We start from the raw sequence: 55239 nt of genomic DNA, 5'->3' as shown, positions 1-55239 counted from the left end.
ACCGTTGGCCAGGCGATCTCCGCCAAGGTCAACGTTGGCACCGTCCTGCCGTCGGCCGGCGCCTTCCCTGCAACGGGCAGCTTTGCGGCGCTGACCTGCTGACGGCAATCCTTTTGACCGCCGGCCTTTATCTGCCTGCTCAGCCAAGCGCCCGCTACCGGCGGGCCTCTCCGTCCGTGTCGCCGTCACCGGACTGGTCCGCGTCGTCGGGCTGGTCTGCTTGGTCGGGCTGGTCTGCGTCGTCAAGCGTGTCACCGTCACCGGATAGCCTGCGCCGGGCCAGGACGCCCAGGCTGACGAGCAATCCAACGGCCACAGCCGCAAACAGCACGATGCTCCATTGGAAGGGTTCGGCTGCGCCGGCAGGTGCTGACGGTTCCTCCGTCACCCCCGGCCTCGCGGTGCCCATGCCGGGGACGGCGCCGGCCGCCGTCGAACTTTCCGACGGGGCAGGGACTGGGGCCGCGGCTCCCGCTGGGGCGGATCCCGACGCCGCGGTGAACGTGAACGTCCCCTCGATCGGGTGTGAATCTGAGCTGACCACGCGCCACGCCACCGTGTACGCCCCCGCCGGGCCACCCGATCGAAGCTTTTGGGTGGCGACGTTGTCGACGATGCGGACGGAACCGTCAGCCCACTCCTTCCCGGACGCGTCCTTGACCGAGAACGAGGAACCAATGCCCAGCGGCGGGTTGCTGAAGGTCACCGAAACTTCTTCAGGCGGGGCCGCCAACGCGGCTCCCTGCGCCGGGGTGGTGGATTCCGCGGCATCATGCGCGGAGGCCGGCCCCACCAGGCCAAGGGTGGCGGTTGCAAGGACGAACAAACCGAGCATTATGCTCAGCAACTGCCGGTGGACCGGGCGCATGGGCTGCTCCTCATGTTGGCTTCCTTACAGACTAGGCGAATTTGGCCGCCCCCACCGTGCAGCACCCTTAGGATGCAGGTATCCCCACACATTCCCCCGGAGGACTAATGCTTAAGCAAGGCTCTGCCCTGGACCGGTATTTCATGGTCACGGAGCGAGGCTCCAACTTTTCCCGCGAGATCCGCGGCGGGTTCGCCACCTTCTTCGCCATGAGCTACATCGTGGTGCTGAACCCCCTGATCCTGTCCGGTCCCGACTCCACCGGGGCAACGCTCGGTTTCACCGCCGTTGCCGCCGTAACCGCGCTCGTGGCCGGGGTCCTGACCATCCTCATGGGCGCATGGGGACGGCACCCCTTCGCACTGGCCACCGGCCTGGGCGTCAACGCCTTCGTAGCCGTGACGGTCGCCAGGAATCCGGGCCTCACCTGGCCGGACATGATGGGCCTGGTGGTCCTCTCCGGCATCACCATGCTGATCCTGGTCCTCACCGGTTTCCGCACCGCCGTCTTCAAGGCCGTACCCGAGGGGCTCAAGACAGCAATCGTGGTGGGCATCGGCCTGTTCATCGCCCTGATCGGCTTGGTCAATGCCGGGTTCGTACGGCGAATCCCGGACGTGGCAGGAACCACCGTGCCCGTGGGCCTGGGCTTCGACGGTAAACTGCTGGGCTGGCCCACGGCCGTGTTCGTCTTCGGCCTGATCCTGACCATCGCCCTGGTGGTCCGGAAGGTCAAGGGCGCCATCCTGATCGGCATCATCACCTCGACCGTACTGTCGGTCATCCTTGAGATGACCCTCCACATCGGCCCGAGCTTTGACGGCAAGACCTCCAACCCGCAGGGCTGGTCCCTGGTGGCCCCCACGTTCAGCGGCTGGGCAGCCCCGGACCTCTCCCTGATCGGCAAGGCCAACCCGTTCGGCGCCTTCTCCGACCTCGGCTTCGTGGCCGCCACCCTGCTGGCCTTCGTGATCCTGCTCAGCATCTTCTTCGACGCCATGGGCACCATGGTGGGCCTGGCCAACGAAGCCGGCACGGTCGACGAACACGGCAACATTCCCGACGTGGACCGGGTGCTCCAGGTGGACGCCCTCGGTGCCATCATCGGCGGCGGCGCGTCCGTCTCCTCCAACCAGATCTACGTCGAAGCCGGTGCCGGCATCGGTGAGGGCGCCCGGACCGGCATCGCCTCGATCGTCACCGGCCTGCTGTTCCTGGTGGCCATGTTCTTCACCCCGCTGATCAACCTGGTCCCGTTCGAGGCCGTAGCCCCCGCCCTTGTGGTGGTGGGCTTCATGATGGTCTCCCAGGTGGGCAAGATCGACTGGCAGGACTGGGGCATTGCCATCCCGGCCTTCCTGACCTTCACCCTCATGCCGTTCACCTACTCGATCGCCAACGGCCTGGGCGCCGGCTTTATCGCCTACGTCCTGATCCGTACGGTCCAGGGCAAGGTCAAGGACATCCACCCCCTGATGTGGGCCGTGGCCGCGGCATTCCTGCTGTTCTTCGCCATCGGCCCGATCGAGGCCGCCCTCAGCATGTAGCCACCCGCCGGACGAAAAAGGGCTGGTGCGGCGTCTGCCGTACCAGCCCTTTGCCTTAACCGGCCGGCTAAACCGGCGTGTTGGGCGCGAGTCCTTCGTCCCCGGAAACCGCCAGCGCCCGTTTCTCGCGCAGCCGGTCCAGCCGGTTCATCAGCGGCGACGTAGTGGCCCCGTGGATCACGATGGACAACGCCACCACCAGCCCCACAAAGGACCAGAGCCAATGCGCCTGGTCCGAGAAATGGTCCTCCCCCAGGGCAAAGGCCAAGTAGTACAGCGATCCGATGCCGCGGATGCCGAAGAAGGACAGCGCCACCCGTTCCCGCGGCCCGGTCTTGCCGCCCAACAGGCCCAGCCACCCCGCCAGGGGCCTGACTACCAGCAGGAACGCCAAAGCAACCAGCACCTCCGCCGGCCCGATTCCGGCGAGGAGCCCCCGGGCTATGGCACCGCCGAGCAGGACAAGGATCACCACGGTCAAGAGCCGTTCGAGCTGCTCCACGTACGAGTGCAGCACCCGGTGGTAGCCGTGGCTGCGCTCGGCCGCACGGATGGTCACGGCACACACGAAGACGGCGATGAAGCCGTAGCCCTCCACCAGCTGCGTCAGCCCGTACGCCAGGAAAGTGGCCGCCAGCGCCACGAAGCCCTCCGAGTGGTTGGAAAGCCGCAGGCTGTCGCGGCGCGCTGAGAAGAACAGCTTCGCCAGCAGTTTTCCGGTGAGGAAACCCACCAGCAGGCCCAACGCCAGCCGCCACAGCACGTCCACCCCGAACCATTCGGGAAACCAGCCCGCCGGCGAGGCGCCTGCCACGCTGATGGCGATGGCGAGGTAGACGAACGGGAAGGCGAGCCCGTCATTGAGACCGGCCTCCGAGGTGAGGCCGAACCGCACCTCGTCTTCCCTTTCGATGCCTTCTTCCTCGTCCGCCGGTTCGCCCACCTGAACTTCCGAGGCCAGGACGGGGTCCGTGGGGGCCAGGCTGGCGGCCACCAGCAGTGCCGCGCCGAGGCCCAGTCCGAGGAACCACATGCCCAGCAGCGTCAGGCCCGCGATGCACAGGGGCATGGCGATGCCCAGCAGGCGCCAGGTGGTGGACCACCGCTTGCGCCCCACCGGCCGGTCCAGGGCAAGCCCGGCGCCCATCAGCGAAATAATGACGCAGACCTCCGCCAAGTGCATCACGAAGCCGCTGTGCTCCACCGGGTTGGGATCCGGGAGCGAGGGAATCAGCGCAAAGGCCCCCATGCCGGCGCCGAGGAAGACCATGGGCATGGACAGGGGCATGTTGCGCAGCAGTTTGGGCAGGACGGCGGCCACGAAGACGGCGGCTCCGGCGGCGGCAAAGATGATGTTAGCGGCGTCGAACATGGGCGGCCTCCAGCCTGGAAAGATGCGTGGTTCCGGCACAGGCACGTCACGCTTCGATCTGGCCGACCGCTCCCACCCTATCCCCTGCCCCGCACCGCGGGTGGGTTCTCGGATCCCGGACAAGACGACGGCGGCGGTGCTGGTTTTTGTGCCCGGCGTACGGTGAGCTTGATGCATGCCTTTCCAGTCCCCAGCCGTTGACGTCCCGCCGCAGCCCTGGACAGGGAGGTACGACGGCGACGGCCCGGCCCACCGCCGCTGGTGGCAGGCAGTGAACCACGTGCTCCAGCCCGGGCCGTTGGACGCCCCGGGCGGCCAGGGTGCCGGGCAACCAGTGGCCTCGGGCCGGAAGCCGGCGGCCTTGCTGGGTTTCGCCAGCGACGAGGGGGTACGCCGGAACAAGGGCCGGACCGGGGCTGCCGCCGCCCCCGCGGCGCTGCGGAGGGCGCTCGGCCCGCTGGCCTTCCATCTGGACCGGACCGTTTCCGATTGCGGTGACGTAGTGGTGTCCGGAGACCGGCTTGAGGCCGGCCAGGAACGGTTGGGCCACGCCCTGGCAGCCCTGCTCGACGCCGGCCACCAGACTGTCGTCCTGGGTGGCGGCCACGAAACCGCCTACGCCAGCTACCTTGGCGTCAGTGCGTCGGCCGCCGTCCGGCGCGGACAGCGCCTGGGCGTGCTGAACCTCGACGCGCACTTCGACCTCCGCGACGAAGCGGTTCCCAGTTCGGGGACGCCGTTCCTGCAGATGGCCCGTGCGGAAGCGGACGCCGGACGCGACTTTCGCTACGCCGTCGTTGGCATTTCGGAGCCAAACAACACCCGGGCCCTGTTCGACACCGCCGGAAAACTCGGCGTCCGTTACCTGCTGGACGAAGACTGCGAGGCAGAACGCGTCCGGGCGTTCGTGGCGGACTTCCTGGCGGAAACCGACGTCCTGTACCTGACCATCGACCTGGATGTACTCCCCGCCGCGGTGGCCCCGGGCGTCAGCGCCCCCGCAGCCTACGGCGTGCCACTTCCCGTGATCGCGGCCGTGTGCCGGCAGGTGGCCGCGAGCGGGAAGCTGCTGCACCTTGACGTGGCGGAACTGAACCCCGCGTTCGACATTGACGGCCGGACCGCGCGAACGGCCGCCCGGCTGGTTGATACGCTGCTGCGCTGAGAGTCCTTTGGCGGCCGGCCGGGTCAAGCCGAATCAGGCAAAATCAGGCCTTCAAGACATAACGCCGTTCCGGCCGGCCCACGCCGTACTTGAGCCGCACGTCCAGGGTGCCTTCGTCATGCAGGTATTCCAGGTAACGGCGGGCGCTGACGCGGGACGTTCCCAGCTCCTGGGCAACCTCCGCGGCGGACACGTCGCCGGCGGCAGCGTTGAGGGCGGCCTCCACCAGTTTCAGGGTCTCGATGCTGCACCCCTTGGGCAGCGGCCGTTCGCCGCGGTCCAGGCCGAATACCCGGTTGACGTCCGATTGCTCGGCCACGTCCTTGGCGGCATCCAGGCCCTGGTACGCGCTGCGGTAATGTTCCAGCCGCTCCTGCAGGTCCGACTGGGAAAACGGCTTGATCAGGTAATGCACAATGCCGCCCCGGAGCGCCTTCCGTACCGTTTCGACCTCGCGGGCGGCACTGATCACGAGGACGTCCAGTTCGGGGGCAACGCTGCGCAGCCGGTGCATGAGATCCAGGCCGTTGACGTCGGGCAGGTGGATGTCCAGCAACACCAGGTCGGGCCGGAGCCGTTGGGTCTCGGCAACTGCCTGCGCCCCGGTGTGGGCCGCCCCCACCACGGTGAAGCCGGGCGTGCGCTGGATGAATCCGGCATGCACTTTGGCCACCATGAAGTCGTCGTCAACGATCAGGACTTTGATCATGCCTGGGTACTCCCTCGTTTCAGCACGGCTGTGAAGACCGCCCCGTGGTCATTGGCCACCGTCAGGTCCCCGCCGCCGCGGCGGCAGACAACCCTGGACATCGCCAGGCCAAAGCCGCGGCTGCCCGCCGGTCCTGGTTCTTTGGTGGTGAAGCCCTGGCGGAAAATGTGGTCGGCCGAGCCGCCCGGGACGCCGGGCCCGTTATCCCGGACTGTGACCACCACGTCTTGCCCGGCCCGGCCTTCCACCAGCACCGTGACGGCTGCCTGCGGAAACCCGGTGACGGCGTCGAACGCGTTGTCGACGAGGTTCCCCACCACTGTGGTGAGGTCCCGGGACAGCGCGTCATCCACCTTGTCCAGCCCTGAACCCGGGTCCAGCTGCAGTGCCACGCCGCGCTCGGCGGCCAGGCTGGATTTGGCGATCAGCAGGGCGGCGAGCGCGGGATCGGCGATCCGGCCGGTCACCTCGTCATTGAGCCGGGTCCGGTCCACCGTGGCGCCGTTGACGAACTGGACCACGGACTCGTACTCGCCGATCTGGATCAAGCCGGAGATGACATGAAGCTGGTTGGCGAACTCATGCGCCTGGGCCCGAAGGGTATCCGTGGCAGTGCGGGTGGCGCCCAGCTCCTGCTCGAGCTCGGAGAGTTCCGTCCGGTCGCGGAGCGTGGCCACCGATCCGATGACCTTGCCGCGGGACCGGATGGGCACCCGGTTCATCACCACCAGGCGGTCCCCGACGAGCACCAGCTGGTCCGGTCCGGGCTGGTCCCGGGTGAGGACTTCCTTGAGGGCCGGCTCGACGGCCAGGCCGGACACCCGCTTGCCCACGCAATCCGGCGGAAGGCCCAACAGCGACCGTGCACTGTGGTTGGCCACCGTGATCCGTTCGTGCAGGTCAAGGGCCACCACGCCCTCCTTGAGGCCGTGCAGCATGGCCTCCCGGTTTTCCACCAGGCTGGTGATTTCGCTCGGTTCCATGCCGAGGGTCTGCCGCTTGACCCTGCGGGACAGCAGGAGGGACCCGGCGATGCCCAGGACACTGGCAACCCCAAAGTAGGTGAGGAGATTGGGGACGGCGTCGCCCAGCCGTTCCAGGACAGTGGGATAGTTGCGGCTGATGGAGGCGATCCCGATCATGCGGCCGGAATCGTCCAGGACCGGGACATGGGCGGACAGGAGCGGGGCGGGCGTGCCGCCCACCACCCCGGTCCAGGCCCTGCCTTCCATCACCCGGCTGGCGCCGAGCTCCAGCGGCTGGCCGAGCAGGCTGGGATCCGAGGAAGCCACCACGGTACGGTCCAGTTTCGCCAGCGCCACCCGGGATGAGCCCGAGACAATGCGCACGGACTCCGCCACCGCCGGCAACACGGTACCGCCACGCGGTTCTGTTTCCGGAAGCAGTTCACGCACCACCGGGTTGCCGCCAAGCGCTTCCGCCGCCGAGAGGGCACGCCTGCCCTCGGTCCGTTCGAACGCCGCCGCGGACTGGGCCAGGGAAATGGCCACCACGCCCACCAGCACTGCCAGGACAATGAGCAACTGCAGCAGAAGGTACTGCCCCGCAAGGGACATTCCTCGTCGTCGAGTCACAATGGTCTTCCTGGTGTTCCGGGGGGCGATACCCGGGAACTATATCCCAAAGCCTCCGGCGGGGACGGTGCGGGGCCTTTGACGCGTGAACGCAATGAACACAACTTTCTCTGCGTACACAAGAGTGATCGCCGTCACTGCCGCCCCTAGCATCGGAACCACCAGTCAGCCGATGCTGATCAGATTTTGATGAGAAGAGGAATACATGCGCCAGATCCGCGCATTGCGAGTCGCCGCCATTGCCGCCGGCATCGCCCTGATGGCCACCGGTTGCGGTGCCACCAGCAAGAGCTCCACCGGCACGGAAAGTTCCGGCGCCGCCGCCGGTCCCATCACCGGCCTGCAGATCATGGTCCCCAACACCCCGGGCGGCGGCTACGACACCACCGCACGAGCCGCAGCGAAGGTGCTCGACGACGCAAAGATCTCCACAAACACCGAAGTGTTCAACCTTGCCGGTGCCGGCGGCACCGTGGGACTGGCCCGGATCGTCAACGAGAAGGGCAACGGCGACCTCGCCATGCTCATGGGCCTGGGTGTGGTGGGCGCCAGCTACACCAACAAGTCCGAGTCGAAGCTGACCGACACCACCCCGCTGGCCCGGCTGATCGAAGAACCAGGCGCCATCATGGTGGGCAAGAATTCGCCCTTCAAGACCATCGACGACCTGGTGAAGGCATGGAAAGCCGATCCCGGCTCCATCGCCGTTGGCGGCGGGTCCTCCCCCGGCGGCCCGGACCACCTCCTGCCGATGCAGCTGGCCGGCGCCGTGGGCATCGACGCCACCAAGGTCAACTACGTGGCGTACGACGGCGGCGGCGACCTTTTGCCCGCAATCCTCGGCAACAAGCTCGGCTTCGCTGCCTCCGGTGCCGGCGAGTACCTCAAGCAGATCGAATCCGGCGAGGTCCGCGTCCTGGCCACCAGCGGTGAGAAGCGCCTGGACGGCGTGGACTCACCAACGCTGAAGGAATCCAACATCGACCTGGTGTTCACCAACTGGCGCGGCGTGGTGGCCCCTCCGGGCATCAGCGACAAGGACAAGGCCGCCCTGATCGCGGCCCTGGAGAAGATGCACGGCACCGACGGCTGGAAGGAAGCGCTGAAGACCCACAGCTGGACCGATGCCTTCATCACCGGCGACCAGTTCACCACCTTCCTCACCGAGCAGGACAAGCGCGTAGCCAACGTCCTCACCAAGCTCGGGCTGGCGTGACGTCCCTGGCCACAGGCCTCAAAGGCCGCTCCGAGCTGGGAGTTGCCCTCCTGCTCGGGGCGGCCGGCGTCCTGGTCTTCCTGGACGCCAACGGCCTGGCAACCCCGTATTCGAAATCCGATCCGGTAGGGCCCAAGACGGTTCCGTTCATCGTGGCCGGAATGCTGGTGGTCTGCGCCGTGGTGCTGGCACTCAACGTCCTGCGCGGCGGCAAGGGCGAGGCGGAAGCCGGCGAAGACGTCGACCTCACCCACCCCGCCGACTGGAAGACCGTCCTCCCGCTGGCAGGAGCCTTCGTCCTGAACATCCTGCTCATCGACTGGGCCGGATGGGTAATCTCCGGAACCGTCCTGTTCTGGGGCAGCGTCCTGGCCCTCGGCAGCCGCCGCTACGTCCGGGACGGGCTGATCTCCGTTGCCCTGTCCCTGCTGACCTTCTACGGCTTCTACCTCGGCCTGGGCATTGCACTGCCGGCCGGCCTCCTGGAAGGAATCCTGTAAATGGACGTCTGGTCCTCCCTGATGGACGGTTTCGCCACCGCCCTCACCCCCATGAACTTCCTGTACGCCGTGATCGGCGTGATCCTGGGAACCGCCGTCGGTGTCCTTCCCGGCCTGGGCCCGGCCATGACCGTTGCCCTGCTGCTCCCCGTCACCTACGCCCTGGAGCCCACCAGCGCCTTCATCATGTTCGCCGGTATCTACTACGGCGGCATGTACGGCGGCTCCACCACCTCGATCCTCCTCAACACCCCCGGCGAATCGTCCTCCGTGGTCACCGCCATCGAGGGCAACAAGATGGCCAAGGCGGGCAGGGCGGCGCAGGCGCTGGCGACGGCGGCCATCGGCTCCTTCGTTGCCGGCACCATCGGCACCGCATTGCTGGCCGTCTGCGCGCCGATCGTGGTGAAGTTCGCCGTCAGCCTTGGCGCTCCCAGCTACTTCGCCATCATGGTGCTGGCCCTGCTGGCCGTGACCGCGGTGCTGGGCTCCTCACGGTTGCGCGGTTTCGCGTCCCTGGGCCTGGGCCTGGCTATCGGCCTGGTGGGCATGGACTCGGTGACCGGCCAGCGGCGCCTGACGTTTGGCCAGCCGCTCCTGGCCGACGGCCTGGACATCGTGGTGGTGGCCGTGGCCATCTTCGCCGTGGGAGAGGCCCTCTGGGTGGCCGCGCACCTGCGCCGCACCCCCCTGCATGCCATTCCCGTGGGCCAGCCATGGATGGGCAAGTCCGACTGGAAGCGCTCATGGAAGCCCTGGCTCCGCGGGACTGCCTTTGGCTTCCCGTTCGGCGCACTGCCGGCAGGCGGCGCCGAGATCCCGACCTTCCTCTCCTACGTCACCGAAAAGCGCCTCAGTAAACACCCCGAAGAGTTCGGCAAGGGTGCCATCGAGGGCGTTGCCGGCCCGGAAGCAGCCAACAACGCGGCGGCCGCCGGCACCCTGACCCCCATGCTGGCCCTGGGCCTGCCCACCAACGCCACCGCTGCCGTCATGCTCGCCGCCTTCACGTCCTATGGCATCCAGCCGGGCCCGCAGCTCTTCGAAAGCCAAGGGCCCCTTGTGTGGGCGCTGATCGCCAGCCTCTTCATTGGCAACCTGCTGCTCCTGCTGATCAACCTGCCGCTAGCACCGATGTGGGCGAAACTCCTGCAGCTGCCCCGCCCCTACCTCTATGCCGGCATCCTGTTCTTCGCCACGCTGGGCGCCTACTCGGTGAACCTGCAGGCGTTCGACCTGGTGATCCTGCTGGTCCTGGGCGCACTCGGCTTCATGATGCGGCGCTTCGGGCTTCCCGTCCTGCCGCTGATCCTTGGCGTGATCCTGGGCCCTCGCATTGAAGGGCAGCTCCGCAAGACCCTGCAGCTGAGTGCGGGCGACCCGGCAGGGCTCCTGGGTGAGCCGATCGCCGTCGGGATCTATGTCATTATTGGCCTCATCCTGCTCTGGCCGTTTGCCTACAAGCTGTTCCGCCGGAACCGTCCGGTTCCCGCTTCAGCAGGCGGGGCCGCACCCCTTGCCTCGGAACCCCTTGATGCGGTCCACTCGAAGCAGGACGCCTTCAGTCCCGACCAAAAGGAGCGATCATGACCGTCGTTGTGGGATACGTCCCGACCCCGGAGGGCGAAGCTGCCCTGACGCAGGCCATCACCGAGGCCAGAAAAGCCAGCAGCACCCTGGTGCTGATCAACTCCTCCAAGGGTGAAGCGGCAGTGGACAGCCGGTTTGCGCAGGAAGGCGAGATCCAGGACATCGAGCAGCGGCTGGCCGGCCAGGGCATCGAGTACCTGATCAAACGCCCAGTCCGGGGCCATGACGCTGCCGCCGAGGTACTGGACGCTGCCGAGGAACACAAGGCCAACCTGATCGTGATCGGCCTCCGCCGCCGCACCCCGGTTGGCAAGCTGATCATGGGCAGCACATCCCAACGCATCCTGCTGGAGGCGGACTGCCCGGTGCTGGCTGTAAAAGCGGGCAAGTAACCCTAGGCCGTAGCGGCCGCCGGCGCCCGGAACAACTCCTGGCGCTGGCGGCCCAGGCCTGCCACTTCGACCTCAACCACGTCGCCCGGTTGGAGGTACGGGAATCGGCCGCTCAGTGCCACGCCCTCCGGGGTTCCGGTGAGGATCACGTCGCCCGGTTCGAGCCGCATGTACTGGCTGCAGTGGTGGACCAGGGTGGCTGCGTCAAAGATGAGCTCCGCGGTCGAGGAGTCCTGGCGTGGTTCCCCATTGACCCAGCTGCGCAGCGGGAGGTTGCCGCCGTCAATGTCTTTCGCCGGAACCAGCCACGGGCCAAGCGGGGTTGACCCGGGCAGCGACTTGCCTTTGGTCCACTGGCCCGCGGCCCCCGGCAACTGGTATTCGCGTTCGGAAAGGTCGTTGGCCGTGACGTAGCCGGCGATACACGCGGTTGCTTCTTCCGGAGAGCCCAGGTAGCAGGCCTCCCGGCCGATCACAATGCCCAGTTCCACCTCCCAGTCGTACTTTTGGGAATGCGGAGGGAGCGGGGCCGGGTCGAACGGGCCGGTGACCGTATTGCTTGGCTTGAGGAAGACCACCGGAATCGTGGGCGGCTCGGCCCCCGATTCGGCTGCGTGGGCGGCATAGTTCATCCCGATTCCCACCACGGCGCCGGGTCTCGCCACGGGCGGTCCGACCCGCAGCCCCTCCGCGTCTTCGAGGACCGGCAGGTCACCCGCTGCCAGGGCTTTCCGGACCTTGTCCAGGCCCCCAGCGGCGAGGAAACCGCCGTCGACATCGTCAGTCAGCGGCAGCAGGCTGAAGTACCGGCCGGCGCCGTCCGCTGAGGGAACGAGCACGGCGGGCTGTTCGCTGCCGCTGTCGCCCAGGCGCATGATCTTCATACCGAATCTCCTCAAGGTGTGGGGGCGGGACTGCTGGATGGGGCCCTGGCGGTGCCCGCTTCCATGGTCGTTGATTCCGTCCGGCGCCGCGAACGAACGCTTTGTGACCGCCTCTCTAGTGGTTCAGGAGGGCAGTCATCTGACATATATGGATACTGATCGATAGAATAGCGGAGCCACCCGGCACGAAACACAGAAAGTTCAGTACATGATCACAAGCACTTTGGAGCGCGTCCCCGCCGCTGCCAAAACCGCCGAAGGCCCGGAGCTCCGGTCCATCAGCCTCGAGTTCTCCAGCGCCAGCGAGGTTCACTCCGGACTGGAAGAGGCAGTAGCCGAGCTGATTGAGGTGGCAGCGAAGGACGCCGCCTGCGGCATCCTGGTGACCAGGCTGCACCCGGGGCGCTACACGGTTGCCCTGGACGAATCCGTACCCTTTGGCGAGACCTACGAATCCTTCGCGGCCTGAGTTGCCGGCTGCGCCCCGGACGGCGGCCTGAGTTGCCGGTTGCCTGAGTTGCCGGCTGACTGGTTCGCTGTTCAGGGCAGCCCCCGGGCCACCGGACGAACGCTGAGAGCCAAAGAAGGAATCCCCGCAGTGCCGTAACGCGCTGCGGGGATTCTTTTGTCTAGCGGGTGCGGCCTTCAGGCGAGGCGGACCTGAACGCCGTCGGACTTAAGGAAGAGCTGCTTTTCCGAAAGGTCTGACGGTCCGGCCGGCACCAGCCAGAGGACGTTGCCGCTCTGCGACACCTCTTCCACTTCCCCGGCTGCCACCACATGCGCATGCTTGATGATTTCGACGCGGTCCCCGGCCTTGAGGGCCTTCCAGTTGGATACCGCGGCGGAATGGGCGTTGCGCCTGGACAGGACTGCCCCACGTGCTTTCATTTGAACTTCTACCCCTTTGTATTGTTCTGCTGCCACAGCTTCGTTGATGTGACTTTCACTACACCATCAGTTCTACTACACTCCGGACTCCGCCATTGGCAGTGTCGCCGGATATTCCGCACTTCGGACCGGAGTGCAGCAGGTACTGAAGATCCTTCGGTCTTCAGGCCAGGAAGCCGACGGCGGATTCGGCCGCGCGTCGCACCTCCCCGGAAGCAACCAGCCGGTCCGCCGCTTCCAGTTCCGGAGACAGGAAACGGTCCGTCCCCGGTCCCTCCACCACGGCGCGAAGGGCAGCCACGACGGCGGTGCCCGCCGGGCCCGGCGTAAGCTCCCCACCGGAAAGCTGGGTGCGGATATCCAACGCCCGCGCAGACGTCACCAGCTCGATGGCCAGGACCCGCCGGAGGTTCTCCACCGCCTTGCGCAGCTTCCGGGCCGCATGCCAGCCCATGGAGACGTGGTCCTCCTGCATGGCGGAGCTTGGAATGGAATCCACCGACGCCGGCACGGCCAGCCGCTTGTTGTCGGATACGAGGCCTGCCTGGGTGTACTGGGCAATCATCAGGCCCGAGTCCACGCCGGGATCGGAGGCGAGGAAGGCGGGGAGGCCGTGCGAACGGGCGGGATCAAGCATCCGGTCGGTCCGGCGTTCGGCGATGGAGCTGAGGTCCGCGACCGCGATGGCAAGGTAGTCCAGGACGTACGCCACCGGGGCGCCGTGGAAGTTGCCGTTTGAGCTCACTCGCCCGTCGGGCAGGACCACCGGGTTGTCGATGGCCGCGGCCAGTTCGCGGGTTGCCACGACTTCCGCATGGTCCACGGTGTCACGGACGGCACCGGCAACCTGCGGGGCGCAGCGCAGCGAGTACGCATCCTGGACCCGGGAGTCCCCCACCTTGTGGGACGCGACAATCGGCGAATCCGAGAGCACGCGCAGCATGTTGTCGGCACTTGCTGCTTGGCCGGGATGCGGGCGCAGCGCGGCGTGCAGTTCGGGAACGAACACCTGGTCGGTGCCCAGCAGCGCCTCGACACTGAGCGCGGCGGTAATGTCCGCCGTCGCCAGCAACTGGCGGAGGTCGGCAATGGCCATCAGGAGCATGCCCAGCATGCCCTCGGTGCCGTTGACGAGCGCCAGCCCTTCCTTCTCGGCCAGGGTGACCGGCTCGATGCCGTGGTCTGCAAGCAGCTCGGCAACAGTCCGCTCTCCGCGCCCGCCGTAAGTGACGCCGTCGGGCCCTTCCGCTTCGCCTTCACCCATCAGCACCAGGGCGCAGTGCGAGAGCGGCGCGAGGTCGCCGGAGCAGCCCAGCGAGCCGAACTCGCGGACCACCGGCGTGATTCCGGCGTTCAGCACGTCCACCATGGTCTGCAGCACCACGGGGCGGACGCCGGTTCGGCCGGAGGCCAGGGTCTTGGCGCGCAGGAACATGATGCCGCGGACCACTTCGCGTTCCACGGCCGGACCCATGCCGGCGGCGTGGCTGCGGATCAGCGACTTCTGCAGTTGGGTGCGCAGGTCATTGGGGATATGGCGGTTGGCCAGGGCACCAAAGCCTGTGGATATCCCGTAAGCCGGGATGTCGCTGGACGCGAGGCTGTCGATGTGGGCGCGGACCTTGGCCACGGCATCCAGGGCTTCCTGGGCGATGGTCACCTGCGCGTCGTGGCGTGCGACGGCGACGACGTCCTCGGGCGTGACGCCGACGGACCCAAGCGTGACGGTGAGCGGTGAGTGGGTTGTGAGAGTCATCGGATAGTCCTAGTTCGTTGCTGCTGCGGAGTCGGCGGACTCTTGCATGGGGATCCGGACGCCGCGTTCCTTGGCGACGTCAAGGGCTCGTTCGTAGCCGGCGTCGGCGTGGCGGATGACGCCCATGCCGGGGTCGTTGGTGAGGAGGCGCTCGAGCTTTTCGGCTGCGAGGTCGGTGCCGTCAGCGACCGACACCTGCCCGGCGTGGATGGAGCGGCCGATGCCCACGCCGCCGCCGTGATGGAGGGAGACCCAGGTGGCGCCGGAGGCGGTGTTGAGCAGCGCGTTCAGCAGCGGCCAGTCGGCAATCGCGTCCGAGCCGTCGGCCATGGCCTCGGTCTCTCGGTACGGGGAGGCAACGGAGCCGGAGTCGAGGTGGTCGCGGCCGATCACGATAGGAGCCTTGACCTTGCCCTCCTTGACCAGCTGGTTGAACAGCAGGCCGGCCTTGGCGCGTTCGCCGTAGCCGAGCCAGCAGATGCGGGCGGGCAGGCCTTCGAATTCCACCCGCTCCTGGGCGGCGTCGATCCAGCGGTGCAGGTGCTTGTTCTCGGGGAAGAGTTCCTTGATGGCCTCGTCCGTGACGCGGATGTCCTCAGGGTCGCCGGAGAGGGCCACCCAGCGGAACGGGCCCAGGCCCTCGCAGAACAGCGGCCGGATGTAGGCCGGGACGAAGCCGGGGAACTCGAAAGCCCGGGTGTAGCCGCCCTTGCGGGCTTCGTCGCGGATGGAGTTGCCGTAGTCGAAGACCTCGGCGCCGGCGTCCTGGAATTCGACCATGGCCTGGACGTGGCGGGCCATCGAGGCCTGGGCTTTCTTGGTGAAGCCTTCCGGGTCCGCTTCAGCCTCACGGTGCCATTCCTCGACCGTGATGCCCTCGGGCAGGTAGCTAAGGGGGTCGTGCGCGGAGGTCTGGTCCGTGACGATGTCGACGGTGAACTCGCCGGCGTTGTGCCGGCGGAGGATCTCGGGGAAGACCTCGGCGGCGTTGCCCACATAGCCTACGGACCAGCCGCGGCGCTCCTCCTTGGCGTTGAGGACCTTGGCGATGGCGGTGTCGAGGTCGGTTTCGACCTCGTCGAGGTAGCGCTTGCCGGCACGGCGGCGGAGGCGGGTCTCGTCAACGTCGACGATCAGGCAGGCGCCGTCATTCAGGGTGACGGCGAGCGGCTGCGCGCCGCCCATGCCGCCGCAGCCGCCGGTGAGGGTCAGGGTTCCGGCGAGGGTGCCGTTCTGGTCCCCGGTGAGTTTGCGGGCGATTGCGGCGAAGGTTTCGAAAGTGCCCTGCAGGATGCCCTGGGTGCCGATGTAGATCCAGGACCCGGCGGTCATCTGGCCGTACATCATCAGGCCCTCGGCCTCGAGCCGGCGGAACTCGGGCCAGTTGGCCCAGTCGCCGACGAGGTTGGAGTTGGCCAGCAGCACGCGCGGGGCCCATTCGTTGGTGCGGAAGACGCCCACCGGCTTGCCGGACTGGACCAGGAGGGTCTCATCCTTTTCCATGGTTTCCAGGGTGCGGGTGATGGCGTCGAACGCGGCCCAGGACCGGACGGCGCGGCCGGTGCCGCCGTAGACCACCAGGTCATCCGGGCGCTCTGCGACCTCGGGGTCCAGGTTGTTCATGAGCATGCGCAGCGGCGCTTCGGTCTGCCAGGACTTGGCGGTGAGCTCGGTGCCGCGGGCTGCTTTGACCGGGCGGGCACCGGTGGTGAAATCGGCGGGTGCCATGATGGGCTCCTTCGGGTGGTGTCTGTTGGAGGAAAGAAGTTCTGTATCTACTAAAGCCCTTGGTGGACGAGCTTCACAGGGGTTTTGACGGGGCGCTGTCCGGTATTCCAGACATGACTGCCGATCGATTCCGGCTCGCTTGCCCAGGTTCTCCAGCGGCCTGGACGAAGGCAACGGTTGGCAGGGCAAACCCTGCGGGAGGCGCTATTTTCCGGGCCGGCCGTGGAGGCGGAGCGAGAGTTCATCGGCCACCTTCTGGACGCGCGCCGCAAGGACGGGCCATTCCTGCGCAGGCAGCTTGTCCTCGAGGAAGGTGACTGCCACGGCGGCGGTTGGCCATCCCAAGTGGTCGGTCACGGCGGCGGCAATGGAACCGAAGCCGGGCGTAACCTCGCCGTGTTCGGTGGCGTACCCCCGCTGGCGGACCTGGTCCAGGTGCGAGGACAACGCGGAATATTTCATGATGGCCCCCACCACCTCATGTCGGGCAGTGAAGGCGGCGGCGTTCGGGTAGAGCGCGCGTACTTGCGATTTGGGCAGCGCGGCAAGGATGGCGCGGCCGCTGGCGGTGAGGTGGCTGGGAAGGCGGACGCCGACGTCGGTCACCAGCGACGGACGGTTCTTGGCCCGTTCCTCCACGATGTACAGGACATCGCGGCCGTGCAGCACTGCCAGGTGGGCGCTCTCACCGATGGCATCCACGAGGCTCGCGAGGAGGGGGCGGCCCAGCCGCGACAAAGGTTCCTGCCGTGAATAGGCGGAACTGAGTTCGAAGGCGCTGATACCCAGCCCGTAGCGTTGCTCCTCATGCAAATGGAGGACGAAGCCGTTCGCCTCCATGACGCCCAGCAAGTGGTAAACACTCGACCGGGGAAGGTTCAGGCTGGAGGCGATTTGCGAGGCCGCCATCGGCCCGCGCCGGGACGCCAGCAACTTCAGGATGCGGAGGGTATTTTCTGCAGCAGGAACTTTCGAGGATGCTTTGACCGCAGCGCTGGGCGCGTGGGCTTCGGCTCGTGTTTCGGCGCCCGGTCTTTCGGCGCCCCGTGATGCGGCGCTTGGTGCAGTGCTCATGGGCTCAAATGGTCTTTCTGGCTAGCTCTGTCCGGTATCCCGTACTTCAGTGTGACGGCTGCCCTTTCCGCTTGCGGCACCGCCGCAATTCAATGTGTCCGGTATACCAGACGCTGGCCTGCCCAGCGCAGCTTGCGGTGCCGAATCATCCACGTTTCGGTAGAGTCCGGACCATGGACGGGAAAGAAACCCTGCACACGTACCTCCGGATCCGGCGGGACAACCTGTTGGGCAAGCTGGACGGACTGGGCGATTACGACATGCGCCGGCCCCTCACGCCAACGGGCACCAACCTGTTGGGACTGGTCAAACACGTTGCCAGCGTGGAGTTGGACTACTTCGGCGTGGTCTTCGGCCGGCCCAGTGGGCGACACCTGCCGTGGCTCGAGGACGGCGCCCGCCCGGACGCAGACATGTGGGTAACGGCTGACGAGTCATTCGAAGACATCGTCGAACTCCACCGCTTCGCAGGAACGCACAGCGACGCGACCATCGAGGCTCTGCCGCTCGACGCTCCAGGCTCCGTGCCGTGGTGGCCGGAGGAGCGCCGCCAGGTTACCCTGCAGCAGATTCTCGTCCATATGGTTGCTGAACGTGCCCACCATCTGGGCCACGCGGACATACTCCGTGAACTGATTGACGCGACCGCCGGCCAGCGTCCAGGGGACCCGAACCTGACGTCCAGGACACCGGAAGAGTGGGCGGCGCACCGCGCCGAAATCGAAGGTGCAGCGCGGGACGCAGCCGGTACCTGGCGGAATTGATGCCAGCGTGAAGAGCACAGGGTACTGAAGAGGAAGCGCCCGAAAAGTGCAGGGTCTGACCGCAACGGGTCCCGAATCTACGGTCACGGAGGAGCGCGCTGATCTCGGAGGAGGCAAGTCCTGAAGGCACGGGGCAGGTTCCAGCCTGGTCAGGGTGGAACCTCGAGGTAGCGGCCCAACGCGTTTTCCCAGGGAGATCCGTGGTGGCGCACTATATCGATGGTTCCCGCCCGCGCCAACGACGTCCCCTGTGAGGGCGGACAATGGGTTGGCCAGTGGGGTGGTTCCCAGTCCTGGTGCTCGCTGCTGTAGCGGCGACCGGAGGGTGAAATCCAGCCGGGTGGTTTGTTTTTTCCGGCAGTCGTGGGTTTCCAGGCCGTGGTATGCCGGAGCCTGTGGTGTTTGGGGCAGGGCTGACCGAGGTTGCTGATCCCGGTGGCACCGCCCTTGGCCCAGCTGAGGAGATGGTCGGCCTCGTTGTCGAGGGAATGGTTGCTGCACCCGGGAAACGGGCATTTTCCGTCCCGCATCCGCAGCCAAGCCCGCATGGCCTTGGTCAGCCGATAGCTGGTCCGCCCGATTTCCAGCGGTGCACCGTCCCTCGGATCCACCAGCACCCGGTAGAACGACCCCGCCCCTTCGCCCACCAGGGCCCGTGCCATCGACGGTGGAATGGGACCGTACCCGTCCAGGACCGCCGGTTCATCGGTGAAGCCCATCAGCGAGAACACCGGGACAGTGACCAGCACCTGAGCGCGGATCCCGGAAAAAGGGCGTTCAACGGCCTGGCATCCCCGGCTGCCTGCGGGGAAGGTAGCCAGCAGCGACGAGGCGTAGTTGTCAGCCCGCAACTGGGATAGCGTGCGACCTTCCTCAGTACCCTGCATGCTGCGAGCCTCGGAGGTAAGCCGGTCCCAGACTGCCGAGGCTTGGCCGGCGGGCAGGTATGCGGACAGCCAGGCCATGCCGTCCCGGTCCGGCCTGTACTCCACCCGCCGTTCTGCCACTCCCTTGGAGTGACGGGCTTCGATACTCCCGGCATGGTGACGCTCCCGCCACGTGCGGGCCTTCACCCTGAACCGGTGCGCCGGCATCTCCCCGGGGGGACAGCCCCGCGCCGGATCGGGGGCATCCGGGTCCAGGAAATGCGCCTCCAACGCCGCAGCCCCGTTCACATCCAGGCTCGCCGTCTCATCCGCCATCACCACCGCGTGGCCCCAGGACAGGGTCCCTGCCTGCAGCCCCGCAAGGGTCCGTGGCAACGAGGTAACAACGGCGTGCGAGGTAGCCAGGAATGTCGATGCCGCCCTCGGTCCAACCGCCAGGACGCAGCCAACTTCCGCCGCGACCGCCATCTCATGCGCCTGCACAGGCACGTCGGGCCCCGCAACAGCAGAAGCACTTTCCGCATAAGCGACCGCGGCCTTCGCTTTCAGTCCTGCGATCATGGCCTCCACGGCCCTGACGCCCGCCAGGATGTCGAGGCACCCATCAACAAGGGTGGCCAACGGGTCAGCACACTCCTTCGTGGCGGCAACCGATCCGCGTCCAGCTCTGTCCACCTCGGTGTCCAGCGCGGCAAGGGCAGCCCTGATCTCCTCGAATGCCCTCACCGCCGCCGCTTTACCCATGACCCAACTATGGCAAGGGGGTACGACATTCAAACCCGGCCAGGCTTTCGACTGATCACCTCCCGGACAGTCTGGAACCGAAGACAGCAACCAGCCGTGAGCCTCATCACGATGCCTGCGAAAATGGTCTGCTGGTTAGCGACTCCCCTCCCAATGACGAGAAGGTATTCGCATGCAACCAGCTCCAACCCCAACCCGGACCGAAACCGCGGCGGAAACGCACAAGCCGGCTGACGCCGTCGGACGCGTCCTCAACCGCGGCCTGAACGTGCGGCACATCCGCTTCATGGCCCTGGGATCGGCGATCGGCACAGGCCTCTTCTACGGCTCCGCTTCCGCCATCCAGAAAGCCGGACCAGCCGTCCTGCTCGCGTACATCATCGGCGGCGCCGCGGTGTTCATGGTAATGCGCGCCCTCGGCGAGATGGCGGTGAGGCACCCGGTGTCCGGTTCCTTCAGCCAATACGCCGGCCGGTACCTTGGCCCCCTGGCCGGCTTCGTGACCGGCTGGACGTACGTGTTCGAGATGGCCATCGTAGCCATCGCCGACGTCACTGCCTTCAGTATCTACATGGGGTTCTGGTTCCCGCAGGTGGACCGCTGGATCTGGGTCCTGGCCGTCATCTGCTTCCTGGCGGCGTTGAACCTGCTCAGCGTCAAGGTCTTCGGCGAACTCGAATTCTGGTTCTCACTGATCAAGGTCGCCGCCATCATCGCCATGATTGCAGGCGGCGCCGCGATCATCACCTTCGGGTTCCAGGCCGCCGGTTCAACCTTGGCACCGGGCCTTGGCAACCTCGTTGACCACGGCGGCATGTTCCCGAACGGCTTCGAAGGCCTGCTGGCATCCTTTGCCGTGGTGATGTTCGCCTTCGGCGGGATCGAGACCCTTGGCATCACCGCCGGTGAAGCGGCCGACCCCAAGAAGGTCATCCCCAAGGCCGTCAACACCGTCCCAGTCCGCGTACTGCTCTTCTACGTCCTGACGCTGGGCGTCCTGATGAGCCTCTTCCCGTGGGACCAGGTGGGCACAGACGGCAGCCCCTTCGTCCAGATCTTCAGCGGGCTGGGCATTCCCGCAGCGCCCCACATCCTCAACGCCGTGGTGATCACCGCCGCACTGTCCGCCATCAACAGCGATATCTTCGGCGCCGGCCGCATCCTCTTCGGACTCTCCAACCAAGGCCACGCACCGGCGGCGTTCGGCAAAGTCTCCCGCCACGGCGTCCCCTGGATGACGGTGGTCATGATGGCCGGGATCCTGCTGGTGGGTGTGGTCCTCAACGCGGTCATCCCGGAGGACGTGTTCCTGGTCATCGCGTCGATCGCCACCTTCGCCACGGTGTGGGTGTGGGTGATGATCCTGGCCTCCCACGTGGCAATGAAGCGGGAAATCGCCCGGAAGGGCCTGCCCGCGTCGGAATTCCCCTCACCGTGGTGGCCAGCCGCATCAGTCCTCACCATTGCCTTCATGGTGCTGGTCATCGCCATTTTGGGCGCCTTCGAGGACACCCGGGTGGCCCTCTACGTGGGTGCCGCCTGGCTGGGCATGCTGGTCCTGGCCTATCGGCTGTGGGTTAGAGGTGACGGACGACGCCGGGCCCACCTTGAGGACGAAACGTCGCCGCTGCCGGTGGTTGGCACCGCCCGCACCAGCGGGTAGGCCCGTCATCGGCGAAAGGTGCCTGGCCCCCGCCGGGGCCAGGCACCTTTCGTCGTCCGCTGCCGTACTGTCTTCCGCTGCCTTACGCCGAAGCCGCGGCAGTCCGGACGGCCTGGGCGAGGGACGTCGTCGGACGCCCAATGAGCCGCCGGAGGTCTCCGGTGCCGACCAGGAGGTCACCGCGGGCGATGCCGAGATCCGAGTCCGCAAGGACCTCGGCGAATGCCTCCGGGACGCCGACGGAGGTGAGCAGGCCGGCGTAGTCCTTGGCCGGGAGGTCGTTGTAGGTGATGGATTTGCCGGTGGCGGAGCTGATCTCGGCGGCGAGGTCAGCCATGCTGAACGCTTCATCGCCGCCCAGCTCGTACACCTTGCCGGCCTGGTCCTCGGCCACCAGGACCGCTGCGGCGGCGTGGGCGTAGTCCACCCGTGCGGCGCCACTGACTTTTCCGTCCCCGGCGCTGCCTGCGACCGCACCCTGGGCGAGGGTACCGGGCAACTGCTCGGTGTAGTTTTCCAGGTACCAGCCGTTGCGGAGCAAGACGAAGGGAATGCCGGACTCGCGCAGGATGGCCTCCGTGGCCTTGTGCTCCCCGGCCAGCAGCATGCCGGTAGTGTCCGCATTGGCGATGCTCGTGTAGGCCAGCAGCTCCACGCCCTCTGCCCGTGCTGCTTCAATGACGGTGCGGTGCTGTTCGACGCGCTGGCCCACTTCGCTGCCGGAGATCAGCAGCACCCGTGTTGCTCCCTTGAGCGCGGCGGCAACTGACGCCGCGTCGGCGTAGTCCATGGCCTTGACGTTGACACCGCGCGCGGCGAAGCCGGCCAGTTTTTCCACGGAACGTCCGGCGGCCACGATTCCGGCGGCCGGCACCCCACGTTCGAGAAGGGCTTCGATGACGTGCTGGCCCAGCTGTCCGGTGGCGCCTGTAACAACAATGCTCACAATGGATCCTTTCGAAGAATTTCATCTGTCGAAGGGCACAACCATGAGCCATCACGATTACTTCCTCAAAGAGAGTACGCACTTTGAAGTAAGGTACTGACCCTTAGGTAAGCTTGTGGATATGGAAGCTGTTCCACAGGCCGTACCCCTCCCCCTCGCGTTTGCCGACGGCGTGTTCCCCGCCGGGTGCCCCAGCAGGACCCTGCTGGACCACATCACCAGCAAATGGGGCGTCCTGATCCTGATTGCCCTGTCCGAAGGCGAGCAGCGCTGGAGTGATTTGCGGCGCCGGGCCGAGGGCATCAGCGAGAAGATGCTGGCCCAGACCCTGAAGACCCTTGAGCGGGACGGCCTTGTCAGCAGGAACGCCCAACCGGTCATTCCGCCCCGGGTGGACTACAGCCTTACCGAGCGCGGCTACGAGTTGAGCGGGCTTCTGGTGCCCCTGGTGGCGTGGGCCTTCGAGAACGCGGAGGACATCATCAACAGCAGCCGCTGATGCTCCGCCGGACTGCGGAGGATGCGCCCGCGCCCACGGCAAGTAGTTCGGCGGGCGCAAGACAAGTACTTGTTACGGGTGTTGCTGATGTGAATAGCGCCTAGCGTAGGCGTACGGTGCCGGCCGGAGCGGGAGGACCATCCTTCGCTGGGAGCGTTCCGCCGACCAACACCGTTAGCAGGCGGCCGGCTGCCGCCTGGAGGAGAGGCTCACATGGCCAAGGGCTACGTACAGGACCTTTCCGGCATGGGCCGGCCCGTCAGCCTGCGCGATGCCATGGCGACAGTATGGCACCGGGCCACGCGGGCCGTCAGCCCACGATGCCCCTACCGGGTGGGCGACACCGTGATTGGCGACGACCCCTTCAGCGGCAGGCGCGAAGGGGTCGTCGTATGGCAGGATCGACGGTCGGTGGGGCTGAAGACCACCCATGGCGTCTTCTTCTACGACCACCGCGTGGTCAAACCGCTGGACTAGCGGGGTAACTTACCGGGCAGACCAACCGCCGTCCATGGTGTAGCTGGCCCCGGTGACCATACCGGCACTGTCGGAGGCCAGCCACGCCACCAGGGACGCCACTTCGTCCGGTTCCACTAAGCGCTTGATGGCCGATTCGGTGAGCATCACCTTGGCCAGGACCTCAGACTCGTCGATCCCGTGCACCTGGGCCTGGTCCGCGATCTGCTTCTCCACCAGGGGCGTGCGGACGTAGCCCGGGTTCACGCAGTTGGAGGTGACACCGTGCTCCCCGCCCTCCAGCGCCGTCACCTTGCTCAGGCCTTCGAGGCCGTGCTTGGCGGATACGTACGCGCTCTTGTACGGGGAAGCACGGATACCATGCACCGAGGACACGTTGATGATGCGGCCAAACTTGTTGGCGTACATGTGCGGCAGGGCGGCCCGGACCAGCAGGAATGGTGCCTCCAGCATCAGGCTGATGATCCTGCGGAAGTCTGCCGGGTCAAAGTCCTCGATGGGGCTGATGCGCTGGATTCCCGCGTTGTTCACCAGGATGTCCACATCCAGGCTGAGGGTGGCCAGCGCGTCCACGTCCAGGAGGTCCACGGCCCAGGCGGTGCCGCCCACCTCGTCGGCGAGCTTGGCAGCGGCGGCGGAGTCGACGTCGGCCACCACCACTTTCGCCCCTTGGGCCGCGAGTGCGCGCACGCAGGCGGCACCGATTCCGCTGGCACCGCCGGTGACCAGTGCCTTGCGTCCATTCAACGTGTTATCCATTGCAGTTCTCCTTCATGCGCCCAAAAACGGTCCAGCGGCTCCAGCAGCCTAGCGGCGGCCAGCCGGGAGCAATCCTTCGCGGGTGGCGTCTTCCTTGTCCACGTCCTCCAGGGCGATGCCCTTGGTTTCCTTCAGGCTCAGCACGGCCACAGCGGTGATGGCGCAGGCAATGAGCAGGTAGATGGCCGTCGGCACCCACGAGCCGGTGTCCTTCAGCCACTGGGTGGCCAGGAGCGGCGCCAGCGAGCCGGCGAAGATCGACGTTACCTGCGAACCGAGGGATGCACCGGAGTACCGCATGCGGGTGGGGAACATCTCGGCCATGATGGCAGGCTGTCCGGCGTACATCAGGCCGTGCAGGCACAGGCCGATGGTGACGGCGAGGACGATGACCACGGCGTTGCGGGTGTCGAACATGGGGAAGGCGAAGAACGGCCAGGTGGCCCCGAGGATGGCACCGGCCAGGTAGACGGGCTTGCGTCCGATCCGGTCCGCCAGGCGGCCGTACTGCGGGATGATCGCGAAGTGGACCACGTGCGCGATCAGCAGTGCCAGCAGCAGCGATGAGGTGTCGTACTTGTGCACGCTCTTGAGGTAGACGATCGCGAAGCTGACCACCAGGTAGTACATGATGTTTTCGGCGAACCGCAGGCCCATGGCCTGGAAGATGCCCTTGGGGTACTTGCGGACAACCTCGAACACGCCGTAGCTGACGGCCTGTTCCTTCTCCACCAGTTCCTTGGCTTCGAGGAAGATGGGTGATTCGCTGACGTTGGTGCGGATGTAGTAGCCCACGAACACGATCACCGCGGAGAGCCAGAAGGCCACGCGCCAACCCCAGCCGAGGAATGCCTCGCTGCTGAGGGTGGTGGACATGATGTAGAGGACCAGGGTGGCCAGCAGGTTGCCCACGGGGACGGCGGCCTGGGGCCAGCTGGACCAGAAGGCGCGGGTCTTGTTCGGGCTGTGTTCGGCCACGAGGAGGACGGCGCCGCCCCACTCACCGCCGAGCGCGAAGCCCTGGATGAACCGCAGCGCCACCAGCAGGGCCGGGGCCAGGTATCCGATGTCGGCGAAACCGGGGAGGCAGCCCATCAGGAAGGTGGACACGCCGATGATGACGATCGTCAGCTGCAGCGTGGGCTTGCGGCCGAGCTTGTCGCCGATCTGGCCGAAGACGATGCCACCCAGCGGCCGGGCAATGAAGCCCACCGCGTAGGTCAGGAAGGCTTGGATGATGCCGTCCAGGTCATTGCCGGTGGACGGGAAGAAGTACTTGCCAAAGACCAGGGTGGCGGCGGTGGCGTACAAGAAGAACTCGTACCATTCCACCACTGTGCCCACCATGGAGGCGGCAACGATTTTCTTCAGTCCGGTTCCTTTGGGTGCATACCTGGCTTCGTTTGCCTGGCTGTGCTCAACGCTCATGGTTCTCCTCAGTGTCCACATTGACACGTGCTGTGATCTCCAGCACAAGTGACTCAGATGAGTATTGCTGCACAAACTTTGCAGTTCAATGCCCAAAGAGGCACCAGGCATGTGCACAATTGCAGATATGAATGCCAATCCCGACGACCTGCTGGTCCTCCTGGCGGTGTCCCGCTCGGCGAAATTCACGACGGCGGCCCAAGCCTTGGGCTTGAACCACACCACCGTCTCGCGCAGGATCGCCGCCCTGGAGAAGTCGCTTGGCGGCCGGGTCCTGTCCCGGGCCGCCGGCGGCTGGGAACTCACCGAACTGGGCGAGCGGGCTGTGCAGGTGGCCGAACAGGTCGAAGAGGTGCTGGGCACGCTGGGACCGGCGGGCCAGGCGCCCGACCCGATTACCGGCGTCGTACGCATGACGGCGACCGACGGCTTCAGCGCCTACATCGCAGCCCCGGCCGTGGCGCGGCTGCGCCGGGACCATCCCGGCCTGAGCGTGGAGGTGGTAACCATGACCCGCCGGGCACTGCAGCAGCGCTCCGGGCTGGACATCGAGGTGGTGGTGGGCGAGCCGCAGGTGCACCGTGCGGAGGCCATCCGGCTGGGCGAATACCGGCTGGGAATGTACGCCTCCCGCACCTACCTCGCCGAGCACGGCACCCCTTCCACCGTGGCCGAACTCAATGAGCATCCCTTGGTCTATTTCGTGGATTCGATGCTCCAGGTGGACGATCTCGATGCGCCGCGGCGGCTGGTGCCGGCCATGCGCGAGGGCCTGACGTCAACCAACGTGTTCGTCCATGTGGAGGCCACCCGGGCCGGGGCGGGGGTGGGCTTCCTGCCGTGCTTCATGGGCGATCTCCATGACGACCTGGTCCGATTGCTGCCCGGCGAAATCGGTGAGCTGCTCCCCTACTGGATGGTGCTGCGCCCGGACTCGCTTCGCCGCCCGGCCGTGGCCGCCGTCGTGCAGGCCCTGCGGGAACGGATGGCCGAGCACCGCGGCGCGCTCCTGGGCCGGGGCTAAATCACCGGATGCTTGGCTCAACCGGCTCGTCATGCCGGACCGGCGCACCGGCCGCGAAGGCCCGGACCTGGGCATCATCCCAGAGATGCGCGGGCACGGCACCGCCGAGGAGCCGGCGCCGAAGTTGGGGATCGTCGCCAAACGGAACGTCGCTGCCGGCCATCACCATGTTGCCGTAGCGCCGGCCCTTCAGCATGGCGGGGTCGGCGATGATCACCGTGTGTTTGAAGGCAGCGGCGATGGTGGCGGCGTCCTCCCGCGCATTCTTGAGGTCCGGCGCGTCCCCCGAGTTGGCAACGAACAAGCCGCCCGGTGCCAGGACCCGCTTGGCGTGGGCGGTGAATTCAGCGGTGGTGAGCGGCCGTGGGGTGAAGGCCCCTGCAAAGACATCGCGGATGATGAAGTCCCTGGTGTGCTCCGTGAGCGTTTCGGTTACGGCCCGGGCCTCCCCCACGCGGATGCGGAGCAGGGGCGCCTTCGGGAGGTCGAACCAGCCGCGCACGTATTCAGCGAGCTTGCCGTCCAGTTCCACCACCACCTGCCGGGCATCGGGGTAGGCGGCGGCGAAATAGCGTGCCATGGAACACGCACCCCCGCCCAGGTGAAGGCCGCGGAGCTTAGCCGACGATGCGTCCGACGGCGGCCAACGGGACTCAATGAGCGCCGCCATCCAGCGCATGTACTCAAAGTCCAGGAACAAGGGGTCGGCGAGGTCGATATGCGAGCTCATGACGCCGTTGATCTTCAGGAGCCAGCCCGTGGAGTTGTCCTGGTCCGCCACCAGCTCGCAGTCGCCGGTGTCAATGTAGTAGACACCCTCCACCGGACCGTCCGGCGCCGTGCCCTTGGGCACCTCCACCACGCCTGCGGACCGGCCCCGGCCTCCCGACTTTCCGCGTTTGGCCATTATTGGGGCCCGCATTCACTCATGGTTCAACCCTAGTTGAAGCCATCGAACCCCCGGTCAGCGGGCCTCATGGCGTGAACGCTGTCCCGTGGCCACGCCGGATCCGTTCAACTGGTGCCTGCGCAGTCGAGGCGGCCCCTGCCCGCGACGCCTGGACGGCCGGTCTTCCTGGGCCGCCGGAACGGCACCACCTGGTTGGCCGGCCGGGCCGTCCGCGCTTCCCGTTCCGTCCTCGCCTTGCGGTCCCCGACCGGACCGTCCATCCCGGCGCCTTCTTCCAGCCGGCGCTGCAATTCCGTCAGCACCTTCGCCAGGCGGCGGGAAACCTGCATTTGGGACATACCGAGCCGCTTGCCCAACTGCACCTGCGTTTCCTCGCAAAAATAGCGGCGGTACAGCAGTTCCCGATCCAATTCCGTCAGGTCCTTCATGGCAGCGCGCAGGCCGGCGAGCTCCTCAAGCCTCTCCAGCGGCGTTTCAGGACTGGCCAGCATCTCACCAATGGAGGGGGCCTCGGAGTGGGGACCCACCGCGTCGAGGGAGTCGGGGTGCATGCTGCTGGAGGCCGACATGGCTTCCAGCACGTCCACAGGATCCGTGCCCAGCTCTCCGGCCAATTCGGCCACACTGGGGATCCGGCCCAAGGACTGGGTGAGTTCCGGTTCCGCCCTGAACAGGCGGGTCCTCAAGTCCTGGACCTGGCGTGGGGGGCGGACCACCCATGTCCGGTCGCGGAGATACCTTTTGAGTTCACCGGTGATGGTGGGCGCGGCGTAGGCCGGGAAACTGTCCCCCTTGGCCTCGTCGAATCCGCGGGCGGCTTTCACCAGTCCCAGGTAGGCGACCTGGTTGAGGTCCGCCCGTTCCCTGCCGCGCGCTTCAAACCGTGCGGCCAAGGCCTCGGCGAGGTCCAGGTACCTCAAAACCATGTCGTTTTCGGATGCTCCCTGCGAACGCTCTGAGGCGGCCGGTGGAGACGGCGGATCAGGTGTTTCGGCCTGCTGATGGGACGGGGCAGTGTTCGCGGCCAAGGCGGCAAAGGATTCGGGCATGGGTGCTGTTTCCCTCGGTCTGGTTCCGAAAGCCTGCGGCAAGACTTAGAAGCAGGAAATCATAAGGCTGCTTATAAAACAATCCTTGTCCGCCCGGGTGGGCATGGGAACGGAAGAAGGAACCTCCTTCCGTTCCCACGCCGCAGCGGAAGCAAACCAGCTTAGAGGCCCGCGTGCGGGTTCTTCACGTCGCGCACATCGCGGTCCGCGTCGTCGTTGATGTTCCGCCGACCGGCCTCAGTCCGCGGATCCACAGTTGGGGAATCAGGGCGCTCTGCGTCAATGGGCCGCGCATCACTGGACTCCGCGTCAGCGCCCGCGGCGTCGCCGCCCACAGATTCATGGCGCCGAGCATCACGGTACCCAGCCTCACGGATCGCCGGATCGGCGCCAGCAGGGTCATGATGCCCAGCCTCAGCCTGCGGCAGGTCATTGCCTACAGTGCCGTGGCGCCCGGTTTCGCGATGCACGGCCGGGTCATGCCCGACGTCGGCTGCATTGCCGCCATGGTTGGCAGCCCCGGCCTGTACCTGCCTGTCCTGGCCCGTCTCGTGCACGCCGCGGCGGGTGCCGTCACGGCCGACGTCGGGATCCAACTCGTCCGCCTCGCGGGCGTGGCCGGCAACGTCACTGCGGAGGGACTGCGCTTCCCGGCTGCGTTCCTCGGCTTCCTGCCGCAGCCGGGCCGCGTCCACCTGGGCCTGCTCGGCGTCGGCGCGCGCACGGATGGCCTTGGCTTCCCGTTCGCGGGCGTCGAGTTCCATGTTTTCAGCCTTGCGGCGGATCTCGGCCGCTTTTTCCCGATTCTCCTGGTCCCGCTTCTCCTGCATCGCCTTGCGGCGCCGTCCGCCGGAGAGGAGCAGCACCACAATCAGGGCCACGACGACAACCGCAACCACTACCCATACCCATGGAGCTGTGTCCATGTTTCCCACCACTTCCCACTTCGTTGTGACCGGGCAGGCCAGAGCCATTCCGGCTGACATTTTTACTCGAACGGTTAGAACCCAATTAGCAAGGGTACTTACCTTTCATTAGTAAACATGCTTACTATTTTACGGCCAGTACCGCTGGTTCTTGATCAGCAACCAGCCTTCTTTCTGAAAGGAAGAGCGAAGATGACGGAGAACCAATGGCCCGAGGACACCGCAAACACGGCTCCTCAGGCCCATACAGGAATCCCCGGCGAGCGCCGGCCCGCAACCTTTCCGTCTCCGGCAGCCAGCTATGGCGCTGAGAGCGGAAACGGGTACGTACCCGCCGATTACGAACAAACCCGGACCATGCCGGAGAGTGCCGGCACCGGTTCTGCGTCCTCACGCACCGAAGCTGCCAAGGACGAGGCGGCAGGCGTAGCCAGGACAGCAGCGGGTTCCGCACAGAACGTGGCACAGACTGCCAAGGAAGAGGCAGCCAACGTGGCCTCGGAGGCAAAGTCCAACGCGCAGGACCTGTTGTACCAGGCCAAGTCAGGCCTCACGAGCGAGGCCGCAACGCAGCAGCAGAAGGCTGCGGAAGGCATCCGCAACATTTCCGGCCAGCTGCACAGCATGGCCAGCGCCCCGGACCAGCAAGGCATGGCCAGCGACCTGGTCCGGCAGGCGGCCGAGCGGACATCCTCGATCGCCACTTGGTTGGAGAACCGGGAACCCGGAGACCTCCTGAACGAGGTCCAGCGGTTCGCCCGCAACCGGCCCGGCACGTTCCTGCTCCTCGCCGCCGGAGCCGGCGTCCTCGCCGGACGCCTCACCAGGGGCCTCACAGCGGGTGCCCCGGAGTCACCCGCAGGTACCACCGGCCTTTCCGGCCAGCACGCAGGCACGGCATCCCCGGACCAATACGGCCAGCCGCCGGCCGCCGGTGGAGTGGTGCCTCCACCGCCCGTCCAGCTGCCGGGTCCGGCCACCACCACGGCCGGATACGACGGCGGGGCCCCGGGCAGCAGCTACCCCGAGACAACTTCGACTGCCAGCGGCCTCGACAGCCCGCAGTTGGTGGAGGAACCGTGGTCCGGAAACCAGGTTTCCGACGACCCCCTGCGCGACCGCGAATTGGCCGATGGCCCAATGGCGGATGACCTCTTCACCCGGGACCGCTCCGGGGGCGGCCAGGCTGGCGGCCTCTGATGAGCAGCCACATACCTGAGCCGCCGCCAAGCGCGGCGCACGTAAAAGCGGACAACGCCTCCCTGGGGGAGTTGCTCGGCGACGTAACCCGCGACTTGTCCACCCTGATGCGCCAGGAAGTCGATCTGGCCAAGACTGAACTGAAACAAACCGCCACCCGTGCAGGAAAAGGATCCGGCATGCTGGCCGGCGCCGGAATTGGCGGACACTTCGTCCTGCTGTTCCTTTCCCTTGCCCTGATGTTCGCCCTCGGCGCCGTCATGCCGCTGGGCTGGTCCGCCCTGGTCACTGCCGTGGTCTGGGCCATCATTGCAGCTGTCCTGGCCTCCATGGGCCGCAAGGAACTGAAGCAAATCAAGGGCCTGCCCCAGACCGGCGAAACCCTTTCTGAGATACCCCCAACCCTCAAACCAGGTGAGGTAAACCGATGAGCGAAAACCCTGACGTCATCCGCGCAGACATCGAAGCCACCCGGGCACGCCTGGGAACAAACGTGGACGCCGTGGCCGATAAAGTCACACCGTCCAACATCGTCCACCGGCAGACCGACAAGCTCAAGGACGCGGCCACCGGGATGAAGGAGAAAATCATGGGCGCAGCAGACACCGCCACCACTAATGTCCACAACACCACGGGCGCCGGCGCGCACTCCGCCGCGGACAGCCTGCACCAGGCCGGCGACACCGTCTCGGCGAAGCTTTCCGACGCCGGCCACGCTGTTTCCCAGACCCCGGACCAGGTGAAGTCCAAGACCGCGGGCAACCCGCTGGCTGCGGGCCTCATCGCGTTCGGGGCCGGACTCCTGGTCTCGTCGCTGATCCCGCCAAGCCAGAAAGAGCGGGAAGCGGCCGATCAGCTCAAGACGGCAGCCCAGCCACTGGCCGCCGAACTTACTGACGCCGCTAAAAACATGGCCCAGGACCTCAAGGAGCCGGCACAGGAAGCCATGGAAAACGTCAAGGCCACGGCAACCGACGCCGCCCAGAACGTCAAAGCTGAGGGCCAGCACGCAGCCGACGACGTCAAAGACCGTGCCGCAGATGCGAAGGACACCGTCCAAAGCAGCTGACGCTCCGCTTACCGCGGCTCCCTAAAGGCAACACCTACGACGACAGGCCGGCACCGCCACCCGCGGGGTCGGCCTGTCCTCTTGGCCCCGAGATCGAGAGGACTCCCCCAATGGCCACTCACAACACGTCCGAGACCAGTACCGCGAAGGCGGGCCAGGCCCCCGATCCGAACGATTCGCGAAAACCCGGGAGCCCCCGGGACCTGGAGAAGCCCTCCTGGAAGTACATCGCCAGGAAGACGTTGCGGGAATTCAGCAAAGACCAGTGCCCGGACCTGGCAGCGGCCCTGACCTACTACTCCGTACTTTCGATCTTTCCGGCGCTGCTGGCGCTGGTATCCCTCCTGGGAATCTTCGGCGACCCGCAAAAGACCACCTCCGCCCTGCTGGACATCGTCCAAGGTTTCGCCCCCGGGCAGACCGTAGAGACGATCCGGCCGGTGGTCCAGGACCTCGCGAGTTCCTCGGCCGCCGGCTTCACCCTTGTCTTGGGACTCCTGACGGCACTCTGGTCCGCGTCCGGCTACGTCAGGGCCTTCGGCAGGGCCATGAACCGTGTCTACGAAGTCGACGAGGGCCGCGCCTTCGTGAAGCTGCGGGGCACCATGCTCGGAGTCACCGTCGTCAACCTGCTGATCGTCGTCGTCATCGCGGCGATGCTCGTGCTGAGCGGCCCTGTGGCAGAATCCGTCGGGAACCTGATCGGGCTTGGAGGCGCCTTCCTGACGGTGTGGAACATCGCCAAGTGGCCGGTCATGCTGGTGCTGATCACCGTGGCGATCGCCATCCTCTACTACGCCACACCAAACGTGAAACAGCCGAAATTCCGGTGGATGAGCATGGGTTCGGCCATCGCCCTGGTGGTGTTCCTGCTGGCTTCGCTGGCCTTCGGCTTCTACGTGGCGTACTCCAACAGCTACAACAAGACCTACGGCGCCATTGGCGGTGTCATCGTCGCGCTGCTCTGGCTGTGGATCCTGAACATGTCCTTGTTGTTCGGAGCCGAATTCGACGCCGAGGTGGAGCGCGGCCGCGAACTCCAGGCCGGCATCAAGGCCGAAGAAACCATTCAGTTGCCGCCCCGGGACACCAAAAAGAGCGAAAAACTGCAGCAGCAGATCGAGGAAGACATCAAGCACGGCCGGGAACTCCGGGAGAAGCACGGCCAGGCGGGGAGGGACTAGGCAGGACCTTCCAGATAGAGGAAAATTCATGGTGAAGGTCCTGTCGAAGTTTCCCGGGCTGTGGGGTCCGGGGTGAAGCGGGGCCGGCGGTGAGATGGCCTCTTCTGAGACCGAGGCCAGTCCCCCCAGTCGCCGTCGGCCCCCCAGGGGCCTGCCCCCTTTCGGCGTGACTGGACAAGCCGCGCCTCCTGCAATAGTTTCGTGAATACCTTGCCGGGGCCTTTTGGGAACCGGCGTGGCCGCTGAAGCAGACGGCGGATACAAGCTCCAACCAAATGAGCGAACATGACTGCTACACATTTTGACCAGTTCCTAGCCGAGGCAGTTGTCCCGGACAGGGAGCCCGGACTGGGCCTCGGACGGGACGAGCTCTATGGCCTTTACACCAGCTGGTGCCTCCTGAATAAGGCCGAGCCCCACACCCCGGCCGCCCTGTGGGAGGCGTTGCAGCAGGCCGGCATCGATCCCGACAGCAACAACCTTTCCATGACCGGACCGGCGGCGGCGGACTACATCGTGGCCAGCGCCCCGGACCTCGTGTGACCGACAGGCGCCCGCGCCCTCAGGGTTGCGCCAGCGCCAGGAGGTAAGCGGCGAACCCGCCGGGCGCGCGGCCGCTGGTCCGCCCCGAGGTAAGGACGCGCGTGGTGTCAGTGGAAACGACGGCTGCCCCGCCCGCGCGAAGCCGCTCCACCAGGATCCTGTCTTCGTCGCGGTCAATACCAGGGAAGCCCCCGGCCGCGAGATAGGCCGAGGCACGGACACCCAGGTTGGCCCCATGGACGTGCGGGTGGTCCTCGGCCAAGGCATGCCGGGAATGCCAGCGGGCCAGCAGCTCGTGGTGCGTCCCGTGGGCATCGGGCTCCACGGAGCCCAGGACAAGGTCGGCTCCGCCTGCTGCCAGTTCCAGCTGCCGCACCAGCCAATCTTCCGGTACCTGCGAATCGGCGTCGGTGTTGGCCAACCACAGGCCACGCGCCTGAATACCCACCGCGCCGGCCCCGCCCAGGCTTTCCAGAACCGCCCCGCACCCTGCCCGGCGGCTCTTCCCCACACTGTGGAACCCGACGGACAGCACGCGGAAGCGGAGGTCATGGGCTGCGAAGGCTGCGGCCACGTCCAGCGACCGGTCCGTGCAGGCGTCCAGGACAATAACAACCTCCGCCTCAGTTCCGGGACTGTCCACGGCCAGCCGGTCCGCAGCGGCTCCGGCTGAAGTGAGCGCCCGCTCCAGGACTTGTTCCTCGTTATGCGCCGGGATCACCACGGCCACCTTGTCGATCCGCGTTGCCGCCATACCGTCCCGACACCCTGCGGCTGGACCCCCCGGAGCCGCCAGCGTCATGCCACGCCCGTCCCGCTGGCCGGGCTCACCAGGACCTCCAGGACGAAGTCGCGCTCCCGGTACAGCCCCGTGGTTGGCCAGCGCAACCGTTGGCGGGCGAGCGCGTGGACGGTGTCGCCGTCGAGCTGCCAGCCGTCGATCGGGTGCCGCCAGTGGCACAGGACCAGGACCCCGCCCGGTTCCAGTGCGGCCTCCACCCGGTCCCACAGGTCAGCGAGCTCGCCGGGGGCCAGGTAGTAGCCGACCTCGGACACCACCAGCAGGTCGAATGTTCCGCCGGGCCAGGAGCCGGGCACCACGTGCTGCTCGACGCGGACCCCGTGGTTGCCGTCAAGCCGTTGCGTGGCTCGGCGAACCGCGGTCCCACTGGCATCAACGGCCAGCAGGCTGCGGCAGCGGCCCGCGAGGTCCTCCGTGAGGGTACCGATGGAGCAGCCCACTTCCAGGCCGCGCTCATAGGTCTCATCCGGGAGGGCCGCGAGGGTGATCGCCCGCTTGCGCCGCTCATACCAGTTCGAGGCGTAATTCCAGGGGTCGGCGGAGCCGTTGTGGACGGCGTCGAAAACCTCCTCGGCATCCTGGCTGGAGTGCCCCGGGCCAGACGCGTCCCTGGGCCGTGTCCAGGCAAACACTTCGTAGTTGCGGGCGAAATGGCCCAGGAACTCGGGGCTCAGCAGGGTTTCGTCCCCCGGGGCCGGGGACAGCGGCATGACTTGGGTGGCGTGGGCGGCCATGGCACGTTCCTTGGCCGCGCCGGACGCGCCGTCCAGCGGGAACCGGACCCATGACCGCCAGTGCTGGTCCCCGGGCGTGGCCCAGTGCCAGTACCAGATGGGGTACTCCAGCAGTGCGTGGCCATCCTTCCTGGCGGTTTCCGCCGCCACGGCACCGAGGGCGTCGTGGTCGGAGTGGCCGTCGGAACGGTAGGGCGCAACCAGGACCAGCTGGTCGGGCCGCCCGGGCAGCCGTGCCGCTGCATCCCTGACGGCGGCGGCGATGGCGTCCGCGTGGGAGCCGAGGCCGCGGTCCGGAAAACCGAGGAAGCGCCACCGGTCCTGCAGTCCCAGGACGGCCAGTGCCGCGGCGAATTCCGCCAACCGGGCCTGCGCCAACTCCTCGGGTGATGTGGTGGGCGAATCCGGGTGGGATCCCTCCCCCGCCGTGCACAGGAGGACTTCCACTTGCGCGCCCAGCGCGGCCAGCCGCGCCATGAGTCCCCCCGCGCCGAGGGTCTCGTCGTCAGGATGGGCGGCCAGGACCACGAAGCGCAGCGCAGCGAGTTCAGCGGGGCCGAGCGGCAGTTCCGGCGCGACCGCCAGTTCGCTTCCGGCCCAGGCTGCTTCGGCGGTGCCTTGGTCCGCGTGCGAGAAGGTCACCACGGGCAGTCACCCTTCAGCGTGAGGCGGCCCAGCTGGGCGTCGTCCCGTGACCCGTGATGCTGGCGCACGTACAGTCCCAGGTCCGCCGTCCGTTTGGCATAGCGTTCGTCGAAGGCAAGTGGGGCGGGGCCCCGGTTGGAAAGCACCAGGTGCAGGACGCGTTCGACGGCGGCCGCGACGGTTCCGCGGACACGCTGGGCTCCGCTCCAGGTACTTTGGCCGGCGGCGCCCAGGCTGCCGTCGTCGATGCGTGCCGCGGTGCGGGCAAGGTATTGCATGGCGGCAGTGAGGGTGCGGTCCACCTCGCCGAGGGCGGCGAGCGCCACTTGGTCCGGTTCCCTCCCGGCGTCGGCGCCGGCGAGCAGGCCGGCTCGGAAATCGCGGGCCACGCCCACCGCACCGCCCAGCCAGCAGGCGGCCACGCCCATGCCTCCCCACGCGAAGCCGGGGCGGCTGTGATACCAACCGGTTCCGCCCAGGGCCACTGCCGGAACCTGGTCGAAATGCACGGTGCCGCTGGGGATTTCCCGGAGGCCGCGCGCCACCCAGGCGGGCTCTTCGCACCGGACCCCGGCGTGGTGGAGGTCGACGGCGAAAGCCGCCCTGCCACCGTCGTCCGTGTGGGCGGTGATGACGGCACGGTCCAGGCTTGCAGCCAAGGAACACCACGGTTTGGCTCCCTCCAGGACCACCGCGCCGCCGTCGCGCCTGGCCTGCAGGCTGACGCCGGGGGCCTCCGCCGCGAAGACGCCCCATGACGCTCCGACGCCGTCCCCGGCCGCGGCCGGCTGGTCAGCGGTACCGGTGCCGGCGGCCTGGGAAAGAATGGCGATGGCGTCCAAATGCGGCTCAAATACCCGGGCTGCCGCCACGTCGATGGCGGCGACGGACGCCAAGAGCTCCCACAAGAGCGGCGTCCGGCCTGCACCGGGACGGGGCCAGGTTTCGCCCGCTTCCACGGCCAGGGCCAGCAGGGCAGTGACGTCGCCTGCAGCGTCCGGAACTTCGCGGAGGATTGAGCTCCACGGGGAGCTGCCGGCGGCAGTGGAGTCAAGGAGGACAGGAGTGGTTTCCGCTGGCAAACGTTCCTCCATCGTCGCTGTAGGCGTCCGGCCCCCGGACGCATCTACACAGCTTACTTACTATTTGGCGGGAGGATGCGGGCCAGGGCGAATCCGTCCCAGCCTTTGGTGCCCACGGTCTGGATCACGGTGGCGTCCAGGCGCGGGTGGTTGCCCAGGAGCGTGAGGGCGTCAATGATTCCGGGCGCATTGACCGGATCCATGCCCGGGTCCAGGACTGCCCCCTCCCAGATGGTGTTGTCCAGCACCACGGTTGCACCCGGCTTGCCCAGCCTGACGGCCCACTCAAGGTAGTGGCTGTTGTTCTGCTTGTCGGCGTCAATGAAGATGAAGTCGAACGGTTCCCGGTCTTCTTCCTCGAGGGCTGCAAGGGTGTCGAGCGCCGGCCCGAGCCGGATCTCCACTTTCTCCCCCAGGCCGGCGGCGTCAATGTTCGCCCACGCCACTTCGGCGTGCTGGGGCAGGTATTCGCACGTGACCAGCGTGCCACTGGGCGGAAGGCCCCGGCCCAGCCAGATGGTGCTGTAGCCGGCCAGCGTCCCGATTTCCAGGATGCGGCGGGCCCCTGACACCTGGACCAGCAGCTTCAGCAGCTTCCCCGCGTTCGGTGCCACCTCGATGGCGGGCATCCCGGCGTCCGCCGCCGCCCGGATGGCCTGCTGGAGGGCCGCGTCCGGATGCACCACGGTTCGGGACAGGAACTCTTCGGTGGCTATCCACTCCGGCCGGGGCTTGTGCTCGAACATGGGCACAGTTTGGCACGGGGCGCCGTGGGGGTCCAGATGCGTCCGACCCTCCCGCCGGCTCAGGATTCCTGGGCCAGCGCGCCTTCCAGTCGGTCCACTTTCGCTGTAAGTTCGCCCGAGTAACCGGGCCGGATATCAGCCTTGATCACCAGCGACACCCGGCTGCCGTAACGTCCCACGGCCTCGGTGGCACGCCTGACGACGTCGAACACCTCGTCCCATTCGCCCTCGATGGTGGTGAACATCGAATCCGTCCGGTTGGGCAGCCCCGATTCCCGGACGATCTTTACCGCGGCGGCAACGGCGTCGTGCACTGATGCGTCGTCGGGCCTGGCGCCGTCGCTGGGAACACCTGAGGGAGCCACGGAAAATGCAAGCAACATGCCCCCAGTGTCCCACGCGGATCCTGCGCGCCGCAGGCCGGACCACCGGCAGCCGCCGTCACATAAGCGCCTACCCTGCGGTAACCATGCCGGCCGGAGCCTCCGTTGCTAACCTTTTGGCCATGAGCCTCGCAGTCGCCCGAAAGCCCCTCCGTGCGGACGCAGCGCGGAACGTGGACAAGATCATCACGGCGGCGCGCCAGTGTTTCCGGGAATTCGGCCCCGAAGTGCCGCTCCAAACCATCGCAACAACTGCCGGGGTGGGCCCGGCGACCCTGTTCCGGAACTTCGCGGACAAGGAAGAACTGGTCCTCGCTGCCCTCAACCGGCAACTCCGCCTTACCGTGGACCCCGTCATGGACGGCGCCCTTGCCGATATCGATGCCACAGCCGGACTGCTGCGCGTACTTGAAGCACTGATGGCGGCCGCCAGCGCCGACGCCAACCTGCTGTGCGCCGTCGCCGGGCGGCGGGAACTCCTCACCGGGATCACCGGATCGCTCATGGAGTCCATCAGCGTGCTGCTGGTCCGAGGACAAGGACAGGGCACACTGCGTGCCGACATTTCCATGACCGACATGTTCCGGCTGTTGGCCATGCTGATCGGCGTGGTGGACACCATGGAGCCCGGCTCCGACGCGTGGCGGCGGCCCTTGGCGCTGGTGGAGGATGCCATCCGCGCGGACCGTCCGGCGCGCCCGCTTCCCGCGCACGTGCCTGTCCCGGCCCCCACGGCCTGAACCGGCTCCGGCCCACTGGCCATCCACCGCGGGTCCGCCGTGCGGGCTCCACTTCGGTGCGGGGTCATTGTGGGGCCTTGTCCAGTGCCATAGAATCTGGAGAGGTTAAGCAGCCAGCCACGGAATTTCAGCTGGAGGCGACCCATGAGCAATTTTGCGCCCTTCCGCCGCGCAATGGCAGCACTGTAATGAACAGTTCACACCTTGTCCGCTATCTCACGGATCCGCGCGGTCCCGAGGAAGTCCTCCCGGCCCTGGAGCCCGCGGAACTCGCGGACCTGCTGGATGCCCTCTACCAGAACCTTGACACTCCCGAGCCTGAGTTCGGCGCCGAGGCGTGGTACGAGATGGCCGTCGAGGAAAGCTGCCGCAGGGCCGCGTCGCCCGATGGGGCCAGCCAAAGACTGGCTTAGCCAGGGAGTTCCCGCCCGGGGCTCATTCCGGACAGCACGGAATGACACCCTGCCCCTGCTCGACGCCGGGCACGGCAGTCAGGATTCTTCCGGGGCCTTTTCTTCGGCTTCGCCTTTGCCCTCGGGCCGGGCCGGCTCGGCGTGGTGGGCATGCGGGTGGTGTTCGTGGAACTCGTTGGGAACGTGTTCTTTCGCTTCCATCAGGTGCTGCTGCAGCTTTTCTTCCGCATCCCGGCGCCGCCTGGCGGTGTCCCGCAATTCCCGGGTTCCTTCCGAGCCGCGGGGATCGAGATAGGCGGATCGCTGCTTCGCAGGCTGCTCCGCTGCCGAACTCCCGGCGGAGTAATCGTCCGGCCTGTTCTTCCCGGCGTCCTCGGTGCCCTGGCCGTCTTCCGGCCCGGCGGGCCGTGACTGTTCGTCCATTTCGATTCCTCCTTTGGTGGCAGCGCCCATGAGGGCCGCCTCTGTTCCAGTGCACCATACGCGGCACCCGGAATACTGGGGGCGTTAGGCCCTGCCGCCCTCAGCACGCTTGCGGACCTCCCGGCGCACCAGGTCTTGCAGGGCAGGAACGGACGACGACGGGTCCAGGTCGAGTGCCGCCTGGAGCCGCTGCGACAGAATCTCCAAGTCCTCCGGCGGCACGTCCGACAGGCCTGCAAAGCGCTTGAAGAAACGCTTGGCGGGAAGCCCCGCCCGGCGTCGAGCACTTTTGTGCCGGGGACCGCCCGCCAAGTCCCTTGCCAACTGCAGCTTGTTTTCCATGGGTGCCGTCCATCGCGAATGCCGTGGCCAGCTGCATAAGCCGATTTCATAGTACAACCGGCAAACCGCGCAGGGCGTGATCTATATCACTCCGTGGTGGTAGTGGTCAGTTCCAGCCCAGCAACCTCAGCAGCGCCGCAGTTCCTGCCCCGGCAATGACCACCACCAGGAAAGGCGCCCGGAACGCCAGGGCCACCGCAGCCGCAGCCAGCGCACCCAGCCGCGCGTCAGCGGCCAGCGCCTGCCCGGACGCCGCGGCGTTGACCACGGTCAACGAGGCGAGCAGCCCGATGGTCATGGTGCCGGCAATACGCGAGGCACGCGGGTCCGCCAGCAGTTTGGCAGGAACGAAATACCCCACGAGTTTCCACGCGTAGGCAAGGACGCACGCGATCAGCAGCCAGATCCACAGGCTCATGGGGCGGCCGCCGGGCCTGTGGTGTCGCCGCGCTCCGCACCCGCATTCGGTGCACTCCCGCGCGCATGGCGGCCGGCGGGGTGCCCGTATGGCTCGATGTCCGGTTCCAGTCCTTCGTCACGCCGGCCGTGGCTCAGCCATCCCGCCAGCGCCGCCACCACAGCTGCCACCAGGATAGGGACCCCTGGCGGCACGAACGGCACCGCAATCACGGTGGCCACGGCGCAGGCCACCGCAATCGCAACGGGCTCCCGGCCTTTGAGCCGCGGCCAGAGCAGTCCGAGGAACGCTGCCACGGCGGCGCCATCGAGTCCCCACTGTTTGGGATCGCCCAGTCCGCTCCCGGCCAGCGCACCGACGAGCGTGAAGACGTTCCACAGCACATAAATGCCAATCCCGGCGGTCCAGAATCCGCGGCGCTGCTCGGCCGGATCCGTCCGCCCGGTGCTGGTGGCGGTGGACTCGTCGATGGTCAGCTGCGCCCCCACGTACTTGCGCCAGCCGCTGGGCCTCAGCAGCGCGTTCAACTGCATGCCGTAGATGCCGTTGCGCATGCCCAACAAGGTGGCGGCGCTCATGGCCGCGATACCCGAGCCTCCTCCGGCCACAACACCGATGAACGCGAACTGCGAGCCGCCGCTGAACAGGAGCAGGCTCAGCGCCATGGTCTGCCACAGGTTGAGGCCGGACGTGACTGACAACGCCCCGAAGGAGATTCCATACAGGCCGGTGGCGATGCTGATGGAGATTCCCACCTTCACCGCCGGCGAGCCCGTCAGTTTCACGGCCGGCGTCCCGGCGGGCACCCTGGCGAAGCCGGTTTTCGCAGGCTCCAGGCCCACAGGATCAGTGGCGCCTGCAGCGGGAGCCGCAGGGAGTGGATCTTCCGGCGGCGGCGCGAACCCTCCGGACCGTACGCCCGCACCAGGGCGTCGACGTGCCCTGCCAGGAATGCGGTGAACATCCCGGTGAGGGCGGTGGCAGTCAGCGTCCGGGTGGGCGGGAGGAGGATGCCGACGGCGGCAGCCAGTTCCAGCAGCCCGCTCACCGCGATCCATTCGTCCCGGGAAAGGAGCGCCAGCGGGTGCTGGGGCACCCTGGGCAGGCCGGGTTGCGGGTCCACTCGGCAGAGGTATTCCGGAACAACGTCACGGAAGAAACCAGGGTCCCGGAAATGCTTGCCGGCGCTGGCCAGCAGGAGGGCACCCATGGCCGCGGCGGACAAGCCTTGGAGTGGAAGGCCGTGCAACGGCAGGACGTGCAAGGGCAGGCCCTGGACAGCGGGGCCGGACCGGGGAAAAGACATGGAACCACTCAACCACAGCGGGAGCGGGCGCTCGAAACCCGGCCGGGCCCCGGCAGCGGCGGTGCCCGGCCGGGCAGAAAGAGGTGGCGGGGCGGAAAGAGGCGGCGCTGCCCGTTTCCGTCAGGCCCAGGTGAGCGTGGCGGTGCCGTAGGCCGGGGGCGGAGACAGATAGTCCAGGGGCCGCCCGCCGGAAATCAGCGGCGGCCCAACGTAGCGGAGCACGCCGTAGGGGCTGTCCATGGTGCGGTACTCCGGTGCTGCCAGCTCCCCTCGGCCTGCCTCGGTGTCCGGCAACGCAAACAGCTCCTCCGCCGTCCGGGCCAGTGACAGGTGCGCGGCGGCGCCCGCCCCCGCCTGCCTGCGGCTGTCCAGCAGGTGGATCACTGCCGCCGCCACGCCGTACCCTGTGGCGTGGTCCAGCGCCTGGACCGGAAGGGCACCCGGGCGCCACCCGTCGTCGTCGTTCTTCCCGTACGCGTGGGCAATCCCGCAGGCGGCCTGGACAATGCTGTCGAAGCCGCGCAGGCCGCTCCAGGGCCCGGTCGTGCCCCAGCTGTTGAGGGTAACCACCACCAGGTCCGGGTGTGCCGCCAGCAGTTCACGGGGGTTGAGCCCAAAACGGTCCAGGGCGGCGTGCCGGTAGCCGGTAACCACTACATCCGCACCGGCCAGGAGCTGCCACAGGCTGTGCTGGTTCGCCGGGAGGCCAAGATCGGCTTCCGCGCTGCGCTTGCCGAACGCCGTGTCCACGAACTGGTCCGCGATCTCAGGGAAAGCCGGCGGGTCGAGCCGGAGGACATCCGCTCCGAGCGCGGCCAGCAAGCGGGTGGCGACGGGCCCTGCGATGACCCGGGTCAGGTCCAGGACGCGGACGCCATCCAGGGGCGGGCCCACAATGTGCCCGCGACCCGGCGTTGTTGCCGCGAAGTCACCCAGGCCCAGGCCCAGGCCCGCCGTCCGCCCATCGGCAAACTCCACCGCGGCCCAGGGTCCCTTGCCGGCGGCCCGGCCCATCTCCGTCGCCAGCCATTCGCTGCGGGTCCTGACGGCCGCCGCGATCCCGCCGTTGCCTTGGATGGCAGCTTCGGCCTGCAGGGACGGCATGCCGCGGAGTGCCTGCTCCACGGCATCGGCGGAGGACGCCCCCAGCGCCTGCAGCAGCCGCTGCTCATGGTGCGGGTAGTTGGCGTGCAGCCGGATCCAGCCGTCCGCGGTGCGCCGGAAGCCGGAAAGCGGCGCGAAGCCCTGCGGCTGGCGCCCGTCGATCCGCAAGTGTCCGAAGGAGTCGAAGGCTGCCGCCGTCATGGCAGCGGTGGTGCTGAACCGGCCCGCGTCACCCGTGTACCGGTTCAGCGCGTCCGCCGCTGCCCCCACCGAGTGCAGGGCCAGGCCCTCCACGTCCAGCGGACCGGCCCACCACCTGCGCGGGAAGGATCCGTCGACGCCGCCCTCCGCCACGGCCGTCCTACTTCGCCTGCGGTGACGCCACGCGGAGCTGGCCCAGGACCCGGGCCGGCACATTGGTGGTGATCTCCTGGATGCCCAGGTCCTGGCACAGGTCAACATCCTCGGGAGCATCGACCGTCCAGACCCTGAAGCGCCGGCCGGAGTCCAGCCAGCGGCGGACGGTGTCCCGGCGTTCGCGGACGTAGTCGATGCCCGGACCCGCCATGCCCACCAGGCAGTCGTCCAGGATTTGTTCGCCCTCGAGTTGGGTGGCCTTCATCAGGTTGGCGATCGCTCCGCCGGTAATGGGACCCACGCCCAGTCCGCCGCGTATCTCGTGGACGGTGAGATCGTCCACGAGCTGGCAAATGTACCGGGGCGGGACGGATTCCAGGAGGTGGCGGACGGAATCGGAGCTGAAACTCATGAAGGTCACGGCCACGTTGTCCAGCGTGGAGCTTTCCGGATCCCAGCCTTCGCTGCGGAGCACTTCCAGTACCCGGTCCTCCAGCTTGAGCTGGTAAGGGCTTGGATGCTTGAGCTCGATGGCCAGGCCCACGGGCCGCCCCGCGCCGCGAAGGATGTCCAGGAGCTCCGGAAGGGTCAGGAACTGCTCGGAACGGGCGCCGTAGGCCTCGGGAATCCGCGCCCCCTTCCAGGACGAAAAGTCCAGCTGCCGCAGTTCGTGCAGGGTCCGGTCCGCCACCGGCCCCGTGCCGTCAGAGGTCCGGTCCAGGTTGGCGTCGTGGAGCAGTACCACGTGCTGGTCCCGGGTCAGGTGGACATCGCACTCCACCCCGTCGGCCCCGTCAGCCAGGGCCTGCAGGTAGGCGGCGCGGGTATGTTCAGCGTAGGTGCCGCTGGAGCCCCGGTGGGCGTAGACCAACGGCCGTTGCGGCACAGACTCGTCAGTTGTCATGCTCACACGGTAGCGGACCGGCTTCCGCCTTCGGGGCTAGGCTTGGCACATGCAGGTGAACTCTGAGGCAACTACCGGGCACGCCGCGCAGGATGCACCAGCGGAGGCGACGCGGCAGGTGCCTCAGGGCACCCGGGTGGCGGGCGCCGTCGTCGACCGTGATCCCGGGGCCGGTGACGCCGAAAAAGCGGCAGCGCTGCGGAAGATGAAGCTGCTGGCGCTGAGCCTGCTCATTGCCATGGCCGTGATTTTCGTCTTCGCGTTTGCCCTCCAGAAGGACTACCCGTGGCTGCAGTACGTGCGCGCGGCGGCCGAGGGCGGCATGGTGGGCGCACTCGCCGACTGGTTCGCCGTCACGGCCCTGTTCAAGTACCCCATGGGCATCAAGATTCCGCACACCGCGATCATTCCCCGCCGGAAAGACCAGATCGGCGCCTCCCTGGGCGAGTTCGTCGAGACGAATTTCCTGTCCGAACAGGTGGTCCAGGACAAGCTGGCCAGCGTCAACATCGCCGGCCGTGCCGGCCAGTGGCTGGCCGCGCCGGGCGGTGCGGAGCGGGTGGCCAAGGAAGGCGCCGCCGTGATCCGCGGCGCCTTCAAGGTTTTGAATGACGACGACGTCCAGGCCGTCATCGAGGGCATGGTGCGAAAGCATCTGCTCACCCCGCCGTGGGGACCTCCCCTGGGCAGGCTCGCCGAGCGGATCTTCCATGACGGGCACCACCACACACTGGTGGACCTGATGGTGGACCGCGCCGCGGACTGGGTGGACGACAACCACGAGACGGTCAGCCGCCTGGTGTCCGACCGCTCCCCCACCTGGGTGCCGCAGTTCGTGGACGGGCTGGTGGGCGACAAGGTGTATGTCGAGATCCTGAAGTTCGTCCGGGCCGTCCAGGCCGACCCCAACCACCAGGTGCGGCAGTCGATCGACAAGTACCTGAACGACCTCGCGCAGGACCTTCAGCACGACCCGGCCATGATCGCCCGAGCCGAGGACATCAAGGCCCAGGTCCTGGGTGATCCCGAGGTGCGCGAACTCGCGTCCCGGACGTGGGGCACCGTCAAGAATGCCCTCCTCGGTGCCGTGGACGATCCCGACAGCGAACTCACCATCAAGTTCAAGGCAGCCGTGCGGGACTTCGGGACCAGGCTGGTGGGCGACCCCGAACTGGCGGGGAAGGTCAACGCCTGGATCGGGGACGCCGCGGCCTACCTGGTGAAGACCTACCGCTCGGACATCGCCGGCGTCATCACGGACACGGTGGCCCGTTGGGATGCCGAGGAGACCTCGCAGAAGATCGAACTGCAGGTGGGCAAGGACCTGCAGTTCATCCGCATCAACGGCACGGTGGTGGGGTCCTTGGCGGGGCTGGCGATCTTCACGGTGGCGCAACTCATCTTCGGGTAATTTTCCGCCGCCGCAGGTCCCGGGCGGCATTGGCGCGTACGACGGCGGCACGGGGCTGGCACGTTCACGGCACCTTGATTGCTCCAGACGTTGGGGCACCGGCAGCTGCCAGGGAAGGACTGGGCGGCAGACCTTAATGTCAGTGCCTCGTTGGATGATTTGTTTATGGGAATCGGTTCTGATTTGGCGGTGGTGATGGAGGGTGTTTCTGCCTCTGTTGCTGCGCTCAGCGGGCTGGTTCTGGCGGACGGTTACCTGACTTCTGACCTTCATGCCGGCGCGGATGTTGATGTGTTGCAGCGGCGGTATGGGCTGTATCTGGAACGGCTGGAGCTTGTGGCCAGGTTGGAAGCGCAGCTGGCGGCGGTGAAAGCCCAAGACGTGGCGGATGCCATTGACATCCAGCATGCTCTGCTTCCGCCGGACGCGCCGGTGGAGGAGCGCACCTACGCGGAGATGTCCGCGGTGGAGGAGATCGCCGGGATCCTCACCATCAGCTCCCCCGCCGCCGGGGCGCTGGTGGAGCAGTCCCGGCGGGTCTGTTCACTGCCACCGGTGTTCGAAACCCTGTCTGCGGGTGGGGTGTCGTGGCAGCACGCCCGGATCGTCGCCGACGAAACCGAAGGACTCACCCCCGACTCTGCCGCCGGCCTGGTGGCGCATTTCTTCGACCCCGACGCGCCCCACCCGGCCCGGGGCGCCGCGCCCGGTGAGCTTGTCCCGTCCCGGTTCCGGGCGAAGGTCCGGGCCTGGCGGGAACGCCACCACCCTGAGTCCTTGGAGAAACGGCATGTGAAGGGGGTGGCGGACCGGCGGATGGATTACGCCCCGGACCGCGACGGGATGGCCTGGCTCTCGCTCTACCTTCCCGGGGACACCGCGTGCGCGATCTGGAACCGGAGCACCGCTACCGCCCGCCGCCTCCAACGCCCCGATGAGCCCCGCACCCTCACTCAGCTCCGCGCCGACGTCGCCGCGTCCCTCCTCCTTGGCGCTGGGCTGCAGCCCACCACCTCCTCCGCGGCCGCGGACGCTGACACCGAACCCGCCGCCGCGGCTGAGGGTGCCGGTAATGACGCAGGTCCGGGATGTGCTTCCACTGACATTGGCAAGGTCCCCGCACCCCGGGCCGATGTCCTGGTCACGGTCCCGGTGTTCTCGCTGCTCGGCCTCACCGAGGAACCCGCGCTGCTGGACGGATTCGGGCCGATCCCGGCATCCATGGCACGGAGGCTCGTCGCCGGCGGGGCGGAAACGTTCTACCGGGTCCTGGTCGACCCGCGCGACGGGGCACCCCTGGAAATCGGCCGCACCCGCTACCGGCTCCCCGAAACCATCAAACAATGGATCCGGCTGCGGGACCGCACATGCACCTTCCCCGGCTGCACCAACCACACCCCCGACAACGACACCGACCACCTCACCCCCTGGCACCACGGCGGCACCACCGACGCCCGGAACCTGGCCCAACTCTGCCCCCGACACCACCGCCTCAAACACGCCCGGCCCTGGACCCCCGACCCGGCCACACGGAATGAACCACCCGGCTGGACCTCACCCACCGGCCGCCACTACCAACCCGAACACCCAGACCCCCAACCAACCCACTGGCCACCAGGAACTCTGCCGGCGCGAATTCATGCCATGCCCGTCCAATTCCAGGGTGAACCGGCAGGCATTGAAGACATCCCGCCATGGGAACCAGACGACGCCAACCTCATAGACCTCAACGACCTGTCACCGGAAGACCCTCTGTGGGCAGAGTTCTTCGAAACGCCGTTCGCCCTGTCGGAGTGACGCCGGTCAGCTGAAGTGACACTGGGGCGACCCCGGTTCAGCGGATGCGACGCTGGGGGGACCTCTGTTCGGTCAGAGTGACGCCGGTCAGCTGAAGCGGCACTGGTGCCGCTTCAGGTCAGCTGCGGTGCCGCTGGCGCAGCAGAGCCGTCATGCCCTACGGCTGCAGGCTCCTAGGCGAATGACTCCAGCCCGACGCCTGCTGCCTCAAGTCCTGCCCTGATCCGGACCGCCATCTCCACGGCTTCAGGTGTCCCACCGTGAATGCACAGGGAGTCCGGCCGGACCGCAATGACAGTTCCGTCCGCGGCCGCCACTTCGCCTCGCGTGGCCAGGCGGACGGCCCGTTCCACAACCGCATCGACGTCGTACAGGACGGCATTGTCCTCGGAGAGCGGCACCAGGCTGCCATCGGCGCGGTAGGCACGGTCGGCGAAGGCCTCGACGAACACCGGGTGCCCCGCTTCCTTGGCCTGCTTCAGTAGCTCCGAGCCGGGGAGGCCCAGAAGGGGCAGGCCGGGATCGTAGGCGTTGATGGCCGCCACCACGGCGGAGGCCTGCTCGGCGTCGCGGACAGTGGTGTCGTACAGCGCTCCATGCGCCTTCACGTAGTCAACGGAGGCACCCACCGCATGCGCTACGCCGTCGAGCGCCCCCAGCTGGTACAGCACGTCACCGAAGAGCTCATCAAAACTCATGTCCAGCGAGCGGCGGCCGTAGCCTGCCAGATCGCGGTAGCCGAGGTGGGCCCCGACGGTGACATCCAGTTCGTAGGCGGCCCTGCAGCTGTCCAACATGGTGATGGGGTCACCGGCATGAAGGCCGCACGCCACGTTTACGCTGGTGGCCAGCTGGTACATGGCCGGATCGCCTCCTGCGGTCCAGGAGCCGAATGATTGCCCTACGTCAGCGTTGAGATCCAAGTGTGTTGCCTTCCAGCGTCAGGTTGTCCGGCGCGGCAGCGGCGGTCAGCTCGCCGGGAATGGTGTCCGGCATCGGCCCAAAAGCCTCGCGGGCGTTCCTGGCCACTGCGCGGCCCATCATGAGGTTACCGGCTCCACCCACAACAGCGCCTATCCCGAAGGGCAGGGCGCGGCCAAACAATGCCGTGCCCTGCCGCTTCAGGAGGTTCTTCAGGAAGGCCGATTGGATCCGCTTGCGGACGCTCCCGAATCCCGGCACCACCATCGACTTGGACAGGACGCTCCCCCAGGCATTGCCGGCGCTGTTGCCGGCTGCCTGTCCGCTGAGGGTCCCCAGCAGTGCGGTGCCCTCTTCGCCGAGCATGATGGCCATGACCATGGTGCCGGCTTTCTCCGGGTTGGTCAGCCTGATGCCGTGCAGTTCAGCCAGCGAGGTTGCATAAAGGGCTGTGGCTTCGAGGAAGCCAACGGTGGCGGCCGCGGAAAGTCCCAGCGACGCTACGGTTCCAACGCCGGGGACGACGGCGGTGGCACCCACCAGGGCGCCTCCTCCGGCCACAGCCCGGAGGTAGTCGCGTTCTGCGATGTCCGCCAACTGCGCGGCCGTGGCCCGCGGATGCTTTTTCTGGAGCCTCCGGATGTAGCCCACCACCAAAGGCCGCTGAATCTGCACGGCCTTCAGGAGCATGTTGTGGACGCCGGGCTTGGGCTTGCCCTGGGCGTCAAACAACGCGTTATGGGCGGTTTCCTGTGCGATACGAAGTGCGGGGTTGCTGCGCCGGGCCATGGTCACCTTCATTCAAATCGACCTGCAGCGCGTGGCTGCCGTGTCATCCCATCCTAAGTGGATAAACACTAAGCATGCTTACACTTTTTGGCCCGGCTCTTCAGCGTCCGCGCGTTCGCCGCTGCGACCGGCGGCCTCGTCGGCCCGAAGCTCCGCCCGGAAGACCTCGAAGCGGGCCAGGTGCGCGGGACGGCGCCGGAGAATGGCCCACGCCACGCCAAGGATGACGAACCAGATGGGGGTCACCAGCAGGGCAGCGAGCGTATCGGGCTGGGTGGTCAGGGCCCAGAGGACAAAGGCGAAGAACGCGTACACCACCCACACGGCGGGGATGCCACCGGGCATCTTGAACTTCGAGGCCGCATGCAGGTGCGGGCGGCGGCGGCGGAAGGAGATGTAGCTGGCGAGGATGATCGACCAGACGAAGACGAAGCAGACCGCAGACACGGTGGTCACCATTTCAAAAGCCATACCCACATCCTGGCCGGCATACATGAGGACGACGCCGGACAGCAGCAGGACGCACGACAGGAACAGCGCGTTGCTGGGCACCTTCCGCGAGGAGAGCCGGCTGAAGATACCGGGCGCGTCGCCTTCCTGGGCCAGGCCGAAGACCATGCGGGACGTGGAGTAGATGCCGGAGTTCGCGGAGGACATCGCCGAAGTGAGGACCACCAGGTTGACCACTGTGGCCGCGGCGCCGAGACCGGCCAAGGAAAACATCCCGATGAAGGGGCTGTGGCCGGCGGCGAACTGGGTCCACGGGGTGACGGCCATCAGGATGACCAGCGCACCGACATAGAAGAGCAGAACGCGGACGGGGATGGCGTTGATGGCCCTGGGCAGCGTGCGCTCGGGATTCTTGGCCTCGGCGGCGGTGGTGCCCACCAGTTCGATGCCCACGAAGGCGAATACTGCAATCTGGAATCCGGCCACAAAGCCCATGAACTCATTCGGGAAGAACCCGCCGTGGCTCCACAGGTTCGTGAAGCTTGCGGTGCCCGCGTCGCTCTGGAAACCGGTGAAGATCATGAAGAGCCCCACAATGATCAGGGCCGCTATGGCGACGATCTTGATGAGGGCGAACCAGAACTCGGTCTCGCCGAAGGCCTTGACCGTTGCGAGGTTCAGCAGCAGCAGGATGCCCACCGTGGCCAGGCCCGGGATCCAAAGCGGCAGCGCCGGCCAAAGTTCCTTTGAGTACCCTGCGATGGCGACGACGTCCGCGATTCCGGTGATCACCCAGCAGAACCAGTATGTCCACCCGGTGAAGAAGCCTGCCCACGGACCCAGGAGGTCGGCGGCGAAATCACTGAAGGACTTGTAGTTCAGGTTGCTCAGCAGCAGCTCGCCCATGGCCCGCATGACGAAGAAAAGCATGAAGCCGATGATCATGTACACGAAGATCACGGAGGGTCCGGCGGCGGAGATGGTCTTCCCGGAACCCATGAACAGGCCTGTGCCGATCGCGCCACCAATGGCGATGAGCTGGATATGCCGGTTGGTGAGTTGCCGTTCCAGGTGGGGAGGCTCGCTGCGGGCTGCCGTGGCGGCGCCCTGGCCGCGGGCTGGTTCGCTGTTGGACGTGGGGGGATGAATCGCCATGAGGAACTCCATCGATAAAGCGGCTTTTGGGGGCCGCAAAGATTTGGTTCCTCCCCGCTCTGTAGTGGACCTGAGAGTTTCCGCAGCCAAAGCCGCTTGCACCGTCGGTGAGCCAAGGTCATGCCTGGCTGCTTTCCAGAGTTGCCTGTCCGCGGCGGTACGTGGGCCTGAGAGTTTCCTGGGGAGGGTTTGCTCCTACGGCGCCTGCTGGGTGTACCCGGCAGGACTCTCCCGCCGCAGGTCGAAGGCGTATTCAGTTGGAGGTCGGCGGCTTTTTGGGCCGCCGCCGGGCATGCAACGGGACGGGCGCCGACTGGTGGGCTGCTCCGGATACGCTGAGCCAGCCACCGGCGGCGCCAATCCCGGGTTCAGTGTGGTGTCCGTCACGATCGAATGTCAAACCCCTCACGACACAAGCGGGGAACGGAGGAGTCACGCGCCCACTCACGCTCCTCACCTAAACCAGCCGATTTGCCACGGACGGGTTCATCCCGGTACCTTGTGAGCCGAATCACCCACATTTGAATAAGCCTTTCGAGCTGTGACGGGAGAGTCCTCCCGGCGAAACACCGGGCAGGCGCCGTAGGAGCAAATCCTCCCCAGGAATCTCTCAGGCCCACGTACCGTCACGGCGAGGCGACTCTGGAAAGCAATCGGGCTTCTGCCTGGTTCACCGACGGTGCAAGCGGCCCCTGCCACCAGCAGGCAACGCGGAATCTCTCAGGTCCAATACAGAGCGGGGAGGAACCCATCCCACGCCGTGCCAACCTGGCCGGCCAGACCTGGAGTTCCTCATGACGATTCAGTCGCTTCCAACATCCTTCGTGGACCGCCATATCGGCGCGCGCCGCCAGGCCGACGTCGATACCATGCTCAAGGCCGTGGGCTACGACAGCGTGGACGGCCTGGTTGACGTTGCCGTCCCCGCGTCCATCCGGCAGGAAACTGCGCTCAAGCTGACCGACGCCCTCAGCGAGGTGGAGGTCCTGGCCGAGCTGCGCAGGATCGCCGGCCGGAACAAGACCGCCGTCCAGATGATCGGGCAGGGCTACTACGACACCGTGACCCCGCCGGTGATCCGCCGCAACATCCTGGAATCCCCGGCCTGGTACACCGCCTACACCCCGTACCAGCCGGAAATCTCGCAGGGCCGGCTGGAGGCGCTGCTGAACTTCCAGACCATGGTGCAGGACCTCACTGCACTCCCCATGGCCAACGCCTCGTTGCTGGACGAGGCCACCGCCGTGGCGGAGGCCGTGCTGTTGATGCGCCGCGCCAACAAGTCCGCGGCGGCCAAGGACGGCAGGACCGTCCTGGACATCGACGTGCTCCCGCAGACCATCGCCATTGTCAAGGGCCGCGCCGAGGCGCTCGGCTTCGAGGTGGAGGTCGCGGACCTGTCCAAGGGCCTTCCGGAGGGTGCCATCAATGGCGTCGTGCTGCAGCAGCCCGGTGCCTCCGGCCGCGTGTGGGACCAGTCCGCCGTGATCGCCGCAGCGAAGGAGCGCGGGGCTCTTGTTACCGTGGCCGCCGATTTGCTGGCGCTGACCCTGATCACCCCTCCGGGCGAGCAGGGCGCGGACATCGCCGTCGGCTCGGCCCAGCGTTTTGGCGTGCCGTTGTTCTTCGGCGGCCCGCACGCCGCCTACATGGCTGTCCGCAAGGGCCTGGAACGTTCCCTGCCCGGCCGCCTGGTTGGGGTGTCAAAGGACGACGCCGGTGTTCCCGCCTACCGCTTGGCGCTGCAGACCCGGGAGCAGCACATCCGCCGCGAGAAGGCCACGTCCAACATCTGCACGGCCCAGGCGCTGCTGGCCATCGTGTCCTCGTTCTACGCCGTCTACCACGGCCCCGACGGCCTGAAGGCGATCGCCGAGACCGTCCACCACAAGGCCAGGATCCTGGCCACCGCCCTCACGGCCCTGGGCCGCGAACTGGTCAGCGATTCCTTCTTCGACACCCTGACGGTGCGCGTTCCGGGCAAGGCTGCCAAGGTGGTCACCGCTGCCGAGGCGCGCGGCATCAACCTGCGCTTCGTTGACCAGGACACCGTGGGCGTTTCCGTTGATGAGACGACGACGGCGGCAACACTTTCCGCCGTCGCCGTCGCCTTTGGCGCAGGCCCGGTGGGTGACGCCCAGGGTTTCGAACTGCCCGACGCCGTCGTGCGTTCCTCGGCCTATCTGCAGCATCCGGTGTTCAACACGCACCGGTCTGAAACCCAGCTGCTGCGTTACATCCGCAAGCTCTCTGACCGGGACCTGGCCCTGGACCGGACCATGATCCCGCTGGGTTCCTGCACCATGAAGCTGAACGCGACGGCCGAGATGGAAGCTATTTCCTGGCCGGAGTTCGCCTCGATCCACCCGTTCGCCCCGGATTCCCAGACGGAGGGCTGGCGCGAACTGATCACCGGGCTTGAGGCTGACCTGGCCGAGATCACCGGGTATGACCAGGTGTCCATCCAGCCCAACGCCGGCTCCCAGGGCGAACTCGCCGGGCTGCTGGCGATCCGCGGCTACCACCACTCCCGGGGCGATCAGCAGCGCACCGTCTGCCTGATCCCGGCCTCGGCGCACGGCACCAACGCCGCCTCCGCGGTCCTGGCCGGGATGAAGGTCGTCGTCGTGGCCACCGCCCCGGACGGGACGATCGACCATGAGGACCTGTCGGCCAAGATCGAGGCGAACAAGGATGTCCTGTCGGCCATCATGATCACCTACCCCTCCACCCACGGCGTGTTCGACGGGGATGTCCGCGAGGTCTGCGACGCTGTCCATGAGGCGGGCGGCCAGGTCTACATTGACGGGGCCAACCTGAACGCCCTGGTGGGCCTGGCCCAGCCGGGCCGGTTCGGCGGGGACGTCTCGCACCTGAACCTGCACAAGACCTTCTGCATCCCGCACGGCGGCGGGGGACCCGGCGTCGGGCCCGTTGCCGCGAAAGCCCACCTGGCACCGTTCATGCCCGGGGACGCGAACAAGGCCGCCCACGAAGAGGGCCACGGGGTGGCGATTTCGGCGTCCCGGTTCGGTTCGGCCGGGGTGCTGCCGATTTCGTGGGCGTACGTGAAGCTGATGGGCGGGCAGGGCCTGACCGAGGCCACCAAGTCCGCGCTGCTGGCCGCGAACTATGTCGCGTCCCGCCTGAACGAGTACTTCCCGGTCCTGTACACAGGTGAGGGCGGGCTGGTGGCGCACGAGTGCATCCTGGACCTGCGCGAACTCACCGCGAAGACCGGGGTCACGGCCGAGGACGTGGCCAAACGGCTGATCGACTTCGGGTTCCACGCCCCCACCCTGTCCTTCCCCGTCGCGGGCACCCTCATGGTGGAACCCACCGAGTCCGAGGACCTCGCCGAGATCGACCGCTTCATCGAGGCCATGATCACCATCCGCCAGGAAATCGACCAGGTAGCCAACGGCGACTTCGCCGTCACCGACTCACCCCTGCGCCACGCCCCCCACACGGCCGCCGCCGTCATCTCCTCCGACTGGGACCGCGCCTACCCGCGCGAGCAGGCCGCGTTCCCGGCCCACCACAAGCAGGACAAATACTTCCCGCCCGTCGGCCGGATCGACGGCGCCGCCGGCGACCGCAACCTCATCTGCTCCTGCCCGCCGCTCGAAGCGTTCGAGACTTCGACAAGCTCAATCACCGGATTGGAAGACTGATTCCCATGACCGAGAACTACACCGCTCTTTTCGAGCAGCACAAGAAGGCAGGCGCCTCGTTCACGGACTTCGGCGGCTGGCAGATGCCGCTCAAGTACAGCTCCGAACTGGCCGAGCACCACGCCGTCCGCCAGGCCGCCGGGCTGTTCGACCTCTCCCACATGGGCGAAGTCTGGGTCACCGGCCCCGACGCCGCCGCCTTCCTGGACTACGCCCTGGCCGGCAAACTGTCCGCGGTCGCCGTCGGCAAGGCCAAGTACTCGCTGATCTGCAACGAAGACGGCGGCATCATCGACGACCTCATCACCTACCGCCGGCCGTCCCCCGAAGAGGGCGTGGACAGGTACCTGGTGGTGCCCAACGCGGGCAACGCCGCAGTGGTGGCCAGGGAACTCCTGGCACGCTCCGCCGCCTTCGACGTCACTGTGGAAGACGCCTCCGCCGACACCTCGCTGATCGCCGTACAGGGACCGAACTCCGAGGACATCCTCGTGGCGCTGGTCCCGGCCGAAAAGCATGCACTGCTCACCGAACTCAAGTACTACGCCGCCGTGGAAGTGGGCATCGACGTCAACGGTACGGTCCGGGACCTGCTCGTGGCCCGGACCGGCTACACCGGCGAGGACGGGTTCGAGATCTACGTTCCCAACCTGGACGCTCCGGCCCTGTGGGAAGCGCTGCTCGCCGCCGGTGAAGGCTCCGGCCTCATCCCCGCCGGCCTCGCCGCCCGCGACTCGCTCCGCCTCGAAGCCGGGATGCCGCTCTACGGCAACGAACTCTCCCGCCACGTCAACGCTTACGCGGCCGGCCTGGGCCCCGTAGTGTCGCTGGCCAAGGAAAGCGACTTCGTCGGCAAGGGCGCCTTGGCAGCCATCAAGGCCGCCGGAGTCGGTTCAACCATCGGGCAGAAGCTGGTGGGACTCAAGGGTGCCGGACGCCGCGCCGCCCGCGCCCACTACCCCGTCCTGAAGGACGGCACCCTGGTGGGCGAAGTAACGTCCGGCCAGCCCTCCCCCACGCTCGGATACCCCATCGCCATGGCCTACCTCGAGGTCGAATTCGCTGAAGCCGGCACCGTCCTTGACATCGACCTCCGCGGCAAGCCCGAGCGCTTCGAAGTGGTGCCCCTCCCCTTCTATAAACGCCAGAAGTAGCCTCGGGAGCTGGATTCGGCCCGGCGGGTCCGCACCCGCAGGGCCCAACGCCCGCTCACTTCTTGCGGGTACCAACCCAACGCCCGCTCACTTCTTGCGGGTACCAACCCAACGCCCGCTCACTTCTTGC

At 67.1% G+C, this 55239-nt stretch carries 55 protein-coding genes and 3 riboswitches (1 of these 58 only partly in view); of the genes, 24 read left to right on the top strand and 31 right to left on the bottom strand.

Features of this window, described 5'->3' with window-relative positions; translation table 11 throughout:
- Positions 1–102: the end of an NAD(P)-binding protein gene (locus QRM95_RS07905; protein WP_285247471.1), read on the top strand. Its footprint begins 537 nt before the window's first position; the window shows 102 of its 639 coding nt (coding positions 538–639); its start codon lies off the left edge, out of view; it ends in the stop codon at positions 100–102.
- Positions 103–154: 52 nt separating this feature from the next.
- On the opposite strand, the gene QRM95_RS07900 is transcribed toward QRM95_RS07905, so the two are convergent.
- Positions 155–868, bottom strand: a complete 714-nt coding sequence (locus QRM95_RS07900; protein WP_285247252.1) for a copper resistance CopC family protein — start codon at positions 866–868, stop codon at positions 155–157.
- A gap of 107 nt (positions 869–975) precedes the next feature.
- Between QRM95_RS07900 and QRM95_RS07895 the strand changes: the two genes are divergently transcribed.
- On the top strand, positions 976–2415 hold the full coding sequence (locus QRM95_RS07895; protein WP_018763078.1) for an NCS2 family permease: 1440 nt from the start codon (positions 976–978) through the stop codon (positions 2413–2415).
- A gap of 67 nt (positions 2416–2482) precedes the next feature.
- Here the strand turns inward: QRM95_RS07895 and QRM95_RS07890 are convergent, their stop codons facing one another.
- On the bottom strand, positions 2483–3787 hold the full coding sequence (locus QRM95_RS07890) for a cation:proton antiporter (RefSeq protein ID WP_285247251.1): 1305 nt from the start codon (positions 3785–3787) through the stop codon (positions 2483–2485).
- 175 nt (positions 3788–3962) lie between these two features.
- On the opposite strand from QRM95_RS07890, the gene hutG reads away from it, so the two are divergent.
- Positions 3963–4952 (top strand): formimidoylglutamase, encoded by a 990-nt coding sequence (hutG, locus tag QRM95_RS07885; RefSeq protein WP_285247250.1) that lies wholly within the window; start codon positions 3963–3965, stop codon positions 4950–4952.
- 43 nt (positions 4953–4995) lie between these two features.
- On the opposite strand, the gene QRM95_RS07880 is transcribed toward hutG, so the two are convergent.
- The gene (locus tag QRM95_RS07880) at positions 4996–5661 is read right to left on the bottom strand and encodes a response regulator (RefSeq protein WP_285247249.1); all 666 of its coding nucleotides are present in this window, start codon (positions 5659–5661) and stop codon (positions 4996–4998) included.
- On the bottom strand, positions 5658–7238 hold the full coding sequence (locus tag QRM95_RS07875) for a sensor histidine kinase (RefSeq protein ID WP_285247470.1): 1581 nt from the start codon (positions 7236–7238) through the stop codon (positions 5658–5660). Before QRM95_RS07875 ends, QRM95_RS07880 begins: the two co-directional genes overlap by 4 nt.
- A 223-nt stretch (positions 7239–7461) precedes the next feature.
- Between QRM95_RS07875 and QRM95_RS07870 the strand changes: the two genes are divergently transcribed.
- The 4 genes from QRM95_RS07870 to QRM95_RS07855 are packed head-to-tail and all read left to right on the top strand — an operon-like array spanning position 7462 to position 10954.
- The gene (locus tag QRM95_RS07870) at positions 7462–8472 is read left to right on the top strand and encodes a Bug family tripartite tricarboxylate transporter substrate binding protein (protein ID WP_285247248.1); all 1011 of its coding nucleotides are present in this window, start codon (positions 7462–7464) and stop codon (positions 8470–8472) included.
- Complete coding sequence (locus QRM95_RS07865) at positions 8469–8972, top strand: tripartite tricarboxylate transporter TctB family protein (protein WP_285247247.1); 504 nt, start codon at positions 8469–8471, stop codon at positions 8970–8972. The genes QRM95_RS07870 and QRM95_RS07865 overlap by 4 nt, the downstream gene beginning before the upstream one ends.
- Positions 8973–10562, top strand: a complete 1590-nt coding sequence (locus QRM95_RS07860; protein WP_285247246.1) for a tripartite tricarboxylate transporter permease — start codon at positions 8973–8975, stop codon at positions 10560–10562.
- Positions 10559–10954, top strand: coding sequence for a universal stress protein (locus QRM95_RS07855; protein WP_285247245.1), 396 nt, complete (start codon positions 10559–10561; stop codon positions 10952–10954). The genes QRM95_RS07860 and QRM95_RS07855 overlap by 4 nt, the downstream gene beginning before the upstream one ends.
- Before the next feature lie 2 nt (positions 10955–10956).
- Here QRM95_RS07855 and QRM95_RS07850 read toward each other — a convergent pair whose 3' ends face one another.
- Positions 10957–11838: a fumarylacetoacetate hydrolase family protein gene (locus tag QRM95_RS07850; protein WP_285247244.1), complete on the bottom strand. Its 882-nt coding sequence runs from the start codon at positions 11836–11838 to the stop codon at positions 10957–10959.
- A gap of 208 nt (positions 11839–12046) precedes the next feature.
- On the opposite strand from QRM95_RS07850, the gene QRM95_RS07845 reads away from it, so the two are divergent.
- Complete coding sequence (locus tag QRM95_RS07845) at positions 12047–12307, top strand: hypothetical protein (RefSeq protein ID WP_285247243.1); 261 nt, start codon at positions 12047–12049, stop codon at positions 12305–12307.
- A 176-nt stretch (positions 12308–12483) separates the two neighbouring features.
- On the opposite strand, the gene QRM95_RS07840 is transcribed toward QRM95_RS07845, so the two are convergent.
- The 4 genes from QRM95_RS07840 to QRM95_RS07825 all read right to left on the bottom strand — a co-directional run bounded on the left by QRM95_RS07840 (position 12484) and on the right by QRM95_RS07825 (position 17287).
- Positions 12484–12729, bottom strand: a complete 246-nt coding sequence (locus QRM95_RS07840; protein ID WP_018763066.1) for a hypothetical protein — start codon at positions 12727–12729, stop codon at positions 12484–12486.
- Between the two features lie 163 nt (positions 12730–12892).
- Entirely contained in the window at positions 12893–14485 is a 1593-nt protein-coding gene (gene hutH, locus QRM95_RS07835; RefSeq protein ID WP_285247242.1) for a histidine ammonia-lyase, read from the bottom strand.
- Between the two features lie 9 nt (positions 14486–14494).
- Positions 14495–16213, bottom strand: a complete 1719-nt coding sequence (hutU, locus tag QRM95_RS07830) for a urocanate hydratase (protein ID WP_285247241.1) — start codon at positions 16211–16213, stop codon at positions 14495–14497.
- A gap of 204 nt (positions 16214–16417) precedes the next feature.
- A complete protein-coding gene (locus QRM95_RS07825) occupies positions 16418–17287 on the bottom strand; it encodes an IclR family transcriptional regulator (RefSeq protein ID WP_285247240.1) in 870 nt (289 codons plus the stop codon).
- A 173-nt stretch (positions 17288–17460) separates the two neighbouring features.
- On the opposite strand from QRM95_RS07825, the gene QRM95_RS07820 reads away from it, so the two are divergent.
- Entirely contained in the window at positions 17461–18051 is a 591-nt protein-coding gene (locus QRM95_RS07820; RefSeq protein WP_285247239.1) for a DinB family protein, read from the top strand.
- 149 nt (positions 18052–18200) lie between these two features.
- Here QRM95_RS07820 and QRM95_RS07815 read toward each other — a convergent pair whose 3' ends face one another.
- Positions 18201–19682, bottom strand: coding sequence for an HNH endonuclease signature motif containing protein (locus tag QRM95_RS07815; RefSeq protein WP_285247238.1), 1482 nt, complete (start codon positions 19680–19682; stop codon positions 18201–18203).
- A gap of 172 nt (positions 19683–19854) precedes the next feature.
- Between QRM95_RS07815 and QRM95_RS07810 the strand changes: the two genes are divergently transcribed.
- On the top strand, positions 19855–21345 hold the full coding sequence (locus QRM95_RS07810; RefSeq protein WP_285247237.1) for an amino acid permease: 1491 nt from the start codon (positions 19855–19857) through the stop codon (positions 21343–21345).
- An 82-nt stretch (positions 21346–21427) separates the two neighbouring features.
- Here the strand turns inward: QRM95_RS07810 and QRM95_RS07805 are convergent, their stop codons facing one another.
- Positions 21428–22291: an SDR family oxidoreductase gene (locus QRM95_RS07805; protein WP_285247236.1), complete on the bottom strand. Its 864-nt coding sequence runs from the start codon at positions 22289–22291 to the stop codon at positions 21428–21430.
- A gap of 121 nt (positions 22292–22412) precedes the next feature.
- Here QRM95_RS07805 and QRM95_RS07800 point away from each other — a divergent pair, with 121 nt between their 5' ends.
- Positions 22413–22790 carry a winged helix-turn-helix transcriptional regulator gene (locus tag QRM95_RS07800; RefSeq protein WP_018763058.1) on the top strand — a complete coding sequence of 126 codons (378 nt, stop codon included), beginning with the start codon at positions 22413–22415 and terminating at the stop codon, positions 22788–22790.
- 213 nt (positions 22791–23003) lie between these two features.
- Positions 23004–23267 carry a hypothetical protein gene (locus QRM95_RS07795; protein ID WP_285247235.1) on the top strand — a complete coding sequence of 88 codons (264 nt, stop codon included), beginning with the start codon at positions 23004–23006 and terminating at the stop codon, positions 23265–23267.
- A gap of 9 nt (positions 23268–23276) precedes the next feature.
- Here QRM95_RS07795 and QRM95_RS07790 read toward each other — a convergent pair whose 3' ends face one another.
- Together QRM95_RS07790 and QRM95_RS07785 are read right to left on the bottom strand one after the other, a co-directional pair.
- Positions 23277–24026 carry a 3-hydroxybutyrate dehydrogenase gene (locus QRM95_RS07790; protein ID WP_285247234.1) on the bottom strand — a complete coding sequence of 250 codons (750 nt, stop codon included), beginning with the start codon at positions 24024–24026 and terminating at the stop codon, positions 23277–23279.
- Between the two features lie 48 nt (positions 24027–24074).
- Positions 24075–25454, bottom strand: coding sequence for an MFS transporter (locus tag QRM95_RS07785; protein ID WP_285247233.1), 1380 nt, complete (start codon positions 25452–25454; stop codon positions 24075–24077).
- A 127-nt stretch (positions 25455–25581) separates the two neighbouring features.
- On the opposite strand from QRM95_RS07785, the gene QRM95_RS07780 reads away from it, so the two are divergent.
- Positions 25582–26478 (top strand): LysR family transcriptional regulator, encoded by an 897-nt coding sequence (locus QRM95_RS07780; RefSeq protein ID WP_285247232.1) that lies wholly within the window; start codon positions 25582–25584, stop codon positions 26476–26478.
- A gap of 1 nt (position 26479) precedes the next feature.
- On the opposite strand, the gene QRM95_RS07775 is transcribed toward QRM95_RS07780, so the two are convergent.
- From QRM95_RS07775 to ccmD, 3 genes are all read right to left on the bottom strand, one after another.
- Entirely contained in the window at positions 26480–27385 is a 906-nt protein-coding gene (locus tag QRM95_RS07775) for a spermidine synthase (RefSeq protein WP_285247469.1), read from the bottom strand.
- A 107-nt stretch (positions 27386–27492) separates the two neighbouring features.
- Complete coding sequence (locus QRM95_RS07770; RefSeq protein WP_285247231.1) at positions 27493–28437, bottom strand: sigma-70 family RNA polymerase sigma factor; 945 nt, start codon at positions 28435–28437, stop codon at positions 27493–27495.
- A gap of 161 nt (positions 28438–28598) precedes the next feature.
- A complete protein-coding gene (gene ccmD, locus QRM95_RS07765) occupies positions 28599–29363 on the bottom strand; it encodes a heme exporter protein CcmD (protein WP_285247230.1) in 765 nt (254 codons plus the stop codon).
- Between the two features lie 192 nt (positions 29364–29555).
- On the opposite strand from ccmD, the gene QRM95_RS07760 reads away from it, so the two are divergent.
- The 5 genes from QRM95_RS07760 to QRM95_RS07740 all read left to right on the top strand — a co-directional run bounded on the left by QRM95_RS07760 (position 29556) and on the right by QRM95_RS07740 (position 33359).
- Positions 29556–30563, top strand: a complete 1008-nt coding sequence (locus QRM95_RS07760) for a hypothetical protein (protein WP_285247229.1) — start codon at positions 29556–29558, stop codon at positions 30561–30563.
- Positions 30563–30994, top strand: a complete 432-nt coding sequence (locus tag QRM95_RS07755) for a phage holin family protein (RefSeq protein ID WP_285247228.1) — start codon at positions 30563–30565, stop codon at positions 30992–30994. Before QRM95_RS07760 ends, QRM95_RS07755 begins: the two co-directional genes overlap by 1 nt.
- A complete protein-coding gene (locus tag QRM95_RS07750; RefSeq protein ID WP_285247227.1) occupies positions 30991–31632 on the top strand; it encodes a DUF3618 domain-containing protein in 642 nt (213 codons plus the stop codon). The genes QRM95_RS07755 and QRM95_RS07750 overlap by 4 nt, the downstream gene beginning before the upstream one ends.
- A gap of 110 nt (positions 31633–31742) precedes the next feature.
- A complete protein-coding gene (locus QRM95_RS07745; RefSeq protein WP_285247226.1) occupies positions 31743–32816 on the top strand; it encodes a YihY/virulence factor BrkB family protein in 1074 nt (357 codons plus the stop codon).
- Between the two features lie 285 nt (positions 32817–33101).
- Positions 33102–33359, top strand: coding sequence for a hypothetical protein (locus QRM95_RS07740; RefSeq protein WP_285247225.1), 258 nt, complete (start codon positions 33102–33104; stop codon positions 33357–33359).
- Between the two features lie 19 nt (positions 33360–33378).
- On the opposite strand, the gene QRM95_RS07735 is transcribed toward QRM95_RS07740, so the two are convergent.
- The 5 genes from QRM95_RS07735 to QRM95_RS07715 are packed head-to-tail and all read right to left on the bottom strand — an operon-like array spanning position 33379 to position 37751.
- Entirely contained in the window at positions 33379–34113 is a 735-nt protein-coding gene (locus QRM95_RS07735) for a glycosyltransferase family 2 protein (RefSeq protein ID WP_285247224.1), read from the bottom strand.
- 44 nt (positions 34114–34157) lie between these two features.
- Positions 34158–35540 carry a bifunctional PIG-L family deacetylase/class I SAM-dependent methyltransferase gene (locus QRM95_RS07730; RefSeq protein WP_285247223.1) on the bottom strand — a complete coding sequence of 461 codons (1383 nt, stop codon included), beginning with the start codon at positions 35538–35540 and terminating at the stop codon, positions 34158–34160.
- Positions 35534–36634 carry an acyl-CoA dehydrogenase family protein gene (locus tag QRM95_RS07725; protein ID WP_502934946.1) on the bottom strand — a complete coding sequence of 367 codons (1101 nt, stop codon included), beginning with the start codon at positions 36632–36634 and terminating at the stop codon, positions 35534–35536. Before QRM95_RS07725 ends, QRM95_RS07730 begins: the two co-directional genes overlap by 7 nt.
- Before the next feature lie 41 nt (positions 36635–36675).
- On the bottom strand, positions 36676–37368 hold the full coding sequence (locus QRM95_RS07720; RefSeq protein WP_285247221.1) for an O-methyltransferase: 693 nt from the start codon (positions 37366–37368) through the stop codon (positions 36676–36678).
- 59 nt (positions 37369–37427) lie between these two features.
- The gene (locus tag QRM95_RS07715; RefSeq protein ID WP_285247220.1) at positions 37428–37751 is read right to left on the bottom strand and encodes a thiamine-binding protein; all 324 of its coding nucleotides are present in this window, start codon (positions 37749–37751) and stop codon (positions 37428–37430) included.
- Between the two features lie 122 nt (positions 37752–37873).
- On the opposite strand from QRM95_RS07715, the gene QRM95_RS07710 reads away from it, so the two are divergent.
- Together QRM95_RS07710 and QRM95_RS07705 are read left to right on the top strand one after the other, a co-directional pair.
- On the top strand, positions 37874–38491 hold the full coding sequence (locus QRM95_RS07710) for a TetR/AcrR family transcriptional regulator (protein WP_026264947.1): 618 nt from the start codon (positions 37874–37876) through the stop codon (positions 38489–38491).
- Between the two features lie 188 nt (positions 38492–38679).
- Entirely contained in the window at positions 38680–38904 is a 225-nt protein-coding gene (locus tag QRM95_RS07705) for a hypothetical protein (protein WP_285247219.1), read from the top strand.
- A 78-nt stretch (positions 38905–38982) separates the two neighbouring features.
- Here the strand turns inward: QRM95_RS07705 and QRM95_RS07700 are convergent, their stop codons facing one another.
- The 7 genes from QRM95_RS07700 to QRM95_RS07670 all read right to left on the bottom strand — a co-directional run bounded on the left by QRM95_RS07700 (position 38983) and on the right by QRM95_RS07670 (position 43758).
- Positions 38983–39327 (bottom strand): hypothetical protein, encoded by a 345-nt coding sequence (locus QRM95_RS07700; protein WP_285247218.1) that lies wholly within the window; start codon positions 39325–39327, stop codon positions 38983–38985.
- A gap of 84 nt (positions 39328–39411) precedes the next feature.
- Positions 39412–39669, bottom strand: coding sequence for a hypothetical protein (locus tag QRM95_RS07695; protein ID WP_285247217.1), 258 nt, complete (start codon positions 39667–39669; stop codon positions 39412–39414).
- Between the two features lie 106 nt (positions 39670–39775).
- A complete protein-coding gene (locus QRM95_RS07690; RefSeq protein WP_285247216.1) occupies positions 39776–40087 on the bottom strand; it encodes an AzlD domain-containing protein in 312 nt (103 codons plus the stop codon).
- A complete protein-coding gene (locus tag QRM95_RS07685; RefSeq protein ID WP_285247215.1) occupies positions 40084–40872 on the bottom strand; it encodes an AzlC family ABC transporter permease in 789 nt (262 codons plus the stop codon). Before QRM95_RS07685 ends, QRM95_RS07690 begins: the two co-directional genes overlap by 4 nt.
- Positions 40869–41393 carry a DoxX-related protein gene (locus QRM95_RS07680; RefSeq protein WP_502934945.1) on the bottom strand — a complete coding sequence of 175 codons (525 nt, stop codon included), beginning with the start codon at positions 41391–41393 and terminating at the stop codon, positions 40869–40871. The genes QRM95_RS07685 and QRM95_RS07680 overlap by 4 nt, the downstream gene beginning before the upstream one ends.
- A 120-nt stretch (positions 41394–41513) precedes the next feature.
- On the bottom strand, positions 41514–42851 hold the full coding sequence (locus QRM95_RS07675; protein WP_285247214.1) for a CoA transferase: 1338 nt from the start codon (positions 42849–42851) through the stop codon (positions 41514–41516).
- Between the two features lie 7 nt (positions 42852–42858).
- Complete coding sequence (locus QRM95_RS07670) at positions 42859–43758, bottom strand: glycerophosphodiester phosphodiesterase (protein WP_285247213.1); 900 nt, start codon at positions 43756–43758, stop codon at positions 42859–42861.
- 49 nt (positions 43759–43807) lie between these two features.
- On the opposite strand from QRM95_RS07670, the gene QRM95_RS07665 reads away from it, so the two are divergent.
- Positions 43808–45169, top strand: coding sequence for a DUF445 domain-containing protein (locus tag QRM95_RS07665; protein WP_285247212.1), 1362 nt, complete (start codon positions 43808–43810; stop codon positions 45167–45169).
- 165 nt (positions 45170–45334) lie between these two features.
- Positions 45335–46966 carry an HNH endonuclease signature motif containing protein gene (locus tag QRM95_RS07660; protein ID WP_285247211.1) on the top strand — a complete coding sequence of 544 codons (1632 nt, stop codon included), beginning with the start codon at positions 45335–45337 and terminating at the stop codon, positions 46964–46966.
- 173 nt (positions 46967–47139) lie between these two features.
- Here the strand turns inward: QRM95_RS07660 and QRM95_RS07655 are convergent, their stop codons facing one another.
- The 3 genes from QRM95_RS07655 to cycA form a co-directional block, all read right to left on the bottom strand.
- Entirely contained in the window at positions 47140–47889 is a 750-nt protein-coding gene (locus QRM95_RS07655) for a LamB/YcsF family protein (RefSeq protein WP_285247210.1), read from the bottom strand.
- Positions 47873–48676, bottom strand: coding sequence for a hypothetical protein (locus QRM95_RS07650; protein WP_285247467.1), 804 nt, complete (start codon positions 48674–48676; stop codon positions 47873–47875). Before QRM95_RS07650 ends, QRM95_RS07655 begins: the two co-directional genes overlap by 17 nt.
- Positions 48677–48754: 78 nt before the next feature.
- Entirely contained in the window at positions 48755–50281 is a 1527-nt protein-coding gene (gene cycA, locus QRM95_RS07645) for a D-serine/D-alanine/glycine transporter (RefSeq protein ID WP_285247209.1), read from the bottom strand.
- A gap of 49 nt (positions 50282–50330) precedes the next feature.
- Positions 50331–50426: riboswitch (glycine riboswitch) on the bottom strand.
- A riboswitch (glycine riboswitch) is annotated at positions 50427–50525 on the bottom strand.
- 291 nt (positions 50526–50816) lie between these two features.
- Positions 50817–50917: riboswitch (glycine riboswitch) on the top strand.
- Between the two features lie 158 nt (positions 50918–51075).
- Here cycA and gcvP point away from each other — a divergent pair.
- Both gcvP and gcvT read left to right on the top strand, forming a co-directional pair.
- Positions 51076–53955: an aminomethyl-transferring glycine dehydrogenase gene (gcvP, locus tag QRM95_RS07640; protein ID WP_285247208.1), complete on the top strand. Its 2880-nt coding sequence runs from the start codon at positions 51076–51078 to the stop codon at positions 53953–53955.
- 5 nt (positions 53956–53960) lie between these two features.
- Positions 53961–55109: a glycine cleavage system aminomethyltransferase GcvT gene (gcvT, locus tag QRM95_RS07635; RefSeq protein ID WP_285247207.1), complete on the top strand. Its 1149-nt coding sequence runs from the start codon at positions 53961–53963 to the stop codon at positions 55107–55109.
- The last annotated feature ends 130 nt before the right edge of the window (positions 55110–55239 follow it).

The sequence above is a fragment of the Pseudarthrobacter sp. efr-133-R2A-89 genome (genome assembly GCF_030209315.1).
GTDB lineage: Bacteria > Actinomycetota > Actinomycetes > Actinomycetales > Micrococcaceae > Arthrobacter.
The sequence above is the reverse complement of the archived record's forward strand: the minus strand, read 5'-3'. Positions and strand labels throughout refer to the sequence as shown.

Coding starts and splice junctions, on each gene's coding strand:
- QRM95_RS07900 (WP_285247252.1), bottom strand. CDS start 868: ATGCGCCCGGTCCACCGGCAGTTGCTGAGCATAATGCTCGGTTTGTTC.
- QRM95_RS07895 (WP_018763078.1), top strand. CDS start 976: ATGCTTAAGCAAGGCTCTGCCCTGGACCGGTATTTCATGGTCACGGAG.
- QRM95_RS07890 (WP_285247251.1), bottom strand. CDS start 3,787: ATGTTCGACGCCGCTAACATCATCTTTGCCGCCGCCGGAGCCGCCGTC.
- hutG (WP_285247250.1), top strand. CDS start 3,963: ATGCCTTTCCAGTCCCCAGCCGTTGACGTCCCGCCGCAGCCCTGGACA.
- QRM95_RS07880 (WP_285247249.1), bottom strand. CDS start 5,661: ATGATCAAAGTCCTGATCGTTGACGACGACTTCATGGTGGCCAAAGTG.
- QRM95_RS07875 (WP_285247470.1), bottom strand. CDS start 7,238: ATGTCCCTTGCGGGGCAGTACCTTCTGCTGCAGTTGCTCATTGTCCTG.
- QRM95_RS07870 (WP_285247248.1), top strand. CDS start 7,462: ATGCGCCAGATCCGCGCATTGCGAGTCGCCGCCATTGCCGCCGGCATC.
- QRM95_RS07860 (WP_285247246.1), top strand. CDS start 8,973: ATGGACGTCTGGTCCTCCCTGATGGACGGTTTCGCCACCGCCCTCACC.
- QRM95_RS07855 (WP_285247245.1), top strand. CDS start 10,559: ATGACCGTCGTTGTGGGATACGTCCCGACCCCGGAGGGCGAAGCTGCC.
- QRM95_RS07850 (WP_285247244.1), bottom strand. CDS start 11,838: ATGAAGATCATGCGCCTGGGCGACAGCGGCAGCGAACAGCCCGCCGTG.
- QRM95_RS07845 (WP_285247243.1), top strand. CDS start 12,047: ATGATCACAAGCACTTTGGAGCGCGTCCCCGCCGCTGCCAAAACCGCC.
- QRM95_RS07840 (WP_018763066.1), bottom strand. CDS start 12,729: ATGAAAGCACGTGGGGCAGTCCTGTCCAGGCGCAACGCCCATTCCGCC.
- hutH (WP_285247242.1), bottom strand. CDS start 14,485: ATGACTCTCACAACCCACTCACCGCTCACCGTCACGCTTGGGTCCGTC.
- hutU (WP_285247241.1), bottom strand. CDS start 16,213: ATGGCACCCGCCGATTTCACCACCGGTGCCCGCCCGGTCAAAGCAGCC.
- QRM95_RS07825 (WP_285247240.1), bottom strand. CDS start 17,287: ATGAGCACTGCACCAAGCGCCGCATCACGGGGCGCCGAAAGACCGGGC.
- QRM95_RS07820 (WP_285247239.1), top strand. CDS start 17,461: ATGGACGGGAAAGAAACCCTGCACACGTACCTCCGGATCCGGCGGGAC.
- QRM95_RS07815 (WP_285247238.1), bottom strand. CDS start 19,682: ATGGGTAAAGCGGCGGCGGTGAGGGCATTCGAGGAGATCAGGGCTGCC.
- QRM95_RS07810 (WP_285247237.1), top strand. CDS start 19,855: ATGCAACCAGCTCCAACCCCAACCCGGACCGAAACCGCGGCGGAAACG.
- QRM95_RS07800 (WP_018763058.1), top strand. CDS start 22,413: ATGGAAGCTGTTCCACAGGCCGTACCCCTCCCCCTCGCGTTTGCCGAC.
- QRM95_RS07795 (WP_285247235.1), top strand. CDS start 23,004: ATGGCCAAGGGCTACGTACAGGACCTTTCCGGCATGGGCCGGCCCGTC.
- QRM95_RS07790 (WP_285247234.1), bottom strand. CDS start 24,026: ATGGATAACACGTTGAATGGACGCAAGGCACTGGTCACCGGCGGTGCC.
- QRM95_RS07785 (WP_285247233.1), bottom strand. CDS start 25,454: ATGAGCGTTGAGCACAGCCAGGCAAACGAAGCCAGGTATGCACCCAAA.
- QRM95_RS07780 (WP_285247232.1), top strand. CDS start 25,582: ATGAATGCCAATCCCGACGACCTGCTGGTCCTCCTGGCGGTGTCCCGC.
- QRM95_RS07775 (WP_285247469.1), bottom strand. CDS start 27,385: ATGGCCAAACGCGGAAAGTCGGGAGGCCGGGGCCGGTCCGCAGGCGTG.
- QRM95_RS07770 (WP_285247231.1), bottom strand. CDS start 28,437: ATGCCCGAATCCTTTGCCGCCTTGGCCGCGAACACTGCCCCGTCCCAT.
- ccmD (WP_285247230.1), bottom strand. CDS start 29,363: ATGGACACAGCTCCATGGGTATGGGTAGTGGTTGCGGTTGTCGTCGTG.
- QRM95_RS07760 (WP_285247229.1), top strand. CDS start 29,556: ATGACGGAGAACCAATGGCCCGAGGACACCGCAAACACGGCTCCTCAG.
- QRM95_RS07755 (WP_285247228.1), top strand. CDS start 30,563: ATGAGCAGCCACATACCTGAGCCGCCGCCAAGCGCGGCGCACGTAAAA.
- QRM95_RS07750 (WP_285247227.1), top strand. CDS start 30,991: ATGAGCGAAAACCCTGACGTCATCCGCGCAGACATCGAAGCCACCCGG.
- QRM95_RS07745 (WP_285247226.1), top strand. CDS start 31,743: ATGGCCACTCACAACACGTCCGAGACCAGTACCGCGAAGGCGGGCCAG.
- QRM95_RS07740 (WP_285247225.1), top strand. CDS start 33,102: ATGACTGCTACACATTTTGACCAGTTCCTAGCCGAGGCAGTTGTCCCG.
- QRM95_RS07735 (WP_285247224.1), bottom strand. CDS start 34,113: ATGGCGGCAACGCGGATCGACAAGGTGGCCGTGGTGATCCCGGCGCAT.
- QRM95_RS07725 (WP_502934946.1), bottom strand. CDS start 36,634: ATGGAGGAACGTTTGCCAGCGGAAACCACTCCTGTCCTCCTTGACTCC.
- QRM95_RS07720 (WP_285247221.1), bottom strand. CDS start 37,368: ATGTTCGAGCACAAGCCCCGGCCGGAGTGGATAGCCACCGAAGAGTTC.
- QRM95_RS07715 (WP_285247220.1), bottom strand. CDS start 37,751: ATGTTGCTTGCATTTTCCGTGGCTCCCTCAGGTGTTCCCAGCGACGGC.
- QRM95_RS07710 (WP_026264947.1), top strand. CDS start 37,874: ATGAGCCTCGCAGTCGCCCGAAAGCCCCTCCGTGCGGACGCAGCGCGG.
- QRM95_RS07705 (WP_285247219.1), top strand. CDS start 38,680: ATGAACAGTTCACACCTTGTCCGCTATCTCACGGATCCGCGCGGTCCC.
- QRM95_RS07700 (WP_285247218.1), bottom strand. CDS start 39,327: ATGGACGAACAGTCACGGCCCGCCGGGCCGGAAGACGGCCAGGGCACC.
- QRM95_RS07695 (WP_285247217.1), bottom strand. CDS start 39,669: ATGGAAAACAAGCTGCAGTTGGCAAGGGACTTGGCGGGCGGTCCCCGG.
- QRM95_RS07690 (WP_285247216.1), bottom strand. CDS start 40,087: ATGAGCCTGTGGATCTGGCTGCTGATCGCGTGCGTCCTTGCCTACGCG.
- QRM95_RS07680 (WP_502934945.1), bottom strand. CDS start 41,393: ATGTCTTTTCCCCGGTCCGGCCCCGCTGTCCAGGGCCTGCCCTTGCAC.
- QRM95_RS07670 (WP_285247213.1), bottom strand. CDS start 43,758: ATGACAACTGACGAGTCTGTGCCGCAACGGCCGTTGGTCTACGCCCAC.
- QRM95_RS07665 (WP_285247212.1), top strand. CDS start 43,808: ATGCAGGTGAACTCTGAGGCAACTACCGGGCACGCCGCGCAGGATGCA.
- QRM95_RS07660 (WP_285247211.1), top strand. CDS start 45,335: ATGGGAATCGGTTCTGATTTGGCGGTGGTGATGGAGGGTGTTTCTGCC.
- QRM95_RS07650 (WP_285247467.1), bottom strand. CDS start 48,676: ATGGCCCGGCGCAGCAACCCCGCACTTCGTATCGCACAGGAAACCGCC.
- cycA (WP_285247209.1), bottom strand. CDS start 50,281: ATGGCGATTCATCCCCCCACGTCCAACAGCGAACCAGCCCGCGGCCAG.
- gcvP (WP_285247208.1), top strand. CDS start 51,076: ATGACGATTCAGTCGCTTCCAACATCCTTCGTGGACCGCCATATCGGC.
- gcvT (WP_285247207.1), top strand. CDS start 53,961: ATGACCGAGAACTACACCGCTCTTTTCGAGCAGCACAAGAAGGCAGGC.